The organism is Rhizobium rosettiformans (genome assembly GCF_016806065.1).
Classification (GTDB): domain Bacteria; phylum Pseudomonadota; class Alphaproteobacteria; order Rhizobiales; family Rhizobiaceae; genus Allorhizobium.
Genome location: NZ_CP032405.1, coordinates 3,070,615 through 3,127,187 on the forward strand (window position 1 = coordinate 3,070,615; position 56,573 = coordinate 3,127,187).

The 56,573-nt window shown below is 60.7% G+C and carries 54 protein-coding genes, 3 tRNA genes and 1 riboswitch (2 of these 58 only partly in view); of the genes, 44 read left to right on the forward strand and 13 right to left on the reverse strand.

The window, feature by feature from the left end:
• From argC to rplM, 4 genes are all read right to left on the reverse strand, one after another.
• A protein-coding gene (gene argC, locus D4A92_RS14980) for an N-acetyl-gamma-glutamyl-phosphate reductase (protein ID WP_203014844.1) crosses the window boundary here: on the reverse strand, positions 1–330 show its start. 603 nt of this gene lie to the left of the window's left edge; the window shows 330 of its 933 coding nt (coding positions 1–330); it begins with the start codon at positions 328–330; its stop codon lies off the left edge, out of view.
• Positions 331–398: 68 nt separating this feature from the next.
• Positions 399–1,352, reverse strand: coding sequence for an agmatinase (gene speB / locus D4A92_RS14985; RefSeq protein ID WP_203014853.1), 954 nt, complete (start codon positions 1,350–1,352; stop codon positions 399–401).
• Between the two features lie 148 nt (positions 1,353–1,500).
• Positions 1,501–1,965 carry a 30S ribosomal protein S9 gene (gene rpsI / locus D4A92_RS14990; protein ID WP_203014864.1) on the reverse strand — a complete coding sequence of 155 codons (465 nt, stop codon included), beginning with the start codon at positions 1,963–1,965 and terminating at the stop codon, positions 1,501–1,503.
• A 2-nt stretch (positions 1,966–1,967) separates the two neighbouring features.
• Entirely contained in the window at positions 1,968–2,432 is a 465-nt protein-coding gene (rplM, locus tag D4A92_RS14995) for a 50S ribosomal protein L13 (protein ID WP_076395700.1), read from the reverse strand.
• A 429-nt stretch (positions 2,433–2,861) separates the two neighbouring features.
• Between rplM and D4A92_RS15000 the strand changes: the two genes are divergently transcribed.
• Both D4A92_RS15000 and D4A92_RS15005 read left to right on the forward strand, forming a co-directional pair.
• Positions 2,862–3,293 (forward strand): VOC family protein, encoded by a 432-nt coding sequence (locus tag D4A92_RS15000; protein WP_203014877.1) that lies wholly within the window; start codon positions 2,862–2,864, stop codon positions 3,291–3,293.
• Positions 3,294–3,407: 114 nt separating this feature from the next.
• Positions 3,408–3,872, forward strand: a complete 465-nt coding sequence (locus D4A92_RS15005) for a CoA-binding protein (protein ID WP_203014880.1) — start codon at positions 3,408–3,410, stop codon at positions 3,870–3,872.
• A 14-nt stretch (positions 3,873–3,886) separates the two neighbouring features.
• Here the strand turns inward: D4A92_RS15005 and D4A92_RS15010 are convergent, their stop codons facing one another.
• Entirely contained in the window at positions 3,887–4,231 is a 345-nt protein-coding gene (locus D4A92_RS15010; protein ID WP_203014882.1) for a hypothetical protein, read from the reverse strand.
• Positions 4,232–4,344: 113 nt separating this feature from the next.
• On the opposite strand from D4A92_RS15010, the gene D4A92_RS15015 reads away from it, so the two are divergent.
• On the forward strand, positions 4,345–4,776 hold the full coding sequence (locus tag D4A92_RS15015; protein WP_203014884.1) for a CoA-binding protein: 432 nt from the start codon (positions 4,345–4,347) through the stop codon (positions 4,774–4,776).
• A 4-nt stretch (positions 4,777–4,780) separates the two neighbouring features.
• Here D4A92_RS15015 and D4A92_RS15020 read toward each other — a convergent pair whose 3' ends face one another.
• Positions 4,781–5,212: a DUF6455 family protein gene (locus tag D4A92_RS15020; protein ID WP_203014887.1), complete on the reverse strand. Its 432-nt coding sequence runs from the start codon at positions 5,210–5,212 to the stop codon at positions 4,781–4,783.
• Between the two features lie 171 nt (positions 5,213–5,383).
• Here D4A92_RS15020 and D4A92_RS15025 point away from each other — a divergent pair, with 171 nt between their 5' ends.
• The 3 genes from D4A92_RS15025 (at position 5,384) to D4A92_RS15035 (ending at position 7,408) form a co-directional block, all read left to right on the forward strand.
• Positions 5,384–6,670 carry an O-acetylhomoserine aminocarboxypropyltransferase gene (locus D4A92_RS15025; protein ID WP_203014890.1) on the forward strand — a complete coding sequence of 429 codons (1,287 nt, stop codon included), beginning with the start codon at positions 5,384–5,386 and terminating at the stop codon, positions 6,668–6,670.
• Positions 6,671–6,724: 54 nt separating this feature from the next.
• A complete protein-coding gene (locus tag D4A92_RS15030; protein ID WP_203014894.1) occupies positions 6,725–7,069 on the forward strand; it encodes a cupin domain-containing protein in 345 nt (114 codons plus the stop codon).
• Between the two features lie 102 nt (positions 7,070–7,171).
• A complete protein-coding gene (locus D4A92_RS15035; protein ID WP_203014897.1) occupies positions 7,172–7,408 on the forward strand; it encodes a hypothetical protein in 237 nt (78 codons plus the stop codon).
• 26 nt (positions 7,409–7,434) lie between these two features.
• On the opposite strand, the gene D4A92_RS15040 is transcribed toward D4A92_RS15035, so the two are convergent.
• Entirely contained in the window at positions 7,435–8,091 is a 657-nt protein-coding gene (locus tag D4A92_RS15040) for a glutathione S-transferase family protein (RefSeq protein WP_203014899.1), read from the reverse strand.
• Positions 8,092–8,209: 118 nt separating this feature from the next.
• On the opposite strand from D4A92_RS15040, the gene D4A92_RS15045 reads away from it, so the two are divergent.
• Entirely contained in the window at positions 8,210–9,193 is a 984-nt protein-coding gene (locus tag D4A92_RS15045) for a helix-turn-helix transcriptional regulator (RefSeq protein WP_203014901.1), read from the forward strand.
• On the opposite strand, the gene D4A92_RS15050 is transcribed toward D4A92_RS15045, so the two are convergent.
• Both D4A92_RS15050 and D4A92_RS15055 read right to left on the reverse strand, forming a co-directional pair.
• Positions 9,183–10,427, reverse strand: coding sequence for a cytochrome P450 (locus tag D4A92_RS15050; protein WP_203014904.1), 1,245 nt, complete (start codon positions 10,425–10,427; stop codon positions 9,183–9,185). The two genes, D4A92_RS15045 and D4A92_RS15050, sit on opposite strands and share 11 nt — an antisense overlap.
• 50 nt (positions 10,428–10,477) lie before the next feature.
• The gene (locus D4A92_RS15055) at positions 10,478–11,734 is read right to left on the reverse strand and encodes a GGDEF domain-containing protein (RefSeq protein ID WP_203014906.1); all 1,257 of its coding nucleotides are present in this window, start codon (positions 11,732–11,734) and stop codon (positions 10,478–10,480) included.
• Positions 11,735–12,091: 357 nt separating this feature from the next.
• Here D4A92_RS15055 and D4A92_RS15060 point away from each other — a divergent pair, with 357 nt between their 5' ends.
• The 6 genes from D4A92_RS15060 (at position 12,092) to D4A92_RS15085 (ending at position 21,278) form a co-directional block, all read left to right on the forward strand.
• A complete protein-coding gene (locus D4A92_RS15060; RefSeq protein WP_166602103.1) occupies positions 12,092–12,727 on the forward strand; it encodes an ATP-dependent Clp protease proteolytic subunit in 636 nt (211 codons plus the stop codon).
• Between the two features lie 286 nt (positions 12,728–13,013).
• Positions 13,014–14,291 carry an ATP-dependent Clp protease ATP-binding subunit ClpX gene (gene clpX, locus D4A92_RS15065; protein ID WP_203014909.1) on the forward strand — a complete coding sequence of 426 codons (1,278 nt, stop codon included), beginning with the start codon at positions 13,014–13,016 and terminating at the stop codon, positions 14,289–14,291.
• 459 nt (positions 14,292–14,750) lie between these two features.
• Positions 14,751–17,168: an endopeptidase La gene (lon, locus tag D4A92_RS15070; protein ID WP_203014912.1), complete on the forward strand. Its 2,418-nt coding sequence runs from the start codon at positions 14,751–14,753 to the stop codon at positions 17,166–17,168.
• Between the two features lie 206 nt (positions 17,169–17,374).
• A complete protein-coding gene (hupB, locus tag D4A92_RS15075) occupies positions 17,375–17,650 on the forward strand; it encodes a DNA-binding protein HupB (protein WP_006727558.1) in 276 nt (91 codons plus the stop codon).
• 140 nt (positions 17,651–17,790) lie between these two features.
• Positions 17,791–17,944, forward strand: a riboswitch (FMN riboswitch).
• 135 nt (positions 17,945–18,079) lie between these two features.
• Positions 18,080–18,982: a DMT family transporter gene (locus D4A92_RS15080; RefSeq protein WP_203014915.1), complete on the forward strand. Its 903-nt coding sequence runs from the start codon at positions 18,080–18,082 to the stop codon at positions 18,980–18,982.
• 97 nt (positions 18,983–19,079) lie between these two features.
• A complete protein-coding gene (locus tag D4A92_RS15085) occupies positions 19,080–21,278 on the forward strand; it encodes an esterase-like activity of phytase family protein (RefSeq protein WP_203014918.1) in 2,199 nt (732 codons plus the stop codon).
• 78 nt (positions 21,279–21,356) lie between these two features.
• Here D4A92_RS15085 and D4A92_RS15090 read toward each other — a convergent pair whose 3' ends face one another.
• The gene (locus tag D4A92_RS15090) at positions 21,357–22,343 is read right to left on the reverse strand and encodes an aldo/keto reductase (RefSeq protein ID WP_203014920.1); all 987 of its coding nucleotides are present in this window, start codon (positions 22,341–22,343) and stop codon (positions 21,357–21,359) included.
• Positions 22,344–22,480: 137 nt separating this feature from the next.
• Between D4A92_RS15090 and D4A92_RS15095 the strand changes: the two genes are divergently transcribed.
• The 5 genes from D4A92_RS15095 to D4A92_RS15115 all read left to right on the forward strand — a co-directional run bounded on the left by D4A92_RS15095 (position 22,481) and on the right by D4A92_RS15115 (position 27,369).
• Positions 22,481–22,645 (forward strand): DUF2256 domain-containing protein, encoded by a 165-nt coding sequence (locus tag D4A92_RS15095; protein WP_203014923.1) that lies wholly within the window; start codon positions 22,481–22,483, stop codon positions 22,643–22,645.
• Positions 22,646–22,677: 32 nt separating this feature from the next.
• Positions 22,678–23,997, forward strand: a complete 1,320-nt coding sequence (locus D4A92_RS15100) for an MFS transporter (RefSeq protein ID WP_203014925.1) — start codon at positions 22,678–22,680, stop codon at positions 23,995–23,997.
• A gap of 130 nt (positions 23,998–24,127) precedes the next feature.
• Entirely contained in the window at positions 24,128–25,537 is a 1,410-nt protein-coding gene (locus D4A92_RS15105; protein WP_203014928.1) for a UDP-glucose dehydrogenase family protein, read from the forward strand.
• A 97-nt stretch (positions 25,538–25,634) separates the two neighbouring features.
• A complete protein-coding gene (locus tag D4A92_RS15110) occupies positions 25,635–26,372 on the forward strand; it encodes a GntR family transcriptional regulator (RefSeq protein ID WP_203014930.1) in 738 nt (245 codons plus the stop codon).
• 94 nt (positions 26,373–26,466) lie between these two features.
• On the forward strand, positions 26,467–27,369 hold the full coding sequence (locus tag D4A92_RS15115; protein ID WP_076395740.1) for a dihydrodipicolinate synthase family protein: 903 nt from the start codon (positions 26,467–26,469) through the stop codon (positions 27,367–27,369).
• Between the two features lie 132 nt (positions 27,370–27,501).
• Here the strand turns inward: D4A92_RS15115 and D4A92_RS15120 are convergent, their stop codons facing one another.
• From D4A92_RS15120 to D4A92_RS15130, 3 genes are all read right to left on the reverse strand, one after another.
• The gene (locus D4A92_RS15120) at positions 27,502–28,212 is read right to left on the reverse strand and encodes a hypothetical protein (protein WP_203014933.1); all 711 of its coding nucleotides are present in this window, start codon (positions 28,210–28,212) and stop codon (positions 27,502–27,504) included.
• An 82-nt stretch (positions 28,213–28,294) separates the two neighbouring features.
• Positions 28,295–29,050 (reverse strand): reverse transcriptase domain-containing protein, encoded by a 756-nt coding sequence (locus tag D4A92_RS15125; RefSeq protein WP_203014936.1) that lies wholly within the window; start codon positions 29,048–29,050, stop codon positions 28,295–28,297.
• A gap of 779 nt (positions 29,051–29,829) precedes the next feature.
• A tRNA-Val gene (locus D4A92_RS15130) sits at positions 29,830–29,905 on the reverse strand.
• A 336-nt stretch (positions 29,906–30,241) separates the two neighbouring features.
• Here D4A92_RS15130 and D4A92_RS15135 point away from each other — a divergent pair.
• The 26 genes from D4A92_RS15135 to dnaE form a co-directional block, all read left to right on the forward strand.
• Positions 30,242–30,318: transfer RNA gene (locus tag D4A92_RS15135), tRNA-Asp, on the forward strand.
• Between the two features lie 63 nt (positions 30,319–30,381).
• Positions 30,382–30,458: transfer RNA gene (locus tag D4A92_RS15140), tRNA-Asp, on the forward strand.
• Between the two features lie 261 nt (positions 30,459–30,719).
• Complete coding sequence (locus D4A92_RS15145; protein WP_006727567.1) at positions 30,720–31,085, forward strand: NADH-quinone oxidoreductase subunit A; 366 nt, start codon at positions 30,720–30,722, stop codon at positions 31,083–31,085.
• Positions 31,076–31,657: a NuoB/complex I 20 kDa subunit family protein gene (locus tag D4A92_RS15150; protein ID WP_203014939.1), complete on the forward strand. Its 582-nt coding sequence runs from the start codon at positions 31,076–31,078 to the stop codon at positions 31,655–31,657. Before D4A92_RS15145 ends, D4A92_RS15150 begins: the two co-directional genes overlap by 10 nt.
• 18 nt (positions 31,658–31,675) lie before the next feature.
• Complete coding sequence (locus D4A92_RS15155) at positions 31,676–32,278, forward strand: NADH-quinone oxidoreductase subunit C (protein WP_203014941.1); 603 nt, start codon at positions 31,676–31,678, stop codon at positions 32,276–32,278.
• Between the two features lie 17 nt (positions 32,279–32,295).
• Entirely contained in the window at positions 32,296–33,486 is a 1,191-nt protein-coding gene (locus D4A92_RS15160) for an NADH-quinone oxidoreductase subunit D (protein WP_203014951.1), read from the forward strand.
• A complete protein-coding gene (locus tag D4A92_RS15165) occupies positions 33,486–33,728 on the forward strand; it encodes a hypothetical protein (protein WP_203014953.1) in 243 nt (80 codons plus the stop codon). Before D4A92_RS15160 ends, D4A92_RS15165 begins: the two co-directional genes overlap by 1 nt.
• Positions 33,729–33,746: 18 nt before the next feature.
• Positions 33,747–34,871: an NADH-quinone oxidoreductase subunit NuoE gene (gene nuoE, locus D4A92_RS15170; protein ID WP_203014956.1), complete on the forward strand. Its 1,125-nt coding sequence runs from the start codon at positions 33,747–33,749 to the stop codon at positions 34,869–34,871.
• Between the two features lie 11 nt (positions 34,872–34,882).
• On the forward strand, positions 34,883–36,187 hold the full coding sequence (gene nuoF / locus D4A92_RS15175) for an NADH-quinone oxidoreductase subunit NuoF (RefSeq protein ID WP_203014958.1): 1,305 nt from the start codon (positions 34,883–34,885) through the stop codon (positions 36,185–36,187).
• Positions 36,188–36,199: 12 nt separating this feature from the next.
• A complete protein-coding gene (locus tag D4A92_RS15180) occupies positions 36,200–36,964 on the forward strand; it encodes a 5' DNA nuclease (RefSeq protein ID WP_203014960.1) in 765 nt (254 codons plus the stop codon).
• A 142-nt stretch (positions 36,965–37,106) separates the two neighbouring features.
• Positions 37,107–39,188 carry an NADH-quinone oxidoreductase subunit NuoG gene (gene nuoG / locus D4A92_RS15185; protein ID WP_203014963.1) on the forward strand — a complete coding sequence of 694 codons (2,082 nt, stop codon included), beginning with the start codon at positions 37,107–37,109 and terminating at the stop codon, positions 39,186–39,188.
• Positions 39,189–39,200: 12 nt separating this feature from the next.
• Positions 39,201–40,244 carry an NADH-quinone oxidoreductase subunit NuoH gene (gene nuoH / locus D4A92_RS15190; protein ID WP_203014966.1) on the forward strand — a complete coding sequence of 348 codons (1,044 nt, stop codon included), beginning with the start codon at positions 39,201–39,203 and terminating at the stop codon, positions 40,242–40,244.
• A 39-nt stretch (positions 40,245–40,283) separates the two neighbouring features.
• The gene (nuoI, locus tag D4A92_RS15195; protein WP_054150625.1) at positions 40,284–40,772 is read left to right on the forward strand and encodes an NADH-quinone oxidoreductase subunit NuoI; all 489 of its coding nucleotides are present in this window, start codon (positions 40,284–40,286) and stop codon (positions 40,770–40,772) included.
• Between the two features lie 151 nt (positions 40,773–40,923).
• Positions 40,924–41,538 (forward strand): NADH-quinone oxidoreductase subunit J, encoded by a 615-nt coding sequence (locus tag D4A92_RS15200; RefSeq protein WP_203014969.1) that lies wholly within the window; start codon positions 40,924–40,926, stop codon positions 41,536–41,538.
• 29 nt (positions 41,539–41,567) lie between these two features.
• Entirely contained in the window at positions 41,568–41,876 is a 309-nt protein-coding gene (gene nuoK / locus D4A92_RS15205) for an NADH-quinone oxidoreductase subunit NuoK (protein WP_054150627.1), read from the forward strand.
• Between the two features lie 7 nt (positions 41,877–41,883).
• Positions 41,884–43,878 (forward strand): NADH-quinone oxidoreductase subunit L, encoded by a 1,995-nt coding sequence (gene nuoL / locus D4A92_RS15210; protein ID WP_203014982.1) that lies wholly within the window; start codon positions 41,884–41,886, stop codon positions 43,876–43,878.
• Positions 43,878–45,389 carry an NADH-quinone oxidoreductase subunit M gene (locus D4A92_RS15215; RefSeq protein WP_069041628.1) on the forward strand — a complete coding sequence of 504 codons (1,512 nt, stop codon included), beginning with the start codon at positions 43,878–43,880 and terminating at the stop codon, positions 45,387–45,389. Before nuoL ends, D4A92_RS15215 begins: the two co-directional genes overlap by 1 nt.
• 18 nt (positions 45,390–45,407) lie before the next feature.
• Positions 45,408–46,853 carry an NADH-quinone oxidoreductase subunit NuoN gene (gene nuoN / locus D4A92_RS15220; RefSeq protein WP_203014985.1) on the forward strand — a complete coding sequence of 482 codons (1,446 nt, stop codon included), beginning with the start codon at positions 45,408–45,410 and terminating at the stop codon, positions 46,851–46,853.
• On the forward strand, positions 46,850–47,617 hold the full coding sequence (locus D4A92_RS15225) for a biotin--[acetyl-CoA-carboxylase] ligase (protein WP_203014988.1): 768 nt from the start codon (positions 46,850–46,852) through the stop codon (positions 47,615–47,617). The genes nuoN and D4A92_RS15225 overlap by 4 nt, the downstream gene beginning before the upstream one ends.
• Before the next feature lie 18 nt (positions 47,618–47,635).
• On the forward strand, positions 47,636–49,303 hold the full coding sequence (locus tag D4A92_RS15230) for a ribonuclease J (protein ID WP_203014991.1): 1,668 nt from the start codon (positions 47,636–47,638) through the stop codon (positions 49,301–49,303).
• Positions 49,304–49,358: 55 nt separating this feature from the next.
• On the forward strand, positions 49,359–49,763 hold the full coding sequence (gene mce / locus D4A92_RS15235; protein ID WP_203015008.1) for a methylmalonyl-CoA epimerase: 405 nt from the start codon (positions 49,359–49,361) through the stop codon (positions 49,761–49,763).
• Positions 49,764–49,918: 155 nt separating this feature from the next.
• Positions 49,919–50,197 (forward strand): DUF1467 family protein, encoded by a 279-nt coding sequence (locus tag D4A92_RS15240; protein ID WP_054150634.1) that lies wholly within the window; start codon positions 49,919–49,921, stop codon positions 50,195–50,197.
• Positions 50,198–50,698: 501 nt separating this feature from the next.
• Complete coding sequence (proS, locus tag D4A92_RS15245) at positions 50,699–52,021, forward strand: proline--tRNA ligase (protein WP_006727588.1); 1,323 nt, start codon at positions 50,699–50,701, stop codon at positions 52,019–52,021.
• Between the two features lie 64 nt (positions 52,022–52,085).
• Positions 52,086–53,393, forward strand: a complete 1,308-nt coding sequence (locus tag D4A92_RS15250; protein WP_203015029.1) for a lipoprotein-releasing ABC transporter permease subunit — start codon at positions 52,086–52,088, stop codon at positions 53,391–53,393.
• A gap of 14 nt (positions 53,394–53,407) precedes the next feature.
• Positions 53,408–54,097 (forward strand): ABC transporter ATP-binding protein, encoded by a 690-nt coding sequence (locus D4A92_RS15255; protein ID WP_006727590.1) that lies wholly within the window; start codon positions 53,408–53,410, stop codon positions 54,095–54,097.
• Positions 54,098–54,439: 342 nt separating this feature from the next.
• Positions 54,440–56,573: the 5' portion of a DNA polymerase III subunit alpha gene (dnaE, locus tag D4A92_RS15260; protein WP_203015032.1), read on the forward strand. It continues 1,367 nt past the right edge of the window; 2,134 of the gene's 3,501 nt are visible here — the first part of the coding sequence; it begins with the start codon at positions 54,440–54,442; its stop codon lies off the right edge, out of view.

The window sequence follows — 56,573 nt, forward strand, 5'->3', positions numbered from 1 at the left end:
GCGCGCCGATTGGATCTTCGCCTTCTGTGCCTTGTCCATTTCGGCAAAACCATAGGCCCAGTCCGGGTGCACGCGAAATGCCGTGGAGGCGTCGAGCAGGCGGACATTGTTATTCGCTGCCGTCATCTCATAGGCCTGCTTCGACGCATCGTCGGGCAGGCAGAGGATGGCGATGTCGGCGCTGTTCAGCATGTCCTCGCGCATTTTCTCGTTCCGCCGCTCCGCTTCCGGGATCGACAGCAGTTCAAGATCACGGCGATCGGCCAGGCGCGTGCGGATCTGCAGACCCGTTGTGCCATGTTCGCCGTCGATGAAGATCTTCGCTGCCATTTGTCTAATCCTGTCAGAGGTTTGGATGAGAATGCGGAATCTGATTGTGAGTGTGTTGAATCAATGTGTCAGGCGCGTGTCGCAAGCTTCTCGGCGCGCAGGCCCAGCATATACATTGCAACCGTCGCACCGGCAATTGCGGTGATATCGGCATGGTCATAGGCGGGCGCCACCTCGACGATGTCAGAGCCCCGGATGTCGAGGGCCCCGAGCTTGCGCAGGACCGACAGCATCTTCGCCGAGGAGGGGCCGCCCGCGACCGGTGTGCCCGTACCCGGCGCATAGGCCGGGTCGAGGCAGTCGATGTCGAAGGTCAGATAGGTGGGGGCCGTGCCAACATGCGAAAGGATCGCGTCGGCGATCGCCTGCACGCCCATATCCTCGACCTCGTAGCCGGGGATGATCTTGATGCCGAAATCTTCGGGCGCTTCTGTGCGGATACCGATCTGGATCGACTTCGTCGGATCGATCACGCCTTCGCGCACGGCCCGGCAGACGAAGGAACCATGGTCGATCCGCTGACCGTCATCGTCCCAGGTGTCCTGATGCGCATCGAAATGCACCAGCGCCAGCGGCCCGTGCTTCGCTGCATGGGCTTTCAGAAGCGGCCAGGTGACGAAGTGGTCGCCGCCAAGACCGAGCAGATAGGCGCCGGAGGCAATGATCTTCGCGGCCTCCTGCTCGATCAGGGCAGGGGTGTTCTGGTGATTGCCATAGTCGAGCAGCACGTCGCCATAGTCGATGACAGCCATCTGCTCGAAGAGATCGCGGGCGAAGGGATATTGCGGGTCGTTGTCGAAGATGGCGGATGCGCGCCGGATTGCTTGTGGTCCGAAACGGGCGCCGGGCCGGTTGGAGACGGCGGCATCGAAGGGAATGCCGAGCACGACCGCATCGACGTCGCTGACGTCCTTGGAATACTTACGACGCATGAAGGAGAGCACGCCCGCATAGGTCGGGTCGGTCGCGGCGCCACGCAGGGCCTTGGCGGTAAAGGCGTTGTCGATTGTCTTGCTGGCCATCTTTGTCTCCCGGCAAATCTTCGGCGGCAACCTAGCTAGCCGGCAGGGGAAGCGCAATCGCACCGGCTCGCGAAAGCCTTGCCCTTCGGCCATGAAAAAAGGCGGAGCCGAAGCCCCGCCTTGATTTCCGTTTCCGGTTGTCCAGCGATTAACGCTTGGAGAACTGGAACGAACGACGGGCCTTCGCCTTGCCGTACTTCTTACGCTCGACGACGCGGCTGTCGCGGGTCAGGAAGCCACCCTTCTTCAGGACCGAGCGCAGGCCCGGCTCGAAGTAGGTGAGGGCCTTCGAGAGACCGTGACGAACGGCACCGGCCTGGCCGGAGAGACCGCCGCCGTGAACGGTTGCGATGATGTCGAACTGGCCGTCACGGGCAACTGCGACGATCGGCTGCTGCAGAACCATCTGCAGGACCGGACGTGCGAAGTAGGTGCGGAACTCGCGGCCGTTGATGGTGATCTTGCCGGTGCCCGGCTTGACCCATACGCGGGCAACAGCGTTCTTGCGCTTGCCGGTGGCGTAGGAGCGACCCAGGGAGTCGACCTTGCGGACGTGAGCCGGAGCTGCGTCCTGTGCCGGGGCAAGGTCCTTCAGGGAAGAAAGATCGGCCATACTTAGGCGCTCCTTGTGTTCTTGCTATTCAGCGAAGCAACGTCGAGAGCGACGGGCTGCTGAGCTTCATGCGGGTGGTTCGTGCCAGGATAGACGCGCAGGTTCTTCATCTGGCGACGACCGAGCGGGCCACGCGGGATCATGCGCTCGACGGCCTTCTCGAGAACGCGCTCCGGGAAGCGGCCTTCGATGATCTGGCGAGCCGTACGCTCCTTGATGCCGCCCGGATAACCGGTGTGCCAGTAGTACTTCTTGTCGGCATACTTCTTGCCGGTGAAGACGACCTTCTCGGCATTGATGACGATGACGTTGTCGCCGTCGTCAACGTGCGGGGTGTAGGTGGCCTTGTGCTTGCCACGCAGGTGCATGGCGATAATGGTGGCGAGGCGGCCGACAACGAGCCCTTCGGCGTCGATGAGGATCCACTTCTTCTCCACCTCTGCAGGCTTCTGAACGAAGGTAGACATTGAGGTCTCTTTCAGTGTGATCCTGTGTTTCCCAACTGGGGGAGCGACAGGCGTTTCTTGTTGCTTGTTTCGCGCCGTTTTCGACGCAAAAAAGAAAGCGGTCCCGAAGGGCCGCATTCCGAGGAAGGGTATAGAGGGACTGCTGTTGGAGGTCAAGATCACGGCAGCTGGAAGGGCGCGGAGAAACAGAAGTTAAAACAATGCCTTGAGTGTGTGGTGTTATTTTACCGCATGTCGATCGCTCTCGGCATGAGACTCCATGACCGCGTCAATCAACCGGAAAGGACGGAATTTCGCATTCCAGCGAAGCAAGCAAATGGAACAGACGTCATAATTGTCCAGCGCAACCCATGATTTTGCTAATATTCGCATGAACATAATGAAAACATAAACCGAACGTAACGGCGGAGGTCGTCAACGGAGAAAGCCATGTCGCTCGAACGCCGAATTTCGCTCATCACGCTCGGCGTTGCCGACGTCGCTCGCAGCACCGAATTCTATGCGAGGCTGGGTTGGACAAAATCCTCCGCATCCAATGACCAGGTGACGTTCATCCAGCTGAAGGGCACGGCCCTCGGGCTGTTTTCGCGTGCCAGCCTGGCGGAAGATGCGCATGTCGAAGACACGCCCCCGGGCTTTTCCGGCGTCACGCTCGCCTACAATGTCTCGAGCGAGATCGGCGTCGATGCCGTCGTGAAGTTTGCCGTGTCCTGCGGGGCAAGGCTGGTCAAACCGCCGGAGAAAGTCTTCTGGGGTGGGTATTCCGGCTACGTGGCCGATCCCGATGGTCATTTGTGGGAGATCGCCTTCAATCCCTTCTTTCCGCAGGACGAACATGGACATGTCGTTTTGCCGGAATGATCTCCGGCATTTGACCGATATCGGTACCCGCTCGTTAAGCTGTCCGAGCTAAGCTGTTATCGGGACAAGATGGACGGGTAAACCAAAGGCCTTTGCGGGCCGGGAGGAACGTCCATGAACCATGACACCTACCTCAACAGCTATCTCGCCGATATCCTCGCGACGGCCAAGAACGTGGCCGTCGTCGGCGCCTCGCCGGATGACAAGCGCCCCAGTCACTGGATCTCCGGCTTTCTGCTTGGCAAGGGCTATCACGTCTTCCCCGTCAATCCGCTGCATCGCGGCGAGCGCATCCTCGGGCAGCAGGTCTACGGATCGCTGGCGGAGATCTCGGAACCGGTTCATCTCGTCGATGTCTTCCGCCGCACGGAATGCCTAGCGGGCATCGTTGACGAGGTCCTGGCAATGTCGCCCCGGCCCTTGGCGATCTGGTGTCAGCTCGGCATTCGGGATGATGCAGCGGCCGAAAAGGCAGAGGAAGCAGGCATCAGCATGGTCATGAACCGCGCGCTGGTCTCCGAATACCCGCTTGTCTATGAGCGGCTGCATCCGGGCTCGGCGCAAGGTCATGCAGCCTGATATGCTCAGGCGATTCAGAAGCGGATGATCGGTTTTCCAAAGCCGAAACGACGCGTTTCCGGATCGTAGTCCTGGCAGTTCAGAACCGGGCAGCGCGCCGTGTCGCGCGTCGGTACATAGGCACGCTCTGCATATTCATGCGGATCGCACATGGCGTTCCGGGTGACATAGCGGTCGTAAAGCGTCATGCCCTGCACCCGCGTCGACGGGTAGCGCAAAATGACCGCGCCCTCGTTCAGGACCCGCTGGCGCACCTGGTCGCAGGTCAGCGTGGTGGAATTGTAGCGCGAGATTGCAAGCGCCGGCTGGGCAAGCAGCAGGGCTGCGATGGTGGTGATGGCAAGCTGTGTCGGGCGCATGGCGGTCCTCCTTCAGACGGCAGATCAACGTGTGGCCGGGCAGGGCGGTTCCGCCTTGTTCTCGACGGCCGCCACACCATTTAATCCTGATCTGGCGAGATGAGGAGACTGAGATGGCCGATCACGATCACTACAGCGCGGATGACCTGCGGGACATCCTAGGAAGCGTCCGAACGATCGCGTTGCTCGGCGCGTCGCCAAAGCCGGATCGTCCGAGTTTCGGCGTCATGCGTTTCCTTCTGTCGAAGGGCTATACGGTCTATCCGGTCAATCCGGGCCAAGCCGGCAAGGAGATCCTCGGCCAGACCGTCTACGCGACCATGGCGGACATCCCAGAACCGATCGACATGGTCGATGTCTTCAGGGCACCAGAATACCTTGGCGAGGTCGTCGCAGAGTCGCTCGCTTTGCCGAACCGTCCCAAAGTCATCTGGGGTCAGCTGACGGTGCGCGACGATGAAGCGGTGAAGCCGGCCGAAGCGGCCGGCATCCGGGTGGTGATGGATCGTTGCCCGGCGATCGAGATCCCGCGGCTCGGGCTTTGAAGGCTTAGGCCTCGATCAGCAGGTCGGGATTGGCTCGCAACGCATTCAGCGTATCGGCATTGCCGCAGTATTCAACGAATGTTCGCTCGGCCTTGCCCTGCTGCAGATGGTTGCGGCAGGTGTCCTTCGACGAACATTGGGCACAGGTGATCTGCATGTCGCGGAAGACGCGGCGCATGCGGTACTCGACCTCGGCCGGATCAATGTTCAGTGCCCGCATCATGGCCGGCATCTCGTCGGCGGCATGCGGGCCGGCCTTCACGAGCGCCAGCAGCTGATGGGCGCTGATGCCACAATCATCGGCAAGCGCCTCGACTTCGGCATCGGAAAGACCGGCGAGCATGTCGCTCTCGGTGGCATGTTCGAACCCCTGGGCAAACCAGGAGAGGATGTGCTGCACGGTATGGCGGACCGGATCGGCGATCGTCAGTGTCATGGGGGCTCTCCTTCGACTGGAAAGCAGCATGCCAGCATGGCACTTGGCCGCATTGACCTCGATCAAGCAGGAATTTCCTCAAGCGGGGGCTTTCTTTGGAATAATCCGGGGCTGACATCGGTCGGCGACTGATTATGATCCGGCCCGACGTCATCAAGGGAGGACCAGACAATGTCGGAGAAGAATCCGGGTTTCGCAACGCTCGCCATCCATGCCGGTGCCCAGCCGGACCCAACCACCGGCGCGCGCATCACGCCGATCTACCAGACCACGGCCTACGTCTTCAACGATGGCGATCATGCCGCAAATCTCTTTGCTCTCAAGGAGTTCGGCAATATCTACACCCGCATCATGAACCCCACCCAGGGTGTTCTGGAAGAGCGGATCGCAGCCCTCGAAGGCGGCACGGCAGCGCTTGCAGTTGCCTCCGGTCACGCTGCCCAGCTCCTCATTTTCCACTCGCTGATGCAGCCAGGTGACAACTTCGTCGCGGCGAAGAAGCTTTATGGCGGCTCAATCAACCAGTTCGGCCATGCCTTCAAGAATTTCGGCTGGCAGGTCCGCTGGGCCGATCCTGCCGATCCGGAGAGCTTCGCAGCGCAGATCGATGACAAGACCAAGGCCGTCTACATCGAGAGCCTCGCAAATCCCGGCGGCACCTTCGTCGATATCGCAGCCATTGCCGAAGTCGCCCATCGCCACGGCCTGCCGCTGATCGTCGACAACACCATGGCGAGCCCCTACCTGATCCGTCCACTCGAACACGGCGCCGACATCATCGTCCATTCCGTCACCAAGTTCTTGGGCGGTCACGGCAATTCCATGGGCGGCGTCATCGTCGATGGCGGCACCTTCGACTGGTCGGCCAAGCCGGGCAAGTATCCGATGCTGTCGGAGCCGCGCCCCGAATACAACGGCGTTGTCCTGCACCAGGCCTTCGGCAACTTCGCCTTCGCCATCGCTTGCCGCGTCCTCGGCCTGCGTGACCTCGGGCCAGCGATTGCGCCTATGAACGCGTTCCTGCTGCTGACCGGCATCGAAACCCTGCCGCTGCGCATGCAGCGCCACTGCGACAACGCCATGAAGGTTGCCACCTGGCTGAAGAGCCACCCAAAGGTCGCCTGGGTCAACTATGCCGGCCTGCCTGACGATCCGAACAATGCGCTCCAGAAACGTTACTCGCCGAAGGGCGCCGGGTCGGTCTTTACCTTCGGCATCAAGGGCGGGCTTGAAGCCGGCAAGGCGCTGGTCGGTGGTTTGAAGCTCTTCTCGCACCTGGCGAACATTGGCGACACCCGCTCGCTGATCATCCATCCGGCGTCGACGACCCATGCGCAGCTCTCGGAAGCGCAGCAGATTGCCGCCGGCGCTGGCCCTGATGTCGTGCGCCTGTCCATTGGCATCGAGGACGCCGACGACATCATCGCCGATCTCGAACAGGCGCTGGCCTCGGCCTGATCTGTCGTTGAGCGGCGGTGTGAAACACCGCCGCTTTTTTACCTGGAGAGCTTCATGAGCCTGTCCCTGCGATTCGATCCTTCGACCGTTACGCCCGAAGAGGGCGCTCCCGCCGCCGATCGGCTTATTTCCGGTGACCCGCGCTTCACCACCTGGAATATCGAGGAAGCAGACGGCGGCATCTATGCCGGCATCTGGCAATCGACGCCGGGCAAGTGGCGGATCTCCTACGATGAGTGGGAGTATTTCCACATTCTCGAAGGCCACTCTGTCGTCACCGAGGATGGCGGCGAACCGATCCAGCTGAAGGCTGGCGACCGCCTGATCCTCAGACCCGGCTTCAAGGGAACCTGGGAAGTCCTTGAAACGACTCGCAAGGATTACGTGATCAGGCTCTAGGGGGATGGCAGTTCCTGGCGTCTGATGTGCGGCAGGTCACTGACGGTCGATCGATGGTCGCGCTAGGAGGCTGCCATCATTTCGCAGCGCTAGGTCACCTGAATGAAAATATTTCGCGTCGCCCTCATCGTCATTGTCGGGCTTTTTGTTATCGTCGGTGGCCGCTGGTATGCCTATGTCAGCAACACCAGCAGCCCCTATGACGAAGTCGGAATCGAGATCAACAGCCGTCTTCCGCACGTTCTGCGCAAATGGGGATGCGATCGGCTGCAGCAGTCTTTTCCGAACAGTGTCCCGCCCTATGGCTGCGGCGCTCCGGATAGCCGGAGTTGGATCTGAACGACTGCAGGCGGACTAGTAGGTGATCAGCCCGCTTTCAGATGGGCCGCGGCGGCCTCGTGTTCTGCGGCCATGGCCACATCCTCGGCGGATACCTTCTGGATGCTCGCTCGGCTGTTGAGCCGTTCCATGTAGGCCTTAAAGGCGGAGCGGGCTTCGACGAGGCCGAACATCGTCGTCCAGTTCAGTGCGATACCCCACAAAAGATCGGCCGCGGTAAAGCGCTCACCGAGCAGGTAAGGTCCTGTTTTCAGCGTGTCCTCCAGCATGTCGATCAGAGACTCATAGCTCGCATAGGGCGTCTCGTTCATCGAGCCCGGCTCGCGCTTCATGAAGCGATCGACGACCGCCGGTTCGAAGCAACTGCCATAGATGAAGAGCCAGCGAAGATAGGCGCCGCGATCCGGATCCGTGAGAGCAGGGGCGAGACCCGTTTCGGGGAAGAGATCGGCAAGATAGAGATAAATCGCGCCCTGTTCGGTCACGAGCGTGTCGCCGACGCGCACCGCTGGCACCTTGCCGAGCGGATTGATGGCGAGGTAGGCCGGCTGGCGCTGCTCGCCCGCTTTCATGTTGAGCACATGCAATTCGTAGGGCACCTTCAGTTCTTCCAGCAGCACACGCGCACCGGTGGCGCGGGTCTGCGGCGAGTAGAAGAGGGTGATTGGCAGGTCTCTGGTCATCGAAAGTCTCCCTTTTGAAATGAACTGCGCCGAGAGGCGATGGCAGGAGACTGCGCCACCATACCTGTCAGATTGTGTCAGGTTGGTTTAGGATAATCGCCGGAGCGAGGATTTCCCCATGCGAGCAAGCCGGCTGATCAACATCCTGACCACCCTTCAGGCGAAGGGATTGGTGACCGCCGAGGCATTGGCCGCGGAAAATGCCGTATCCGTCCGCACCATTTACCGGGATATCGACGCGCTCTCGCTGTCCGGCATCCCCGTCTACAGCGAGCGGGGCTCTGACGGCGGCTATCGGCTGCTGGATGGCTATCGCGTGCGGCTGAATGGCCTGACGCCAGCGGAGGCAGAGGCCATGTTCCTGTCCGGCATTCCCGGTGCCGCCGCCGATCTAGGCCTCGGTTCGCTGATGGCTGGCGCCCAAAAGAAGCTGACAGCCGCGCTACCGGAAGATCTGCGCGAAAGCGCTCGGCGCATGCAGCAGAAGTTCCACCTTGATGCGCCGGCCTGGCTCGCGGAGGGTGAACAGCCCGTCTATTTGCAGGCGATCGCCGATGCTGTCTGGAATTCCAAGCGCATTCGCATGCGCTACCGCTCCTGGAAGGCGGAAAAGAACCGGGTTGCCGAACCGCTCGGTATCGTCATGAAGGGCGGAGCCTGGTATCTCGCCGCCCGTGTCGACGGCACCGTCCGGACCTACAGGATCTCGCGAGTCCTCGACCTGATCGTCACTGAAGAGCGTTTCGATTGGCCAAGAGATTTTGACCTCGCCGCCTACTGGACCGAAAACACGCAGCGTCTCGAACTGGAGCTCTACCCCAACTGGGCAACAATCCGGCTCTCGCCTTGGGGACTGAAGGAAATCGAGCACATGGCGCCGCCCTATGTGCGCGCCAATCTCGAATTCATCGGAGAGCCCGACGAGGAGGGCTGGCAGACGGTCCGCCTGCCGGTTGCCCATGAGCGCATGGCCGTCTCCGAAATGCTGAAGCTCACAACGGAGGTCGAGGTCATCGACCCGCCGGAGCTGAAGCACGCCATGCGGCGGGCCGTTGAAACCCTGGCGGCCCGCTACGCCGAGCCGGCTGCCCTCACCAGGTGAGATCCAGCCGCTCCAGTCCGTGGAAGTGATAGACGTCCTTGACCGTGGGCGTCGCTGCGATCTTCAGCCCCGGCAGCCGCTTGAAGAGCAGCGGCAGCACGATGTTGAGTTCCAGGCGTGCGAGCGGCGCGCCGATGCAGAAATGAATGCCGGCGCCGAAGGAGAGGTTGGCGCCTTCATCCCGCGAGGGCTTGAAGGCGAGCGGCTCCGGGAACTTCTGCGGATCGAGATTGGCGGCCGCAAGAATGAGGCTCACCTTGTCGCCGCGCTTGAAGGACACGCCATCGATTTCGCAGGGCTCCAGGCACCAGCGCTGGAAGATATGCACCGGCGCGCAGATTCGGAGCGTCTCCTCGACGGTCCGTTCGGTCGTCTTCTCATCGGAAAACAGCGTTGAGGGGTCGATGCCGCTGTCGAGTATCACGCGAACCGAATTGCCGATCTGATGCACGGTCGCCTCGTGGCCTGCATTGAGCAGCACGATGGTCGTTGAGATCAGTTCGTCCTCTGTGAGGAACTGGCCCTTGTGCTCGGTGTGGATCATGTGGCTCAGGAGATCGTCGCGCGGCTTGGCGCGGCGTTCGGCAATGACCGTCCGCACATAGTCCGCGAATTCCTTTGCCGAGCGATCCGCGGCCTCTTCGTCGGCCCGGGTCCGCTTGAACATATACATGCCGACATAGTCGTGGCTCCATTTGAGGAGCTGCGGGCCCATCTCTTCCGGGATGCCGATCATCCGCGCGATCATGGTGACCGGGATAATGTCAGCAAAGGTCGACAGAAGCTCTGTCTTTCCATCCGTCTCGAAGCCGTCTATCAACCGGTTCGCGAGCTCTTCGATCTCGGGCGTCATCTTCTCGACGTGGCGCGAAACGAAGGCGCGATTGACCAGCGTGCGAAGCCGCGTGTGTTCCGGCGGTTCGATCTCGAGCAGCGAGTGCTCTTCGGCCTTGTCGAAGTGGCGCGTGTGCTCGGCCGGTTCCGGCATGCCGAGTTCCTCACGCGTCGCGATATGCAGGATCTGCCGGCCGAAGCGCCGATCGCGCAGAAGCGCGTTCACATGATCATAGCCGGTGAAGAACCACTGTTTCTGTTCCTCCCAGTAGAAGGTCGGACAGCTGGCGTGCAGGGCCGCATAGGTCTTGTTCGGATCGCTGTAGAAGGCGGGGTCGCGAGCGTCGAGGGAGACCCGGCGCGTGGCGGGGTCGATGGAAAGGAAGGATGTCTGTGTCATGCGTTCTGTTTATCCTTTGCATTCCCGCACGCAAGGGGAGGCGGGTGCGCTCAGTCGTCCAGCTTGTGGGCAACGGCAGCGATGCGTTTCAGAATGGCCACCTGTCGGCTGGCCTGCCGATCGACCTCTACCTGTATGTTATCGTCGCGCGCTGGCGGCACGGTCACGGTATGGCTGCCTGAGCGCAGCGATGTGCGGTTTCTCCCTTGCGCCTTGGCCGTGTAGAGCGCGAGATCGGCTTCCGACAGGAGCTGTTCGAGATCGGCCTTGTGTCGCGGGCTGACCGAGATGCCGACACTCGTCGTCACCGAGATCATCTCCTCGGCAGTTGAAATGGTGCGGTCCGCGAGCGCTAGGCGCACTGTCTCGGCGAACAGAGCCGCATCCCTCGGCTCCGATATCGCCAGCACGGCTGCGAACTCCTCCCCGCCGGTGCGGGCAAAGACCGCCCGTTGCGGCAGCAGCGAGCGGCAGACATCGGCGAATTCCTGCAGGACCCGGTCGCCGATCGAATGCCCGTGCCGGTCGTTGATCTGCTTGAAATGGTCGAGGTCGAAGATCAGCACCCCGAGCGCGTCGAGCGGCGAACTCTCGACCAATCCCTGATAGGCCTCGGCAAAACCGCGTCGGTTGAGCGCCCCGGTCAGCGGATCGGTCCTGACAAGCGTCTGCAACTGCTCCTGCGAGCGATCCATGGTGATCTTGGCGAGAATGATGACCGAGGTGATGAACCCGATCACGGCAATGGTGCCCATCCACACGCCGAAGATATTGTCGGCAAAGCTCTCCGGGCGCTGGAAGAGAACAAAAATGGCATAGGCCAATCCGGCGCAGGCCTGGCTGCCCCAGGTGGCGATCAGGAAGATGCGGTAGCGGTCAGAGCTGAAGCGCGCCCGCGCCGCGATCATCGCAAGCATGGCAAAGCCGATCGACGCGCCGACGTGATAGAGCGAGACCCGCAAAGCGAACTCGTCACGGATGACCGGAACGAGGATGCCGACGAGCCACACCAGCGGCGGCAACCAGACCAGGCGAGGGGTGGGACGGTGGTCGAGCGATGCAAGTCCCTTTGCCCAAAGGCTGAAGCCCAGAAGCGAGATGGCGTTTGCAACCTGGATCGAAAGGGCGTCGGGGATCTGGTCGCGCAGCCCGACAAGGCCGAGCCCGCTTGCATGCAGCAGAAACCCGAGGCCGAACCAGAGGAAATGTTTTTGCTCGCGGCCATGCAGCCAGATGGCCAGAAGCAGAATCGCAAGCGTGTTGGCCTGGATGACCCACAGCAAAAACGCGGTCTTCACGTCGATCACGATACAATTCCTGAAATGAATTCGGCAAACTATCGCCCAAGAATGGCGCAAGCCGGTTAAACAGTCACTATGAAAACCCGCAGGATCTGAGGGTCGTCCCGACGTGACCGGTTGCGAGACTTACCGAAATTTCACCATGTTAGCTGTTTCTTGTGCATCGATGCGTCGCCGTCCCTCCATGGTGGGCTGCGGCGGCCCGGAAACGCAGCTTCTCCAGCGCGGAGCATGCCACGACCATTAAGGATATCCCGTCCTCGTGTCTTGAATGTCGGGGTGCGGACACTCTATGTAGGGATTGACAAAGATTACGTGATTCCCGCCACGGCATGTGCCGGGGAGAGGCTGAAAAGGACCGACATGAGAAATCCCGTTGATACCGCTCTCGCTCTGGTGCCGATGGTCGTCGAACAGACCAATCGTGGCGAGCGCTCCTACGACATCTTCTCCCGCCTGCTGAAGGAACGGATCATCTTTTTGACGGGGCCGGTCGAAGACACCATGGCGTCGCTCGTCTGCGCCCAGCTTCTCTTCCTCGAAGCCGAGAACCCGAAGAAGGAAATCGCCATCTACATCAATTCGCCCGGCGGTGTCGTCACCTCCGGCATGGCGATCTACGACACGATGCAGTTCATCCGTCCGGCCGTGTCAACGCTTTGCATCGGTCAGGCCGCTTCGATGGGCTCGCTGCTTCTCGCAGCCGGTGAGAAGGGCATGCGATTTGCAACGCCGAACTCGCGGATCATGGTTCACCAGCCTTCCGGCGGCTTCCAGGGGCAGGCCTCGGACATCGAGCGCCATGCTCGTGACATCATTAAGATGAAGCGTCGCCTGAACGAGGTCTATGTCAAGCATACGGGCCGTACCTATGACGAAGTGGAAAACACGCTCGATCGCGACCACTTCATGGAATCGAGCGAAGCCAAGGAGTGGGGTCTGATCGACCGCATCCTGACCTCGCGCGCCGAAATGGAAGGCGTGGCTCCGTCGGCCTGACCCTCGTTGCGCATGCCGGTATCGGGTCGATGCCGGCAGACGTGATGGCAACTGGGGTTTAAAGTCGGCGCAAAAGCGCTAATAGTAGGATTAAGGCTATGTTGAATCTTTGTGACATAGTCTGCCGAGACTGAGAGTTTTCGTTGCCGCCGCTCCGACACGGTCGGATCGGCTAGTAGCTCCGGATCGGAAGAGGTTTCCACCAAAGGCGGCGGTGGAAGCCGGACAGTGTGAGTGACCGCCCTGCCGTGACTGCGGTGGCGCGGCGTGCTGGAAGGATAAAGACATGAGCAAAGTCAGCGGAAGCAACGGCGGTGACTCCAAGAATACCCTTTATTGTTCCTTCTGCGGCAAGAGCCAGCACGAGGTCCGCAAGCTGATTGCTGGACCGACGGTGTTCATCTGCGATGAATGCGTCGAACTCTGCATGGACATCATCCGCGAAGAGAACAAGTCTTCGATGGTCAAGTCCCGCGACGGCGTTCCCACGCCGCAGGACATCATCAAGATCCTCGACGAATACGTGATCGGCCAGAAGCAGGCGAAGAAGATCCTGTCGGTGGCCGTGCACAACCACTACAAGCGCCTCTCGCACGCCTCCAAGGGCGGCGAGGTGGAATTGGCGAAGTCGAACATCATGCTCGTCGGCCCGACCGGTTGCGGCAAGACCTATCTTGCACAGACGCTCGCCCGCATCATCGACGTTCCCTTCACCATGGCGGATGCCACCACCCTGACCGAAGCCGGTTATGTCGGTGAAGACGTCGAGAACATCATCCTGAAGCTCCTTCAGTCTGCGGATTACAATGTCGAGCGCGCCCAGCGCGGCATTGTCTATATCGACGAAGTCGACAAGATCTCCCGCAAGTCGGACAACCCCTCGATCACCCGCGACGTGTCGGGCGAGGGCGTCCAGCAGGCGCTTCTGAAGATCATGGAAGGCACGGTTGCCTCCGTTCCTCCGCAGGGTGGCCGCAAGCATCCCCAGCAGGAATTCCTGCAGGTGGATACGACCAACATCCTGTTCATCTGCGGCGGTGCCTTTGCCGGCCTCGACAAGATCATTTCTGCCCGTGGCGAAAAGACCTCGATCGGTTTTGGCGCAACGGTGAAGGCGGAAGACGATCGTCGCGTCGGCGAAGTCCTGCGCGAACTGGAGCCGGAAGACCTGGTCAAGTTCGGCCTCATCCCGGAATTCATCGGTCGTCTGCCGGTTCTGGCAACGCTCGAGGATCTCGATGAGGACGCCCTGATCCAGATCCTGTCGGAGCCGAAGAACGCGCTCGTCAAGCAGTACCAGCGCCTGTTCGAGATGGAAGACGTGGAGTTGACGTTCCACGAGGACGCTCTTCGCGAGATCGCCCGCAAAGCGATCACCCGCAAGACCGGCGCCCGTGGTCTTCGCTCGATCATGGAAAAGATCCTGCTCGACACGATGTTCGAACTGCCGGAACTGGAAGGCGTTCGCGAAGTCGTCATCTCCGACGATGTCGTCAACGGCAATTCCCGCCCGCTCTACATCTATGCCGATCGCCAGGAAGAGAAGGCCAACGCCTCCGCCTGATCGGTTCGGATCGAATGCAGCGAAAAGCCCGCCCTTGTGGCGGGCTTTTCCGTTTCAGGCGATCTTTTTTGGTGCTGCCTGTGGTTATCTCCGGAGCCCTTGTCCATTTACGGTATTCCGCTGTTGTCAGGCCCATCGATTGGGCTAGAACAGGGGTGAGTGAACGCTTGAGTTCTGCGTCGCCGTTACCGCGTATCCGCGTCCCCGATCATCCATGCGACGACCGGCTGCCCCTCGGGCGACGAAGTGACGCGCATGGTTCGCATCAGGTCCGCAATGTAGTGTGAAGGCGGGCAGGTTCTGTCATGCTGATGTCACAGATTCGGCGCGGGCAAAGGCGGCAGGCTTGAATTGGCGGGAGCGCCACTCCACTTGTTGGAGGATCGAAAAATATGCCTGATGCCTCTTTTGGGTCGGCATGGAGTCCCGGTTTCCCCGGGACGTTTGAAAGGAAGTGAAATGACGAATACGTCAGCTGCAAACGAGGTGAACACCTATCCGGTGCTGCCTCTGCGCGACATCGTGGTGTTTCCTCACATGATCGTTCCGCTGTTCGTCGGTCGTGAAAAGTCCATTCGCGCTCTGGAAGAGGTGATGGGCTCCGACAAGCAGATCATGCTGGCCACCCAGATTAACGCAAGCGACGATGATCCGGCGCCGGATGCGATCTACGAGGTTGGCACCGTCGCCAATGTTCTCCAGCTCCTGAAGCTGCCCGACGGCACCGTGAAGGTGCTGATCGAAGGTCGTGCGCGCGCCAAGGTCGAAAGCTATAACGGCCGCGAAGATTATTACGAAGCCAAAGCCAGCATCCTCGCCGAGCCGGCAGAAGATGCGGTCGAGATCGAGGCTCTGTCGCGCTCCGTGGTTTCCGAGTTTGAAAACTACGTCAAGCTGAACAAGAAGATCTCGCCTGAGGTCGTCGGCGCCGCGAGCCAGATCGAGGATTACTCGAAGCTCGCCGATACGGTCGCCTCGCATCTCTCCATCAAGATCACCGAAAAGCAGGAGATGCTGGAAACGGTGAGCGTGAAGACGCGTCTCGAAAAGGCGCTCGGCTTCATGGAAGGCGAGATCTCGGTTCTTCAGGTCGAGAAGCGTATCCGCTCGCGCGTCAAGCGCCAGATGGAGAAGACCCAGCGCGAATACTACCTCAACGAACAGATGAAGGCGATCCAGAAGGAACTCGGCGACGGCGAAGACGGCCGTGACGAGATGGCCGAACTGGAAGAGCGCATCGCCAAGACCAAGCTTTCCAAGGAAGCCAAGGAAAAGGCTGATGCGGAGCTGAAGAAGCTGCGCCACATGAGCCCGATGTCGGCAGAAGCCACCGTCGTGCGCAACTATCTCGACTGGCTGCTCGGTCTGCCCTGGGGCAAGAAGTCCAAGGTCAAGATCGACCTGAACGCGGCGGAGAAGGTTCTCGACGAGGATCATTTCGGCCTCGACAAGGTCAAGGAACGCATCGTCGAATATCTCGCCGTCCAGGCACGCGCGACGAAGCTGAAGGGCCCGATCCTTTGCCTCGTCGGTCCTCCGGGCGTCGGCAAGACCTCGCTTGCCAAGTCGATCGCCAAGGCGACCGGCCGCGAATATGTGCGCATGGCACTTGGTGGCGTGCGTGACGAAGCCGAAATCCGTGGTCACCGCCGCACCTATATCGGCTCGATGCCCGGCAAGATCGTGCAGTCGATGAAGAAGGCCAAGAAGTCCAACCCGCTCTTCCTGCTCGACGAGATCGACAAGATGGGCATGGACTTCCGTGGCGACCCGTCTTCGGCCCTGCTCGAGGTGCTGGATCCGGAACAGAACTCGACCTTCATGGACCACTATCTCGAAGTGGAATATGACCTGTCGAACGTCATGTTCGTGACGACCGCCAACACGCTGAACATCCCGGGTCCTTTGATGGACCGTATGGAGATCATCCGTATTGCCGGTTACACCGAGGATGAGAAGCTTGAGATCGCCAAGCGGCACCTGCTGCCGAAGGCGATCAAGGAACATGCCCTGCGGCCGGAAGAATTCTCCGTTGCCGACTCGGCGATCCTGGCGATCATCCAGCAATACACCCGCGAAGCTGGCGTTCGCTCTTTCGAACGCGAACTGATGAAGCTTGCCCGCAAGGCCATGACCGAAATCATCAAGGGCAAGGTGACCTCGGTCGCCGTGACCGGTGAGAACATCAACGAATATCTGGGCGTCCCGCGCTTCCGCCATGGCGAAGCCGAGGGCGAGGACCAGGTCGGCGTTGTCACGGGATTGGCCTGGACGGAAGTCGGTGGCGAACTGCTGACCATCGAAGGCGTCATGATGCCCGGCAAGGGCCGCATGACGGTGACGGGCAACCTGAAGGAAGTGATGAAGGAATCGATTTCAGCAGCGGCATCATACGTCCGCAGCAGAGCCGTCGATTTTGGCGTCGAACCGCCTCGTTTCGACAAGTCGGACATCCATGTTCACGTTCCGGAAGGCGCAACCCCGAAGGACGGTCCGTCAGCCGGTATCGCCATGGCAACCGCCATCGTCTCGATCATGACCGGCATCCCGGTTTCCAAGGATGTCGCGATGACTGGCGAAGTGACGCTTCGCGGTCGCGTATTGCCGATCGGCGGCCTGAAGGAAAAGCTGCTTGCAGCGCTTCGCGGTGGCATCAAGAAGGTGCTGATCCCGGAAGAGAACGCCAAGGATCTGGCTGACATTCCGGACAACGTGAAGAACAACATGGAGATCATCCCTGTGTCCCGTATGGGCGAGGTTATCCGTCACGCTCTGGTCCGTGTGCCTGAACCGATTGAATGGGACGCAACCGTTGAAACCCCGGCCATCGGCACGGTCGACGGGACCGACGAAACCGGTGCAACGGTCGCTCACTGAGGCAAATCTGCCATAAGTGAGCCACAAAGCTCCAAAACCGACAAAAAGGCTGGCATTTGTGCCAGCCTTTTTTGTGAACAGCCGCTCAAAAGGCTTGTTTTCCGGGGCTTTCGGGTGCTTTTGAGTTGCGAAGGGCAGAAGCTTTCGTATTCTCCGCCCGACTTAATCTTTTGAGTCGTTTCATACCAATCAGAAAGGGTGGAAACATGAACAAGAACGAACTCGTATCCGCGGTCGCCGAGAAGGCTGGCCTCACCAAGGCTGACGCTGCCTCTGCCGTCGATGCCGTTTTTGAAACGGTCCAGGCTGAACTGAAGAACGGCGGCGACATTCGTCTCGCTGGCTTCGGCGCCTTCACCGTCGCCCGTCGCGAAGCCTCCAAGGGCCGCAACCCGTCCACCGGCGCTGAAGTCGATATCCCGGCTCGCAACGTACCGAAGTTCACGGCCGGCAAGGGCCTGAAGGACGCTGTCAACAGCTGATCCGTCGTGACCGTCGCCACCCTTCGGTGCCGATGGTCAGCTGACACCCTGGTTAGCCCGGCCTCTGTGCCGGGCTTTCTTTTTGTCCATCTTGCGCTGCAGCAAAACCTGTCATATTTCTGTTGTGCCGGATGTCCGGCATTCGTTCTCAGGGCGGGGTGAAACTCCCCACCGGCGGTAAGGAGGAAACTCCAAGCCCGCGAGCGCCTGGTCTTCTCTAAGGGAAGGGCAGGGTCAGCAGATCCGGTGTGACTCCGGAGCCGACGGTTAAAGTCCGGATGAAAGAGAATGAGGTCAGGCTGCGCCCTGCATCCGCGTCACGCGGATCTGTTGGGCATTGCTGCGCAGGTCCGTGCCCGTCCGGGCGCGGTTTTTCGTCGTCCTCATCTGTCCTGATTTGTGTTGGTCCTTTGGATAAGGAAACATGACATGAATCAGAGCTCGGTTTCTGTTCTGCGCTCCCGGGCCGTTGTCGGTGCCGGTTTTATGGTTTTGGCTGGCGTCGCCTTTGCCATTCTCAATGTCGTCACCCAGTGGCTCTCGATGACGCTCGGCTTTCCGCCGGCTTCGACGGCCTTCTGGCAATATGGCTTTGCTCTTGTCCTCTCCCTTCCGCTGCTGTTCCGGCTCGGATTGAAGGCGATGAAGACCGCCTATCCGGTCCGCCACATCCTGCGCGTCCTGCTCGCCGCCTTCGGGGTCCAGGCCTGGGTCACCGGATTGGCCACCGTTCCGATATGGCAGGCGATTGCGCTGGTCATGACCTCGCCCTTCTTCATCATCATCGGCGCGCGCCTCTTCCTCGGTGAGACCGTCGGCCGCGATCGCTGGTTCGCAACGCTCACCGGCTTCGTCGGCGCGATGATCATCCTGCAGCCCTGGTCGGACAGTTTCACGCTCGCCGCCCTGTTGCCGGTGCTCTCTGCGCTTCTCTGGGGCGGTTCGTCGCTGATCATGAAAAACCTCACGCACTACGAGGCGCCGGAGACGGTGACCGTTTGGCTCCTCGTGCTGCTGACGCCGATCAACTTCGGCCTTGCTGCAGCATCCGGCTTTGCCATTCCTGAAGGTTCGGCCCTCTGGCTGCTTCTCGCAGCAGGCCTTCTAACAGCCATCGGCCAGTATCTGCTGACGCTTGCGTACAATGCGGCGGACGCGGCCTATGTTCAGCCCTTCGACGACCTGAAACTGCCGCTCAATGTTTTTGCCGGCTGGCTCGTCTTCGGCTACGCACCGAGCGGCTATCTCTGGCTGGGCGCTCTTCTCATCCTCGGCGCATCGCTCTTCCTGATGCTGCGAGAGGCAGGCAAGGAGACAACAGTGGCATCCTGATCGCTTGAATGGGGAAGAGTTCGGAAACTGTCATCCGACTGTCACCGGACTGCCTCAGAACCCTCTTGTTCCATTTCAGGATACTGGAGGTTTCCCGATGACCCATGGTCTCTCCCGCGTCGCCCTCACGGCGGCGCTCTTTGCATCCGTGGCCCTGCCGGCCACGGCCGAACAGGTTTTCAATCGCATCGCCACTTTCCCGGTCGCCACCAACCTGCCGGCCGACAAGGACAAGCTTTCCACCACCTCGGCCGAGATCATCACGGCTTCGGAAGACGGCAATACGCTGATCTATTCCGACAGCCCGTTGGGCGGCATCGGCTTCATTGACATCACCGACGCCAAGGCGCCGAAGGCTGCAGGCGCCCTGATGATGGACGGCGAGCCGACATCGGTTGCGGTTGCCGGCGCCAAGGTTCTCGTCGGCGTCAACACGTCCGAGAGCTTCACCAGCCCGTCCGGCAAGCTCGCCGTCGTTGACATCGCCACCAAGACCGTCGAGGCGACCTGCGACATCAGCGGTCAGCCGGATTCGGTTGCTGTTGCCAAGGACGGATCCTTCGTGGCAATCGCCATCGAGAACGAGCGTGACGAAGACGTCAACGACGGCGCCTTGCCGCAGATGCCGGCCGGTGATCTGGTTATCTTCTCCCTCACAGACGGCGTTGCGGATTGCGGTTCGATCAAGCGCGTGGCCCTGACCGGCCTGGCAGAGATCGCGCCCGAAGATCCGGAGCCTGAATTCGTTGCGATCAACAGCCTCGGCGAGATCGCCGTCACGTTGCAGGAAAACAACCACATCGCCATCGTCGACGGCAAGACCGGCGAAGTGAAGAGCCACTTCTCGGCCGGTACGGTCGATCTGACAGGTATCGACACCAAGTCGGATGGCGCGCTGAAGTTCACCGGCACCAAGGACGGCGTTCCGCGCGAGCCCGACGCCGTGAAGTGGCTCGACGACGACAGGCTGGTCATCGCCAATGAAGGCGACTGGAACGGCGGTTCACGCGGGTTCACCATTTTCGACAAGACTGGCAAGGTCGCTTACGAATCGGGTGCCTCGCTCGAAATGGCGATCGCCCAGATCGGTCACTTTCCCGACAAGCGTGCCCGCTCCAAGGGCGTCGAGCCGGAGGGCCTGGAAGCCGCGACCTTTGGCGACCAGAACTACTTCTTCGTGCTCGCCGAGCGCGCCTCGGTGGTTGGCGTCTACAAGGACACCGGTGCCGAGCCTGAACTTACGCAGCTTCTGCCGTCTGGCGTGTCACCGGAAGGCGCCGTTGCCATTCCCTCACGCAACCTTCTGGCCACCGCCAACGAGGTTGATCTGGGCGAAGACGGCGGCCCCCGCTCGCATGTCATGCTCTACGAACTGGCTGAAGGCACGCCGGCCTATCCGATGATCCAGTCGGCCATGGTCGATGGGGCTCCGATCGGTTGGGGCGCGCTTTCCGGTCTCGTCGGTGATGCCGAAAAGGCTGGCACCCTTTATGCCGTCAATGACAGCTTCTACGCCATGCAGCCGACGATCTTCACGATCGACGCAACGCAGAAGCCTGCCGTCATCACCACGGCCCTGCCGATCACCCGTGGTGGTGCTGCAGCTCAGAAGCTCGACCTCGAAGGCATTACGCTCGACGGCAAGGGCGGCTTTTGGGTCGCCTCCGAAGGCGATCCGGCCAAGCTCGTCGGGCACGGCCTCTACAATGTCGATGCCAAGGGAGAGATCAAGGCTGAGGTCGGCTTCCCGGTCGAACTCCTCGCCGGCCAGACCCGCTTCGGTCTCGAAGGCATCACCAGCGTGGGCACCGGCGACGACATGACGCTCTGGATGGCGGTTCAGCGCGAATGGGGCGATGACGAGAAGGGCTCGGTCAAGCTCCTCTCCTACAACCCGAAGTCCAAGGAATGGGGCGCCGTTCGTTATCCGCTCGAAAAGGCGGATGCCGGCTGGGTCGGTCTTTCCGAAATCACTGCCCATGGCGACCATGTCTACATCGTCGAGCGCGACAACCAGGTGGGTGACAACGCAAAGCTCAAGAAGCTCTACCGCGTTGCCATCGCCGACCTGAAGCCCGCCAAACTCGGCGAAGAACTTCCGACTGTCGTCAAGGAAGAAGTCCACGACTTCATCCCCGATCTGAAGGCCGCCACCAATGGCTATGTCGTCGACAAGCTCGAAGGCTTCGCCTTCGACGCAGCCGGCAAGGCCTTCGCCGTGACCGACAACGACGGCGTGGAGGACTCCTCTGGCGAGACCCTGTTCTGGGAAGTGAACCTTCAGGGCACCAACTGATCGAAGGATCGGGCCAGCTGAAACAGAAGAGGCCGGGTGATCGCTCACCCGGCCTCTTTTCTTGTCTATGTCGGCCACTTACCAGCGATGGTGCACATGTGGCGCGATCAGCCGCTCATAGACCTCGCGGGACGCCGCCATGACATCGGTAGACAGGGCTGGAAGATCAGACGCCGCAGCATTCGCCTTGGCCTGCTCGCCATTGCGCGCGCCGGGGATGACGACCGTTACGGCCTCGTGCATGAGGATCCAGCGGAGTGCGAACTGCGCCATGGAAGCACCCGCCGGCACCAGCTTGCGAACTTCCTCGACGGCTGCAAGGCCCGTCTCGAACGGCACGCCCGCAAAGGTCTCGCCCACATCGAAGGCTTCGCCATTGCGGTTGAAGTTGCGATGGTCTTCGGCGGCAAACTGCGTGGCCGCCGTGATCTTGCCCGAAAGCAGACCGCTTGCCAGCGGGACGCGCGCGATGACGGCCACGTTGCGGCGCTTGGCTTCCTGGAAGAAGAGGGCGGCCGGGCGCTGGCGGAACATGTTGAAGATGATCTGCACCGAGACGACTCCCGGATATTCGATCGCCTTCAGCGCTTCCTCGACCTTTTCGACCGACACGCCGTAATGCTTGATCTTCCCAGCCTTGCGGATCTCTTCCAGCCCCTCGAACATCTCCTGACGGTAGTAGACATCGGTCGGCGGGCAGTGCAGCTGCACGAGGTCGAGGCTGTCGATGTCTAGGTTCTTCAAGGAACGGTCGATGAAGGCCTCGATATTCGCCTTGGTGTAACCATCCGCCACATGCGGGTTGAGCCTCCGACCGGCCTTGGATGCCACCATCGGCCGCGCGCCGCCGCGCGCCTTGAGCACCTCGGCAATGATCTTTTCCGAGCGACCGTCGCCATAGACGTCTGCCGTATCGATGAAGGTCATGCCGGCATCGAGGGCGGCATTGAGCGCTGCACGGCCGTCGGCCTCCGATACTTCTCCCCAGGATCCGCCGATCTGCCAGGCGCCAAAGCCGATATCGCTGACGGTGAATTCCGTCCGGCCGAATTTATGTTCTCGCATCGTGATGTCTCTCCCGTGATTGCGGTTTCGAGCTAGCAAGTGGGGCAGGGGGTGGCAAGCTTCAACCGCTCGGATGTCTTGAAGTGATCCGCTTCGGCCCCGGATCCGAATTGCATCGCAGGAAGCGAGAGACACCAATGCCGAAGATGATCCGCAAGGGCGATCTGCCCCAGAAGACCTGTCCCGTCTGCCGCAAGCCCTTTGCTTGGCGCAAAAAGTGGGAGCGGGACTGGGACGATGTCATCTACTGTTCGGAGCGCTGCCGTCGGACAGGCAAAACCGTTGCCGCCGACAAGCCGTAGACCTTTCCAGAGAGTTCAGTGATCGGATCCCCATGACAGACCAGGCCCCGTCGTCGAAGCGCCTTGCTTTCTACGCGCTTCCCGCAATACCGATGGCCGCCATTGCGCTGCCCTTCTACATCGTGGTGCCGACCTTCTACGCCGATCACTTCGCCCTGTCGCTCGCGACCATCGGCACGCTGCTGCTTGCCATCCGGCTGGTCGATGCGATCACCGATCCCCTGTTCGGCTGGCTGTCCGACCGTGTCCGCTCCCGCTATGGCCGCCGCCGCTTCTTCTTCGTTGTCTCCACGCCGCTGACGGCACTGGCCGCCTTCATGCTCTTCTGGCCGCCGGCAGATGCCGGTGTCGGCTATCTCGCCTTCTGGGGCGTGGCGCTCTCGATCGGCGCCACCTGGTCGCTCTTGCCCTACACCGCCTGGGGTGCGGAGCTCGCGACCGGTTATCAGGCGCGGGTCAAGCTGTCGGCCTGGCGCGAGGGCGCCACCCTGATCGGCTCGCTGATCGCGATCACCCTGCCATTCGTCGGCGGCTTGGACACGGCAGCCGGCTTTCACGGCCTTGCCTGGGTTGCCGTCTTCATTGCCATCGCGCTACCGCTCGCGGGCTTGCTGGCGGTGGCCGTGGTGCCGGAACCGGTCGATCTCTCGCAACGCAAGCTCTCTCTGCGGGAAGGCTTCCGCCATCTGCGCGCCAACGGTCCCTTCCTGCGACTGGTCAGCGCCTTCCTCTTGAACAGCTTCGCGAATGCGATCCCCGCCTCGCTCTTCATCTATTTCGTCGGCCAGCGTCTCGATGCGCCCGCCATGCAGGGGCCGCTGCTCTTCACCTATTTCCTCTGCGCCATCGCCGGCGTTCCGCTGGCGGTTGCCACCGCCAAGCGCCTCGGCAAGCATCGCGCCTGGTGCTACGCGATGATGCTCGCCTGTGCCGTCTTCTCGGTGGCCGGCTTTCTGCGGGAGGGCGATGTGCTCGCCTTCACCGTCGTCTGTGTCGTCACCGGCCTGCTGCTCGGCTTCGATCTCACCCTTCCGCCCGCGATCCAGGCCGATGTGATCGACAACGACACGGTTTCATCCGGTGAGCAGCGCTCCGGCCTCTACTTCGCCGCCTGGAGCTTCACGACAAAGCTTGCAGTGGCACTCTCCGCCGGCGTTGTCTTTCCGCTCCTCGATCTCGCCGGCTTCATCGGCAGCCAGACGGCCAGCCAGTCCCCGGAGGCGCTTACGGCGCTTTCCGCCCTCTACGCCTTCTTGCCGATCCTTCCCAAGCTCGCAGCCATCGCGCTCATGTGGAACTTCTCCCTCGACGAGGCGGCCCATCGGAAATTGCGCGCAAGCCTCGGCGCTTGAAACAGAGCGATTCGCCACCCGAGCACCCGTCACTGCGGCCATGCGACCGGCTGTCATCCAGTCGTCGTGTCTTTCGGTCAAATGTGACGGCGTGAAGTTCAAGCGCGATTCTCTTCGGGAAGGGTCACGGATGCGCATTGTGATGATCGGTTCGGGATATGTGGGGCTTGTCTCCGGGGCTTGCCTCGCGGCGCTGGGTCATGACGTGGTCTGCGTCGACAAGAGCCGCGACAAGATCGAGGCACTGCAGGCGGGCAGGGTGCCGATCTACGAGCCCGGTCTGGAGATCATCATCGCCGACAATTGTGCCGCCGGTCGCCTGAGCTTCTCCGGCGATCTCGTGGGACCGGTGGCTGCAGCCGATGCCGTCTTCATCGCGGTCGGCACGCCGTCGCGTCTCGTCGATGGTCACGCCGACCTCAGCCATGTCTACGCCGCCGCCCGCGAGATTGCTGCCGCTGCCACCGGTTTCACCGTTGTGGTCACCAAGTCCACCGTGCCCGTCGGCACGGGTGACGAGATCGAACGCATCTTCCGGGAAGAATTCCCGCAAAAGGACATCGCTGTCGTCTCCAATCCCGAATTCCTGCGGGAAGGTGCGGCCATTTCCGATTTCCGCCGCCCTGATAGGATCGTGGTGGGCTCGGATGACGAACGCTCCACCGAGCTCATGCGCGACATCTATGAGGCCCTCGATCTCAAGGAGATGCCGCTCTATTTCTGCGAGCGCCGTACAGCCGAACTGATCAAATACGCCTCCAACGCCTTTCTCGCGATGAAGATCACCTTCATCAACGAAATGGCCGATCTATGCGAGGAGCTCGGCGCCGACGTGCAGAAGGTCGCCAAGGGCATGGGCATGGATCGCCGCATCGGCGACAAGTTCCTCCAGGCCGGTCCTGGCTTCGGCGGATCCTGCTTCCCGAAGGACACACTGGCGCTGGTGAAGACGGCCCAGGATTACGACCGGCCCTTGAAGCTGATCGAGACAACGGTCGCGATCAACGAAAACCGTAAGCGGGCCATGGGCCGCCGGGTGATTGCCGCCTGTGACGGCAGCGTGCGTGGCAAGCGAATCGGTGTCCTCGGCCTGACCTTCAAGCCCAACACCGACGACATGCGCGAGGCGCCCTCGATCGCCATCATCAGAACCCTGCTCGATGGCGGTGCGAATGTGCATGTCTACGACCCCGCAGGGATGGAGGCGGCGAGGGCAGTTCTTGGCGCGGTCAAATACCGGCGCAACGCCTACGAGGTCGCAGAGGGTGCGGACGCCGTCGTTCTCGTGACCGAATGGGATCAGTTCAAGTCGCTGGATCTGCCGCGTCTGAAAGATCTGATGAAATCGCCTGTCGTGGTCGATCTGCGCAATGTCTTCGACGAAGACGAGATGATCGGCCATGGCTTCCAGCTCGTGCCGCTCGGCAAGCGTCCCCGCTCGGCCTATCCGGCGCGCACCCTTTTCCATGCCTTTCAGCCCGAACTGGCCTGGAACCCACTGCTCTGGAGCGACGAGACACCGACGGGCCAGCTCGCCTGACCTCTGACCGACCTTCGAGGTTTTCCGGCCGGACTTGACTTTGCCCGCCGTTCGTCGCTGTGCTGGCCTGTAACCGAGGCAGCATACAGGTCGATGCATGGGCGTGAACGAGACGGGCGGCATGGATGCCGACAATGGCAAGGGCGAGGGAGCACGCACCCGCGGCTCCGGCTCCGAATCGGTCTACAAGGCGCTGCGCCACGAAATCCTGACCATGGAGCGCGCACCCGGCAGCCCGCTCGATGAGACGCGCCTGTCTGAACATTTCGGCATGTCCCGCACCCCGATTCGCGAAGCGCTTCTGCGGCTGACCTCGGACGGCCTGGTGACCAGCCTTCCCAACCGCAACACGATCGTCGCAGTCATCGATTTCTCCAGCCTGCCGACCTATTTCGAAGCGCTCTGCCTGATGTACCGCGTGACGACCCGTGGCGCCGCAAAGCGTTCCGGCGATGCCTGGATGGCCGAGATTGTCAGGCAGCAGCAGGCCTTTTCCCGTGCCGTCGAGGCCCAGGACGCCTTCGCCATGATCGAGGCTAACAGGGAATTCCACGTCGCGATCGCCGAGCGCGCCGGCAATCCCTATTACACCACCTTCTTCGCCCGGCTCCTCGACGAGGGGCGGCGCATTCTCCGGCTCTATTATCAGACCTTCGATGATCGCTTGCCGCGTCGCTATGTCGAGGAGCACGAGAAGATCATCGAGGCGATCCGCGCAGGCGATGTCGAGGAGGCCGATCGGCTGTCCGTCGCCCATGCCGACCAGATCGTCCGCCAGATCCAGGATTACGTGGCCCGCAACATCGCCGCTGCCGCCGAACTTCCCGACATCTGACCCCCGCTCCCATTTCAGCGGACTCTGAAACACGCGCCTTGATTTTGTCGACAAACTGTATACTGTGATTTCACCACTTCAACAGGAGCATCCTATGACCACCGGCTGGCACGGCGTTTTCCCCGCCGCAACGACTCAATTCCATGAAGATCTCTCCGTCGATATCGACGCCACCCAGCGCGTGCTTGACGCCCTCGTCAACGACGGCGTCAATGGCCTGATCGTCATGGGCACCTGCGGCGAGAACAACTCGCTCGATCCGGAAGAAAAGCGCACCATCCTGAAGGCCGCCGTCGAGGTGGTGAACGGTCGCGTGCCGATCGTGACGGGCGTGTCGGAATTCGACACCCGCCGCGCCTCCGCCTATGCCCGCGATGCGGAAAAGATCGGCGCCGACGGCCTGATGCTCTTGCCGGCCATGGTCTATGTGCCGAAGCCGCATGAACTTGTCGCCCATTTCAAGACCGTTGCCGAAGCGACCGGCCTGCCGATCATGCTCTACAACAACCCGCCGGCCTACCGCGTCAACATCGGCGCGGAAGTGCTGGAAGCGCTCGACGGCGTGAAGAACATCAAGGCCGTCAAGGAAAGCGCGCCCGATCCGCGCCGCTTCACCGACCTGATCAACGCCTTCGGTGACCGCTACGACATCTTCGCCGGCCTCGACGACGTGGCGCTCGAAGGCCTGATGCTCGGCGCCAAGGGCTGGGTCTCCGGCCTCACCAGTGCCTTCCCGGCCGAATCGGTGGCCCTGGTCGCTGCCGCCGACCGTGGCGACTGGATGGAAGCCCGCCGCATCTACCGCTGGTTCATGCCGCTTCTGCATCTCGACGCCGAACACGACCTCGTCCAGTCGATCAAGCTCGCCGAACAGATCATGGGCCGCGGTTCCGAACGCGTCCGCATGCCGCGCATGCCGCTGGAAGGCGCCCGCCGCGCCGAGGTCACGGCGATGGTTGAGAAGGCTGCAGCGACAAGGCCTGTTGGCGGGAAGTAAGGTTGCAGAGGCATTGATGTGGCTAAGGCCCGTCGGAGCGATCCGGCGGGCTTTTCAGACTGCCATCAGCACCAAGCTAAGCTGAGCCCTTAGGCAGATCGAACATAGTTTTAATGTGTAACGCTGTAACGCTCAGATTTTTGTGGCTAGCCAAGCCAACACGATGCCTATGAGTGCTTGGATCGCGGTCGATGCCGCTTCATCGCCAACCTTTTTGCTGAACCACGTGAGCGAAGGGATTAGTAAGCGCTTGATGAGGGAGGCATCTGCCTGCTCTGCTTTCAACAGGGCCTTGCCGGCTTCAAGTTCTGCGAGCCTTTGACTTGCCTCGGGGCCTTCGGCCAGCAATGAGTTGTCACCTCTCAGAACCTCAATTTGGTCGCGGAGCGCGCGGTCAAGCGATTTAAAGTCAGGCGCCACATGGTCGATTTGAATGATCGAGGATGCTGGCTCTTTCCACGGATCGAGTTGGACAAGGATGCTGTTCCCCTTCTCGTCCACAATATTATTTCCATGCTCATCGCCAAGGGGGAAGGCGTTGGCTTCATCTATCAGTTCATAAAGATCTGCTGCTCGTTCGCTCGCGATTTCTTCTGCTCTCTCGAGGCCGGGGCCGGAAAGCGCATAGGAGCCGCCCCCGCTTAGATACGTCTGGCCCGTCAGAAACCCGCTATCACGCAGATCCTTTGCAGCGCTCATCACCCAAGAGGAGCTATGCCGTTCCTCGATTTTCTTTGCTGCGTCTAGCGGGTTCAAGAACTTGCTGGTCTCGCCATTAGCTAGAACGGCGAGACTTAGCAGGAGTTCGTCCTTAAATTCCTTGTAGGAAATTCGGTCGACCATATACAGCCTCACGTGTTGCTTTCAGTTGATCGAGCGTCGTTGAGTGGACGCAGATGCGTCCGCCCATTAGAATTTCAGATAGTTAGTTTGGGGCTGATGTGGTGCGCCAGTTACTCGATTTTACGATGTCGCAATACTGCTCAAAGGCTGCAACGCTCTGCTCGCTGCGCTCACCAGCATAAAACTCCGCTATTCGGTCCGGTCGAACCTCAGATCGATCCTTGGCAAGGTCACAGTTGAATATATCTATCTGTTTTGCAGGCGCGCGACTCTTCTCCTCGTTAAGATGGAAGCCGCTCCCGATCAGATTTTCACGAAGCTCGTTGTAGGCAACCGATAGCGCATGGATATCCGGCCCGGACAAGCTAATGTCATCCATATACACAGAGCGGGTTATCGTGGAATCAAGTTGCCGCAAAAATGTCGTCACCGGAGATAGCGAAAGGACTAGCGTTGCCAAGATTGGAGACTGAACGAAACCGTAGGGAAGGACATAGCCACCGCCCTGATAAGGATTCTTCACGGTGGACCATTTGGCGTAATGTTCTGGAAACGCAACGCCGATCTCTTTCAACGCGCGTTTCACTCGGTTTCTCTGGATGGTGTAGAAGAAGCGAGTGATGTCCACTCGGCAAAAGAATTCGTTCTGCCTGTGATCGTGTAGGGCCTTTATGTGGGCGCCTTCTTGAAAATGAGACATAAATGGATCGAAAGAATAGGCGGCTTCTACTTTAGCCTTTACCTCTTTCCCGATTGCCCGGCCCACGTCCGACGGACAGAAAACGTGTTTCCCATTGCTAACGTAAGAATATTCAAAATTGTGAAACGCGCTTACCATTGTAGTTGACAACCTTGCTGATCAGATCAATAGCGGCGCTCGCATTCTTCATGAGAAGATACGAGATCGTAAGGATCATCACAGCAAGGTTGGTGCGTTTGGATTTTTTGTTCATCGCAAAAGCCCTCCATGCTAGCCCCGGCAACCAGCAACTCTATTCACACAGAGCCGTCAACTGAGAGAATATCCTGTCAAGGTATTCCCGAAGCCAGGCATCAGGTCACATGAAGCGATCCCAATGTAGGCCACGCGAGTGCGGTTATCGCCGGACGCACTGCATATATAAGTTTTGTCAGCAGAAAATGCAACCAAGTCCGCCGTTGTTGTTCGTTCTGCTACTCCGGCCAGATGTTGATTTTAAATGGCCTTTAAAGACTCACCCCTGCCAAAACTTTTAAGTGGCCCCGTTGGTGATCATCATGACTGCCTCGTCGCATCTTTGACGTTCCGGTCGTGAAGCTCGAGATTGCCTGGCCCCACCCACTAGTTGGCCCGGTCGCCCTATCAAGCTTCTTTGCGTCTACGGCTTCGATGTACTTCAAACTTATCGGCAAGCTCAAAGGCTCTCAGCGTCTGATCAGACGCAACGGCTTCGCCGGGAAAAGCAATCATATGGGGTCGCGAGGCAGAGCCTAGATAGTATGGGAATGACGTGGCATTCATTGTGTTCATTCGGTAGCTGGAGAGTGCCGGCCGTCGATAAACCAGTGGCCGCCGCCATCTTTGCGGACGCGAGCCAGAACCAACTGCCCAAGGTACAAGAGATTGAGGAGGAAAAATGGTGGGCGATGAGAGACTCGAACTCCCGACATCTTCGGTGTAAACGAAGCGCTCTACCAACTGAGCTAATCGCCCGTACGCTTGGCGGATCATGTCTGCCGCGTCGGTGGCCGTGATCTATGCGGATCGCGGAAAATCCGCAAGAGTGTTTGTGCAGATTTTTTGTTTTTTTGTCATGCGGTCGATCGGGCCTTGTGGAAAACTGAGCAGAATCCTTGTTTTGCGCCTGCGGCGCGTTGTCGCGAGCAGCGAGCTTCCGATGACCCCGGGGGAGGGGCGGGGGAAAAAATCGGGCCGTCACGGTTTTGTCTCAGATGCTGCTTGACACCTCCAGATGAACCCCGTAGAGAGCCGCTCATCGAACGGCAAGCCGCTCGACGGGGATCGCCTTGAACCCCGATTTGGAAATGCGCGGGTGTAGCTCAGTTGGTTAGAGTGCCGGCCTGTCACGCCGGAGGTCGCGGGTTCGAGCCCCGTCACTCGCGCCATTCCAAAGACTTCAGGGCATGCTGCTTCGGGCAGCGAAGACATGGGGCCAACCCATGAAATGCGCGGGTGTAGCTCAGTCGGTTAGAGTGCCGGCCTGTCACGCCGGAGGTCGCGGGTTCGAGCCCCGTCACTCGCGCCACTTCTTTCTCCGGATCACGTTCTCATCCAGTTCGCCTTTGCCAGCACGCTAAGCCTGCGTCTTTTTGCACTGCACGCGCGATTGCGCGAGACAGGCATTTTACCCGCTGGTAAGGTGCTCTCCGGTATCGGGTGAAAAGGCTTTGGTTGGACTTGCGCTGGCTGGCTGCCTGCGCTAACCACGGCGCGTTGCAACTCTCTTTACGGCTTGTCGACTCCGCCCTAGATGCCTCATGGCATGCGAGACAAGCAGGGTGATATGATGACTGAACTGCTCGGTTCTTACCTTCCGATCGCCATCTTCATCGGCATATCCTTGATCATCGGTATTGCGCTTCTGGTGGCGCCCTTTGCCGTTGCCTACAAGGCGCCCGATTCGGAGAAGCTGTCGGCCTACGAGTGCGGCTTCAATGCGTTCGACGATGCCCGCATGAAGTTCGACATCCGGTTCTACCTGGTGTCGATCCTCTTCATCATCTTCGACCTCGAAGTCGCCTTCCTGTTCCCCTGGGCAGTATCTTTCGGTGAGATCGGCTGGTTCGGCTTCTGGTCGATGATGGTTTTCCTCGGTGTTCTCACCGTCGGCTTTATCTATGAATGGAAGAAGGGGGCGCTCGAATGGGAGTGATCCAATCCGACGCCACGCTGGTGGCGCCTCAGGCCAAGGGCATCATTGACCCGAACACGGGCAAGCCCATCGGCAGCGACGACCGTTTCTTCGGCGAGATCAGCAACGAGCTCGCCGACAAGGGCTTTCTCGTCACCTCTACCGACGAGCTGATCAACTGGGCCCGTACCGGCTCGCTGATGTGGATGACCTTCGGTCTGGCCTGCTGCGCCGTCGAAATGATGCAGCTGTCGATGCCGCGTTACGATGCGGAGCGTTTCGGCTTTGCGCCGCGCGCTTCGCCGCGCCAGTCCGACGTCATGATCGTTGCCGGCACGCTGACCAACAAGATGGCGCCCGCACTCCGCAAGGTCTACGACCAGATGCCGGAGCCGCGTTACGTGATCTCGATGGGCTCCTGCGCCAACGGCGGCGGCTACTATCATTATTCCTATTCCGTCGTGCGCGGCTGCGATCGCGTCGTGCCGGTCGATATCTACGTGCCGGGCTGTCCCCCCACGGCAGAAGCTCTGCTCTACGGCGTGATGCTCCTGCAGAAGAAGATCCGGCGCACGGGCACGATCGAGCGGTAAGGCGAAGGGACTGAAAACATGAGTGAAGCCCTGAACGAGCTCGCTTCCTACCTCGCAGAGGTCCGTGGTGCGCTGATTTCGTCGAGCGACATCAGCTTCGGCGAACTGACGCTGACGGCGAAGTCGGAAAACCTGATCCCGCTTCTGACCTTCCTGCGTGATGACGTCCAGTGTGGCTTCGTCAACCTGATCGACATCTGCGGCGTCGACTACCCGAAGCGCGAAGACCGCTTCGATGTGGTCTACCACCTGCTGTCGCCGCGTCAGAACCTGCGCATCCGCATCAAGGTCGCAACCGGCGAGTTCAAGCCGGTCCCGTCGGCCTGCCCGGTTTTCCCCGGTGCCGACTGGTTCGAGCGCGAAGCCTGGGATATGTACGGCATTCTCTTCACCGATCACCCGGATCTGCGCCGCATCCTGACGGATTATGGTTTTGAAGGCCATCCGCTGCGCAAGGACTTTCCCACGACCGGTTTCGTCGAGGTTCGCTACGACGATAGCGCCAAGCGCGTCGTCTACGAGCCCGTTGAGCTCAAGCAGGAATTCCGCAATTTCGACTTCCTCTCGCCCTGGGAAGGCACGGATTACGTGCTGCCCGGCGATGAAAAAGCGGCCAAGTGAGCGGAAGGGCAGAGACCATGACTGAACACAACGTCCGCAACTTCAACATCAACTTCGGCCCGCAGCACCCGGCGGCGCACGGCGTTCTTCGCCTCGTTCTGGAATTGGATGGGGAAATCGTCGAGCGCGTCGATCCGCATATCGGCCTGCTTCATCGCGGCACCGAAAAGCTGATCGAAACCAAGACCTATCTGCAGGCGCTGCCCTATTTCGATCGCCTCGACTATGTCGCGCCGATGAACCAGGAGCATGCCTATTCGCTGGCCGTCGAAAAGCTCCTCGACATCCAGATTCCGATCCGTGGTCAGCTGATCCGCGTTCTCTATTCTGAAATCGGTCGTATCCTCTCGCACCTCCTCAACGTCACCACGCAGGCCATGGACGTCGGCGCGCTGACGCCGCCGCTCTGGGGCTTCGAAGAGCGCGAAAAGCTGATGGTGTTCTATGAGCGCGCCTCTGGCGCCCGCATGCACGCAGCTTATGTCCGTCCGGGTGGCGTGCACCAGGATCTGCCGCATCAGCTGGTCGAGGATATCGGCAAGTGGTGTGACCAGTTCCCGGAAAAGCTCGATGACATCGACGACCTTTTGACCGGCAACCGCATCTTCAAGCAGCGCAACGTCGACATCGGCGTCGTCAGCCTCGATGATTGCTGGGCCTGGGGCTTCTCTGGCGTCATGGTCCGCGGTTCGGGCGCTGCCTGGGACCTGCGCAAGTCGCAGCCCTACGAGTGCTATTCCGATCTCGACTTCGACATCATGGTCGGCAAGAACGGCGACTGCTATGACCGTTACCTGATCCGCATGTTCGAAATGCGCGAGTCGGTGAAGATCATGAAGCAGTGCGTCAACCGCCTGCTGGGTGATGCGAAGACCGGCCCGGTCTCGTCGCTGGACGGCAAGGTCGTTCCGCCGAAGCGCGGCGAGATGAAGCGCTCGATGGAAGGCCTGATCCACCACTTCAAGCTCTACACCGAAGGCTATCACGTGCCGGCCGGTGAGGTTTATGCTGCCGTCGAAGCCCCGAAGGGCGAGTTTGGCGTGTTCCTCGTCTCCGACGGCACCAACAAGCCGTATCGCTGCAAGATCCGCGCCCCGGGTTATGCGCATCTGCAGGCCATGGATTTCCTGTGCCGCGGCCACCAGTTGGCCGACGTCTCGGCGATCCTCGGCTCGCTCGACATCGTGTTCGGGGAAGTAGACCGCTGATGCTGAGAGCCCTCGCAACCGTGCTGATCTGTCTCGGCGCCACCCAGGCGGTGGCCCAGGAGAACAGAGCTGTATCGTCGAGGGATTCAGTACCGATGGCCAAGCTGATCCAGGATGGATACGAGATCAAGAGCTCCAGTTGGACCGGCTCGAAGCTCTTCGTATTCCTTCAGAAAGACAATTCGGCCTATGCCTGCGAATTCGCCAATGTGACGAATACGCGGTGTGGTTCCATAAACTGAGACAAGGCGTGAGGAAGTATGTCCGTTCGTCGACTAGCCGAAGAGCAATTCCAGCCCGCAGCATTCGCATTCAATGCGGAAAATGCGACCTGGGCTGAAGCCACCATTCGCAAGTATCCGGCGGGTCGCCAGCAATCGGCGGTCATCCCACTTCTGATGCGCGCACAGGAACAGGAAGGCTGGGTGACCAAGGCTGCGATCGAGTATGTCGCTGAAAAGCTCGACATGCCCTATATCCGCGTCCTCGAAGTCGCGACCTTCTACACGCAGTTCCAGCTGAAGCCGGTCGGCACACGCGCCCATATCCAGGTCTGCGGCACGACGCCCTGCATGCTGCGCGGTGCGGAAGACCTCATTCACGTCTGCAAGTCGAAGATCCATCCGGAGCCTTTCGAGCGCAACGCAGACGGCACCTTGTCCTGGGAAGAAGTCGAGTGTCAGGGCGCCTGCGTCAACGCGCCGATGGTGATGATCTTCAAGGATGCCTATGAAGACCTGACGGTCACCCAGCTCGAGCACATCATCGATCGCTTTGCGGCGGGCAAGGGTGCGGACATCAAGCCGGGCCCGCAGGTCGATCGCATCTTCTCGGCGCCGGTCGGTGGTCCGACCACGCTGACCGACGACATCCAGCCGATCCGCTTCACCGACACGCCGGCGCCGGCAAAGACCGAAGAGGCTGCCGTGCCTCCGGCGAATGCTGCAAAGCCGGTGACCGATGCGCCTGAAACGGACACGAAGCTGAAGACCCCGGCGACCGCCAAGAAGGCTGCTGCCGAAAACGTCAAGCTGAAGGGCGACAGTGCCGATACGGCCCGTCCGGTCGAAAAGGAAGCCGCGCCGGCTCCTGCGTCTGTCATGGACGAGAAGAACCGTCCTGCCGGCATCGAGCGACCGGAAACACCGGATGATCTGAAGATGATCTCCGGCGTCGGTCCGAAGATCGAAGCAACATTGAACGGCCTTGGCATCTACAAGTTCGAGCAGATCGCCAAGTGGAAGAAGGCAGAGCGCGAGTGGGTGGATACCTATCTCAAGTTCTCCGGCCGCATCGAGCGGGACGACTGGGTCAAGCAGGCCAAGGCGCTCGCCAAGGGCGGCGAAGCGGAATACATCAAGGTCTTCGGCAAGAAGCCGCGCTGAGAGGTTAGGTTATGTTGAGAGATCAGGATCGCATCTTTACCAATATCTACGGCCTCAAGGACAAGTCCCTGAAGGGCGCGATGTCGCGCGGCCACTGGGATGGCACCAAGCAAATCCTCGAAAAGGGCCGGGACTGGATCATCAACGAGATGAAGGCCTCAGGTCTTCGTGGTCGCGGCGGCGCAGGCTTCCCGACCGGTCTCAAGTGGTCCTTCATGCCGAAGGAATCGGATGGCCGTCCGCACTATCTCGTTGTCAATGCCGACGAGTCGGAGCCCGGCACCTGCAAGGACCGCGAGATCATGCGCCATGATCCGCACACCCTGATCGAAGGCTGCGTCATCGCGTCCTTCGCCATGGGCGCGCATCATGCCTTCATCTATGTCCGCGGTGAGTTCATGCGCGAGCGTGAAGCCCTGCAGGCAGCGATCGACGAGTGCTACGACTACGGTCTGCTCGGCAAGAACAACAAGCTCGGCTATGACATCGACATCGTCGTGCACCATGGCGCCGGCGCCTATATCTGCGGCGAAGAAACCGCACTTCTCGAAAGCCTCGAGGGCAAGAAGGGCCAGCCGCGTCTGAAGCCGCCGTTCCCGGCCAACATGGGTCTCTACGGCTGCCCAACCACGGTCAACAACGTCGAGTCGATTGCCGTTGCCCCGACCATCCTGCGTCGCGGTGCGTCCTGGTATTCGAGCTTCGGCCGTCCGAACAATGCCGGCACCAAGCTCTTCTCGGTCTCCGGCCACGTCAACAAGCCGTGCACGGTCGAAGAAGCCATGTCGATCACCTTCCAGGAGTTGATCGAAAAGCACTGTGGCGGCATCCGCGGCGGCTGGGACAACCTGCTCGCCGTCATCCCGGGCGGCTCCTCGGTGCCTTGCGTGCCGGGCGCCCAGATGAAGGACGCGATCATGGACTATGACGGTCTGCGCGAACTGGGCTCCGGCCTCGGCACCGCCGCGGTCATCGTCATGGACAAGTCGACCGACATCGTGAAGGCCATCTGGCGCCTCTCGGCATTCTATAAGCACGAGAGCTGCGGTCAGTGCACGCCGTGCCGCGAAGGCACGGGCTGGATGATGCGCGTCATGGAACGCATGGTGAAGGGCAATGCCCAGAAGCGGGAAATCGACATGCTCTTCCAGGTGACGAAGCAGGTCGAAGGCCACACCATCTGTGCGCTCGGTGATGCGGCTGCCTGGCCGATCCAGGGCCTGATCAAGCATTTCCGTCCGGAGATGGAAAAGCGCATCGATCAATACACCCGCAACGCGATCGCCCACGGGGTGGTCATGGAAGCGGCAGAGTAAGGGACAAAAGGGATGACGAGCTCTTCGGACAAGGGCGGGAAGAAGGGGCCGGACGAGAAGGCTTCGGATGCTCGTGCTCCCGAAGGTCTCGACGACCTGATGACCAATCCGGCGGCCGCCATGGCCGCCGCAACCGCCTTCGGCTTCGGCGTGGCGGCGCAGATGAGCAAGCTCTTCCTCGGCTCTATCCAGGGCGCCATGGAAGTGACCGGCCAGATTGCGCGGCAACTCGAGGACGAACGCAAGGCGGCGGAAGCCAAGCAGACGACCGAGCCCGAAAGCAAGGTAGAGGCGCCCGCCGAGACGTCAGAGCCTCAACCGGCCCCGGCAGAGGTCAAGGCGAAGAAGCAGGTCGCGCCAAAGGCGAAGGCAAAGGCCGAAGCCGCGGTAAAGCCAGCACCCGCCAAGGCTGAAAAGCCGAAGCCGGCGCCGAAGGCCAAGGTCGTTGCCAAGCCGACCGCTGCAACGAAGGTGAAGGCCGCGCCGAAAGCGAAGGCTCCGCCGAGTGCGAAGGTCGAGCCCGCCGTGCCGGCCGCGAAGCCGAAAAAGGCCTCCGGCAAGGCCGACGATCTGAAGAAGATCGACGGCATCGGGCCGAAGGTCGAGCAGGTCCTGAAGGGCAGGGGAGTGACCCGCCTCAAGGACCTCGCTGAGATGGATGAAAAGGCGCTTGTTGCGCTGGACAAGGAATTGGGTCTCGATGGCCGCGTGCTGCGAGACGACTGGGCAGGCCAGGCGCGCCGGTTGGCGGGCGGCAAGGCTCGGTCAGGCAAGTGAGATTAAGGTTCGGCCGCGCGGGGGCGATGCGTCGGACTTGAGGGATAAAACCGGCAGTTTTCATCCGCTGCGGACGAAGACTGTCAGTCGCGGCAGGAATGCCCCGGCAGGATGCGCGGAAGCGTGAGGCAGGAAGGCGAATATGACTAAGCTGAAGATCGACGGAAAAGAGATCGAGGTTCCGGATCATTTCACGCTGTTGCAGGCGTGCGAGGAAGCCGGCGCCGAGGTTCCGCGCTTTTGTTTCCATGAGCGGCTGTCGGTCGCCGGCAATTGCCGTATGTGCCTTGTCGAGGTGAAGGGTGGCCCGCCGAAGCCGGCCGCCTCCTGCGCCATGGGCGTGCGCGACATCCGTGGCGGACCGAACGGCGAACTGCCGGAAGTCTTCACCAACACGCCGATGGTCAAGAAGGCCCGCGAAGGCGTGATGGAATTCCTGCTGATCAACCATCCGCTGGATTGCCCGATCTGCGACCAGGGTGGCGAATGCGACCTGCAGGACCAGGCCATGGCCTTCGGTATCGATAGCTCGCGCTACACCGAGAACAAGCGCGCCGTCGAAGACAAATATATCGGACCGCTGGTCAAGACCGTGATGAACCGCTGCATTCACTGCACGCGCTGCGTCCGCTTCACGACCGAAGTCGCTGGCATTGCCGAACTCGGCCTGATCGGCCGTGGCGAAGATGCCGAGATCACGACCTATCTCGAGCAGGCGATGACGTCGGAGCTGCAGGGCAATGTCGTCGACCTCTGCCCGGTCGGCGCACTGACCTCCAAGCCCTTCGCCTTCACCGCCCGTCCGTGGGAACTGAACAAGACCGAATCGGTCGACGTCATGGACGCGCTCGGCTCCGCCATCCGCGTCGATACCCGCGGCCGCGAAGTCATGCGCATCATGCCGCGCGTCAACGAGCAGATCAACGAAGAGTGGATCTCCGACAAGACCCGCTTCATCTGGGATGGCCTGAAGACCCAGCGTCTCGACCGCCCCTATGTGAAGAAGGATGGCCGCCTGCAGCCCGCAAGCTGGGCCGAAGCCTTTGCCGCGATCAAGTCGGCCGTTGCCTCGACCTCCGCTGACAAGATCGGTGCTGTCGCCGGTGACCTCGCTTCCGTCGAGGAGATCTTCGCGCTGAAGTCGCTCGTCAACGCACTCGGGTCCTCGAACACCGACTGTCGCCAGGATGGGACGGCACTTGATCCGTCGCTCGGCCGCTCGACCTATCTCTTCAACGCTGGCATCGAAGGCATTGAAGCCGCAGACGCAATCCTGATCGTCGGCGCCAACCCGCGCTACGAAGCGGCTGTCTTGAACGCCCGTATTCGCAAGCGCTGGCGTCGCGGTGGTCTGCCGATTGGCGTGATCGGCGAAGGCGGCGAGTTGCGTTACCCTTACGAATATCTCGGTGCTGGCACCGAGACGCTGTCTGACCTCATTTCCGGCAAGAACAACTTCGCCGAAGCTCTGAAGGCTGCAAAGAACCCGCTTGTTATGATCGGCCAGGGCGCTCTGTCCGGCGCCGACGGCAAGGCTGTTCTCGCGAACGCTGCCAAGCTGGCCGCCGATGTCGGCGCAGTGACTGATGAGTGGAACGGCTTCTGTGTCCTGCACACCGCAGCCTCGCGAGTCGGCGCTCTCGACCTCGGCTTCGTGCCGGGCGAAGGGGCTGTGGCCGCCGGTCAGATGCTGTCTTCACTCGACGTCGTCTTCCTGCTCGGCGCCGATGAACTGGACTTCTCCGCCAAAACAGCGAAATGCGTCGTCTATATCGGCAGCCATGGCGACAACGGCGCACACTACGCCGACGTTATCCTGCCGGGTGCGACCTACACCGAGAAGTCGGGTACCTGGGTCAACACCGAAGGCCGCGTCCAGATGGGCAACCGCGCCGGATTTGCGCCGGGCGAGGCCCGCGAAGACTGGGCTATCCTGCGTGCACTCTCCGACGTGCTCGGCAAGAAGCTGCCCTTTGATTCGCTGTCGCAGCTGCGTGGCCAGCTCTATGAAGCCTACCCGCATTTTGCCGAGATCGACGAGATCGCGCCGGGCTCTTCGGCCGATATTGCTGCACTGGCGAAAAAACCCGGGAAGATGGGCAAGTCTCTGTTTGCGTCGCCGGTCAAAGACTTCTATTTGACGAACCCGATCGCACGCGCTTCGGCCGTCATGGCAGAGTGCTCGGCATTGGCCCGCAACAATTTCAAGGCCGCGGCAGAGTAAGGGCAGGGGACCATGGATAATTTCGTTTCCACCTATGTGTGGCCGGCGGCCATCATGATTGGGCAGTCCCTTCTGCTGCTCGTCTGCCTGCTCGTCTTCATCGCCTATATCCTGCTTGCAGACCGCAAGATCTGGGCTGCCGTTCAGCTGCGCCGCGGCCCGAACGTTGTCGGCCCCTGGGGTCTCTTCCAGTCCTTCGCCGACCTTTTGAAGTTCGTCTTCAAGGAGCCGGTCATTCCGGCCGGCGCCAACAAGGGTGTCTTCCTGCTCGCTCCTCTCGTCGCTGTGACTTTGGCGCTCGCGACCTGGGCCGTCATCCCGGTCAACGCCGGATGGGTGATCGCCAACATCAATGTCGGCATCCTCTTCGTCTTTGCGGTCTCCTCGCTCGAAGTCTACGGCATCATCATGGGTGGCTGGGCGTCGAATTCGAAGTATCCGTTCCTCGGCGCGCTCCGCTCGGCAGCGCAGATGGTCTCCTATGAAGTCTCGATGGGCTTCGTGATCGTCACCGTTTTGCTCTGCGTCGGTTCGCTGAACCTGACTGATATCGTGCTTGCCCAGAACACCGGCCTCGGCACGATGATGGGTCTTCCGGCCTCCTTCCTCGACTGGCACTGGTTGGCGCTCTTCCCGATGTTCGTGATCTTCTTCATCTCGGCATTGGCAGAAACCAACCGTCCGCCCTTCGACCTTCCGGAAGCCGAATCCGAACTCGTCGCCGGCTTCATGGTCGAATATGGCTCGACCCCGTACATGATGTTCATGCTCGGCGAATATGCAGCCATCGTCCTGATGTGCTCGCTGACCACGATCCTCTTCCTCGGGGGCTGGCTGCCGCCGGTCGACGTCTGGTTCCTGAATTGGGTCCCCGGCATCATCTGGTTCGTGCTGAAGGCGTCAATGGTCTTCTTCATGTTCGCCATGGTGAAGGCATTCGTTCCGCGCTACCGCTATGACCAGCTGATGCGTCTCGGCTGGAAGGTCTTCCTTCCGATCTCGCTCGCCATGGTCATCATCACGGCATTCGTGCTCAAGCTGATGGGTTGGGCGTGATGATGCCCGGCCGCAACCTCAGCTGCATTGGAGAATAAGATGGCAATTGCACAGGCTATCAATTCGGTCTTCCTGAAGGAGTTCGTCGGCGCTTTCTTCCTGTCGATGCGCTACTTCTTCAAGCAGAAGGCAACGATCAACTACCCGTTCGAAAAGGGCCCGGTCTCGGCGCGCTTCCGCGGCGAGCATGCGCTGCGCCGCTATCCGAACGGCGAAGAGCGCTGCATCGCCTGCAAGCTCTGCGAGGCGATCTGTCCTGCCCAGGCCATCACCATCGAGGCTGGTCCGCGCCGCAATGACGGCACCCGCCGCACGGTGCGTTATGACATCGACATGGTGAAGTGCATCTATTGCGGTTTCTGCCAGGAAGCCTGCCCGGTCGACGCGATCGTCGAGGGACCGAACTTCGAGTTCGCCACCGAGACCCGCGAAGAACTTTACTTCGACAAGGCGCGCCTGCTCGACAACGGCGACCGCTGGGAACGGGAAATCGCGCGCAACATCGCGATCGACTCGCCCTACCGCTGATCCCTTGGGATCGATCGCCTTGGGCGGAGCGCGGGGCTTCGCCGGGGCACATGATGAATTTTGTAACGGGCGTGCCGATGGGGATATCGGTCACGCCTTATCGGGCGGCGGGGCAGGGCCCTCGTCCGGGGGAAGATGAAAAGGCACCAACATGGGTCTTCAGGCTCTCTTTTTCTATCTCTTCGCCTTTGTCGCTGTGGCTTCGGCCTTCATGGTGATATCGGCTCGGAACCCGGTCCATTCGGTCCTGTTCCTCATTCTGACCTTCATCAACGCGGCGGGTCTTCTGCTCCTCACGGGAGCTGAATTCCTGGCGATGATCCTGCTGGTCGTCTATGTCGGCGCGGTCGCGGTTCTCTTCCTCTTCGTCGTCATGATGCTCGACATCGACTTCACCGAATTGAGGGCAGGGGCTGCGAAATACGCACCGGTTGGCGCGCTTATCGGCCTCATCGTTGCGGTCGAACTTGTCGTCGTCATCGGCGGAACCACGATCAGCCCGGAAGCTCTGAACGCGATCACCCAGCCTATTCCCGCTGTGGCAGACCGCCAGAATACCCAGGCGCTTGGCGACGTGCTCTACACGGACTACGTCTTCTTCTTCCAGATCGCCGGTCTCGTCCTGTTCGTCGCCATGATCGGTGCGATCGTGCTGACGCTGCGCCACCGCACCAACATCAAGCGCCAGGACATCTCCGCCCAGGTCGCCCGCACGCCGGAAACCGCCGTCAAGGTTGTCAAGGTCAAGCCGGGCCAGGGCGTCTGAGCCGAGCACGAGGTCAAGGAACAAGAATTATGGAAATCGGTCTTTCCCACTACCTGACAGTCAGTGCCCTGCTGTTCACCCTGGGCGTCTTCGGCATCTTCCTGAACCGCAAGAACATCATCGTCATCCTGATGTCGATCGAACTGATCCTGCTCGCGGTCAACATCAACATGGTGGCCTTCTCGAGCTTCCTCGGCGACCTCGTCGGCCAGGTGTTCGCGCTGTTTATCCTGACGGTTGCGGCCGCCGAAGCGGCCATCGGTCTGGCGATCCTCGTGGTCTTCTACCGTAATCGCGGCTCCATCGCCGTCGAAGACGTCAACATGATGAAGGGCTGATCGGGTCATGATCTACAAGGCTATCGTCTTTCTCCCCCTGATCGGCTTCCTGATCGCCGGCTTGCTTGGCCGACAGATCGGCGCCAAGGCGTCGGAATACATCACCACCGGTCTGATGATCATCGTGGCGATCCTCTCCTGGATCGTGTTCTTCAACGTTGCCATGAGCCATGAGGCCCACGAGGTCATCAAGGTGCCCGTGCTGCGCTGGATCCAGTCCGGCGGCATCGATGTCGAATGGGCTTTCCGCGTTGATACGCTGACGGCTGTGATGTTCGTCGTGGTCAACTCGGTGTCGTGCCTCGTGCACCTCTACTCGATCGGCTACATGCACCACGATCCGCATCGGCCGCGCTTCTTTGCCTATCTGTCGCTCTTCACCTTTGCGATGCTGATGCTCATCACGTCGGACAACCTGCTACAGATGTTCTTCGGCTGGGAAGGCGTGGGTCTTGCGTCCTATCTGCTCATCGGCTTCTGGTACAAGAAGCCGTCCGCGTCCGCCGCTGCCATGAAGGCCTTCATCGTCAACCGCGTCGGTGACTTCGGCTTCATCCTCGGCATCTCGGCGCTCTTCGTGATGTTCGGCTCGATCAATTTCGAAACGATCTTCGCCTCCGCCCAGTCCTATCTGCCGGCCGATCCCGCGGCCTCGCCTGAGGTCGTACTCAACCTCTTCGGCATGCAGCTTGACCGCAGCCATGCGCTGACCGGCGCCTGCCTGCTGCTCTTCATGGGCGCGATGGGTAAGTCGGCGCAGTTCCTGCTGCACACCTGGCTGCCGGACGCCATGGAAGGCCCGACCCCGGTTTCGGCGCTCATTCACGCCGCAACCATGGTCACCGCCGGCGTCTTCCTCGTCGCCCGCATGTCGCCTGTCTTCGAACTCTCGCCGGATGCTCTTGTTGTCGTCACTATCGTGGGCGCAATCACGGCCTTCTTCGCCGCGACCGTCGGTCTCGTGCAGAACGACATCAAGCGCGTCATCGCCTATTCGACCTGCTCGCAGCTCGGCTACATGTTCGTGGCGCTCGGCGTCGGCGCCTATGGCGCGGCCGTCTTCCACCTCTTCACGCACGCCTTCTTCAAGGCACTCCTGTTCTTGGGCGCAGGCTCCGTGATCCACGCCGTCGATGGCGAGCAGGACATGCGTTACATGGGTGGACTGCGCAAGCATATCCCCGTGACCTTCTGGGCCATGACGATCGGCACGATCGCCCTAACCGGCGTCGGCATCCCGGGAACGCTGATCGGTACCGCTGGCTTCTTCTCGAAGGACTACATCATCGAGTCTGCCTTCGCTTCGAGCTCGGCTGTCGGTGGTTTTGCCTTCACAATGCTGGTGATTGCGGCTCTGTTCACGAGCTTCTATTCCTGGCGCCTGGCGTTCCTCACCTTCTTCGGCAAGCCGCGTGCGTCTGCCGACGTCATGCACCATGTGCATGAAAGCCCGCAGGTCATGCTGATCCCGTTCTACCTGCTCGGTTTCGGCGCGCTGTTTGCCGGCTTCATCTTCCACGACTACTTCTTCGGCCATCACTATGCCGAGTTCTGGAAGGGCGCGCTCTTCACGCTTCCGACCAACACAGTCCTGGAAGAGTTCCATGACGTTCCGAAGTGGGTGAAGTGGAGCCCGTTCATTGCCATGACGCTCGGCTTCGTCACCGCCTGGTACATGTATATCAAGAACCCGTCGGCGCCGAAGAAGCTCGCTGAACAGCAGTGGATGCTCTACCAGTTCCTGCTCAACAAGTGGTACTTCGACGAGCTCTACGACTTCCTCTTCGTTCGGTCCTCCAAGGCGCTCGGCCGCTTCCTCTGGAAGAAGGGTGACGTCGCCACCATCGACGCCTATGGCCCGAACGGCGTTGCCTCTGCCGTTGGCGGCCTGACCCAGAAGGTCGTCCGCCTGCAGTCGGGCTACCTCTATCACTATGCCTTCGCGATGCTCATCGGCATTGCGGCACTTGTTACCTGGATGATGCTCGGGAGCTCCCTCTGATGACCGATTGGCCCATTCTCTCGACGGTCACCTTCCTTCCTCTGGTCGGCGTGGCTCTGCTTCTGCTGACCCGTGGTGATACTTCTCTCGGCCGCCGCAACATCCTGAACGTCTCGCTGCTGACGACGGTCTTCACCTTCGTCGTGTCGCTCTTCATCTGGATCAACTTCGACAATTCGAACACCGGCTTCCAGATGGTCGAGAAGCATGCCTGGCTCGGGACCGGCATCTCCTACCATGTCGGCGTCGACGGCATCTCGATGCTGTTCGTCATTCTGACGACGCTGCTCATGCCCTTCTGCATTCTGGCGAGCTGGACCTCGGTCGAGAAGCGCCTGAAGGAATACATGATCGCCTTCCTGGTGCTTGAGACCCTGATGATCGGCGTGTTCGTGTCGCTCGACATCGTGCTCTTCTACGTCTTCTTCGAAGCCGGCCTCATTCCGATGTTCATCATCATCGGCGTCTGGGGTGGCAAGGACCGCGTCTACGCGTCATACAAGTTCTTCCTCTACACGCTGCTCGGCTCGGTGCTGATGCTGCTCGCCATCATGGCAATGTACTGGGATGCCGGCACGACCGATATCGCAGCGCTCCTGCAGCACGACTTCCCGCCGCAGATGCAGACCTGGCTATGGCTTGCCTTCTTCGCTTCGTTTGCGGTGAAGATGCCGATGTGGCCGGTGCATACCTGGCTGCCGGATGCGCACGTTCAGGCGCCGACGGCAGGCTCCGTGATCCTGGCGGGTATCCTCTTGAAGCTCGGCGGCTACGGCTTCCTGCGCTTCTCGCTGCCGATGTTCCCGCTGGCGTCGGACTTCTTTGCGCCATTCGTCTTCACGCTGTCGGTTATTGCCATCATCTACACCTCGCTGGTCGCGATGATGCAGGAAGACATGAAGAAGCTGATCGCCTATTCCTCTGTCGCCCACATGGGCTACGTCACCATGGGTATCTTTGCTGCCAACCAGCAGGGCGTTCAGGGTGCGATCTTCCAGATGATCAGCCACGGCTTCGTCTCCGGCGCGCTCTTCCTCTGCGTCGGCGTGATCTATGACCGTCTCCATACCCGCGAGATCGCGGCCTATGGTGGCCTGGTCAACAACATGCCGAAATATGCGCTCGCCTTCATGGTCTTCACCATGGCCAATGTCGGCCTGCCGGGCACCTCCGGCTTCGTCGGCGAGTTCCTGACCCTGATCGGTGTCTTCCGCGTCAACACCTGGGTCGCGCTGTTTGCCGCAACCGGCGTCATCCTTTCGGCTGCCTATGCGCTCTGGCTTTATCGCCGGGTCGTCTTCGGCGCGCTCGAAAAAGAGAGCCTTAAGAGCATGCTCGACCTATCCACACGCGAAAAGCTGACCCTTTATCCGCTGATCGCCCTCACCATCTTCTTCGGCGTCTACCCGGCTCCCATCCTCGATGCGACCGCCGCCTCCGTCGACAATCTGGTGAACAACTACTCCGCAGCCTTGCAAGCAGCCCAGTCCCTGGCGCTGATTGCGAACTGACGACAGGATCCTTTGGACATGACCGTTGAAACTCTCATTGCTAGCCTGCATCTGGTCACGCCGGAATTGATCCTGGCCGTGGGCGCCATGGTGCTGCTCATGATCGGCGTGTTTTCGGGCGAGAAGTCGAACAGTGTCGTCACGGGACTGGCGATCGCGCTGCTGATCTTCTCGGGCGCCTGGCTGGTGTTCTCCGGCGCGGAAGGAGAGGCCTTTAACGGCGCCTACCTCGCTGACGGCTACGCCAAGTTCATGAAGATCCTTGCCCTGATCGGTTCGGTGACGGCGATGATCATGGCGGTCGGGCACGCCCGCTACGATCATCTCGACAAGTTCGAGTTCCCGGTCCTGCTCGTTCTCGCCACGCTTGGCGTCATGCTGCTGATCTCGGCCAATGACCTGATCGCTTTGTATCTCGGCCTCGAACTGATGTCGCTGGCCCTCTACGTCGTCGCTGCCATCAACCGTGACAGCCTGCGTTCGACGGAAGCGGGCCTCAAGTACTTCGTGCTTGGCGCGCTCTCGTCGGGCATGCTGCTCTACGGCATGTCGCTGGTCTATGGCTTCACCGGCAATACCGGCTTCGACGAGATTGCCGCCGTCCTGTCGCAGGGCGAACCGTCGCTCGGTGTGATCTTCGGCCTGGTCTTCGTCCTCGCCGGCCTGGCCTTCAAGATCTCCGCCGTTCCGTTCCACATGTGGACGCCCGACGTCTATGAGGGCGCTCCGACCCCGGTCACCGCCTTCCTGGCGGCCGCTCCGAAGATCGGTGCCATGGCGATCTTCGTGCGCATCGTCATCGACGCCTTCCTGCCGATCTTCGCCGAGTGGCAGCAGATTGTCGTCTTCATTTCGATCGCGTCGATGGTGCTCGGTTCCGTCGCAGCCATCGGCCAGAGGAACATCAAGCGACTGATGGCCTATTCCTCCATCGGTCACATGGGTTATGCGCTGGTCGGTCTCGCCGCCGGCAATGACACCGGCGTAGCCGGCGTTCTGCTCTACATGATGATCTATCTGGTGATGACGCTCGGCACCTTCGCCTGCATCATGGCCATGCGCCAGAAGGAAGGCGGCAATGTCGAGAACATCGACGATCTCGCCGGCCTGTCGACCACGCGGCCGTTCATGGCCTTCGTGCTGACCGCGCTGATGTTCTCACTCGCCGGCATTCCGCCGCTCGCCGGCTTCTTCGCCAAATACTTCGTCTTCGTGGCGGCCATCGAAGCCAAGCTCTATGCGCTTGCCATCATCGGTGTTCTGGCCTCGGTCATCGGCGCCTATTACTACCTGCGCATCATCAAGGTCATGTGGTTCGACGAAGCCAAGGGCGAGTTTGCCCGCACGGCGGTCGAGCTGCGCCTCGTCTTCGGTCTCTCCGGCCTCTTCGTCGTCGGTTATGTCCTGATTGGTGGTCCGCTCGGCACTGCCGCTGAAGCTGCTGCAAAGACGTTGTTTAGTTGACCAGCCTCGGTATACCGCGCCGGATTTCGCTCGACGACTTCCGGCACGAAGCCCTCGACGAAGTTTCGTCCACCAATACGGAAGCATTCGCCCGCGCTCGCGCGGGCGATTCCGGTTTTCTGTGGTTGACGGCCGAGCGCCAGACAGGTGGCCGCGGACGCCGCGGCCGGCCATGGGTATCGGAACGTGGCAATCTCTATTCGACCCTTCTGCTGATCGATGCGGCACCGCCCGAACAGCTGGGTTCTCTGCCGCTTGCCGTGGCGCTGGCCGTTCATGCAGCCGTGCAAACAGTGATGCCGCCGGGCGGCGAGCCCGTCGAAATCAAATGGCCGAACGATGTACTGATCGGTCGTAAGAAGACGTCTGGGATCTTGCTCGAGGCGGAACGCATTACCGATGGTCGCATGGCACTCGCCATCGGCATCGGCATCAATATCGCCCACCGCCCGGATCTGACGCTCTATCCGGTGACCTCCCTTGCCGACCAGGGCGTGTCGATCTCGCCGCCGGAGTTTTTCGCCCATCTGTTCGCCGAGATGGCAGAGGTTCTTTCCGTCTGGGACGAGGGCAGGGGGATCGCCGAGATCGTGCGGCGCTGGCGTTGCGTTGCCTGTGGCATCGGCGAGAAAATAACTGTGAACCTCCCGGACCGCTCGATTTCCGGTATCTTTTCCGGAATCGATGATAAGGGAATTTTGTTGCTCGACCGGGGCTCCGACGGGATGATGTCGGTTGCCGCCGGAGACGTGTTTTTCGGGTAGACTGGATCGGAACTGAGAATGGCCAATAACGACGAACTGGTTTTCCTGCCGCTGGGCGGCGTGGGAGAAATCGGCATGAACCTCGCATTGTACGGCTATGGTCCGCCGTCCAATCGCCAGTGGATCATGGTCGACTGCGGCGTGACTTTCGCCGGTCCGGACCTGCCGGGCGTGGATCTCGTGCTGCCCGATATCAGCTTCATCAAGAAGCAGAAGAAGAACCTCAAGGGCATCATCATCACCCATGCCCATGAAGATCATTACGGTGCGCTGAACGACCTCTGGCCGGGTCTCAACGTCCCTGTCTATGCCTCGCGCTTCACCGCCGGCATGCTGGAAGCCAAGCGCGACTATGAAGGCTCGCGCGCCGAGATTCCGATCACGCCGTTCAAGCAGGGCGACCGCATCAATGTCGGCCCCTTTGAGATCGAGGCGATTGGCGTCAACCACTCGATCCCTGAGCCGATGTCGCTCGTCATCCGCACGCCGCTCGGCAATCTCATCCATACGGGTGACTGGAAGATTGACCACAATCCGTCACTCGGCCCTCTGACCGATGAAGAGCGCTTCCGTGCCGTTGGCGACGAGGGCGTGCTTGCGATGTTCTGCGATTCGACCAATGCCATGCGCGATGGTGTCTCGCCTTCCGAAGAGGAAGTCTCCGCAGGCTTGCAGAAGATCATCGAAGCGGCGGAAGGCCGTGTCGCGATCACCACCTTCTCCTCCAATGTCGGGCGTATCCGTTCGATTGCCCAGGCAGCGGAAGCGGCCGGCCGTGAAGTCCTGCTGCTTGGCAGTTCGCTGAAGCGCGTCACGAACGTTGCTCAGGACATCGGGATCATGGAGGGCATCAAGCCCTTCCTCGCCGAGGACGAATTCGGCTTCATACCACGTGACAAGGTCGTCATCATCCTGACTGGCAGTCAGGGCGAAGCGCGTGCAGCGCTCGCCAAGCTTTCGCGCGACGAGATGCGCAATGTGGCGTTGACGAAGGGCGACACGGTCGTCTTCTCCTCGCGTGCCATCCCGGGCAATGAGAAGGCGATCCTCGAGATCAAGAACGGCCTCATCGAGCAGGGCGTCCACATCATAACCGACAACGACGCGCTGGTCCACGTTTCGGGCCATCCGCGCCGCAATGAACTCCTGAAGATGTACGAGTGGGTTCGTCCGCAGATCCTCGTGCCGGTGCATGGTGAGGCCGCCCATCTGGTCGCCCAGAAGGAATTGGCGCTTCAGGCCGGCATCCCGAACGTTCCGCGTGTCCGCAATGGCGACATGCTGCGCGTCGCACCGGGCCCAGCCGAAGTCATCGCTCAGGCTCCCTTCGGCCGCGTCTACAAGGACGGCAAGCTCGTCGGCGACATCGAAGAAATGGGCATCGCCGATCGCAAGAAGCTCTCCTATGTCGGCCATGTTGCCGTCAGTGTGCTGCTCGACAGCCGTTTCGATTTCCTCGGCGACCCCGATGTCGTCGCCTTCGGCCTGCCCGAAGTCGACCACGAGGGCGAGCTGATGGAGGACACGCTTTACGACGCCGTTCTCGGCGCCGTCGAAAGCATTCCGCGCAGCCGTCGCAAGGATCTCGACACCGTTCGCGAGTCCATCCGCCGCGCGGTGCGCTCGACTGCCAACGAAGTCTGGGGCAAGAAGCCGATCGTCACGGTGTTCCTGACCAAAGTCTGAGGGACGAGGCGGGCAGGGATGACCTAATCTTTGCCCGCAACGACTGGAGGAAGACATGCTCGGCCGCGTCAATCACATCGCCATCGCCGTTCCGGATCTCACCGCCGCGACCGCGAGTTATCGTGATACGCTTGGCGCCAAGGTGTCCCAGGCACAGGCGCTTCCTGAGCATGGTGTTACTGTCGTCTTTGTCGAACTCGAGAACACCAAGGTCGAACTCCTCGAACCGCTTGGCGAGAATTCGCCGATTGCCGCCTTCCTTGAGAAGGCTCCCTCGGGCGGCATGCACCACATCTGCTACGATGTCGCCGATATCCTTGCCGCCCGCGACCAGCTCTCAGCGTCTGGAGCTCGTGTACTCGGCAGTGGCGAGCCGAAGATCGGCGCCCATGGCAAGCCGGTCCTGTTTCTGCATCCGAAGGACTTCTTCGGCACCCTGATCGAACTCGAACAGGTCTGAGGCCCATTCACCAACCGATGAAGTCTTGTTGATCGCGGCTCGTTCGGGCCTGCGACGCTTTTGTCTTTGTGCCTGGGAGCTTCCGCGATTATAGGGGGAGAAAGAGCGGCGCAGGCGCAACGTTTGGCGCCATCTCATGTCTGGAGCGAAACATCATGGCGATCCTGTCGGGACTGGCGGTCTATTTTGTGATCTGGTGGCTGGTGCTGTTTGCCGTCTTGCCGATCGGCCTTCGCACCCAGGACGAGGATCAGAACGTGGTCCCGGGTACGGTCGCCAGTGCTCCCACCCGCTTCCGTGCGGCGCGCATCTTCCTGACAACTTCCATCGTCTCTGCACTGATTTATGGAGCCTGGTATGTCGCCGGCACTTATTTCGGCATCAGCTTCAACGATCTGCCGGTCATCATGCCGGGCGTAGAGCCGCAAGGCTGATCGGCGCCTCTCAGCACACCCATTCCGTCGACTAGGCAAAAAAAAACAAGGTCAAAAGACCTTGTTCGAAGCTTCGCGTGATCCTTCACCAATTAAGGGGCTGCGACAAGCGCGCCTAGATCTGATCCTCCCAAGACTTGACCGCGAGTGTGGCAAAGATTTGAACTCCCTGCCTCTTTTATGGGCTGAACCTAGCCCAATCATTGGTCCTTGTCACCCCTGAATCTTGCAGATTTGTTACACTCATCCAAAAAAATTTCATTCACGCCGCTTTGTCGCATAAGGGTCATGCAATGACCTGATTTGCAGGTTTTGACGGGACATTGTCTTGCCGGTTGCGCATCCGAATGGGCGCTTGGCATGCCGGCTGTGGGCGAGGCGAGCGAACGGCGCTTGCGGGTTTTCTTCTCCAGTCCAACCGGCTATGAACGCTTCCTGACATCCCGTTTCAATCGCTGATTCCGCCAATACGGCGGCATCGACAACCATCTGGAATTCGTTATGCGTCTGTCGCGCTACTTCATGCCGATCCTGAAGGAAAACCCCAAGGAAGCCGAGATCGTCTCCCACCGCTTGATGCTGCGGACGGGCATGATCCGCCAGCAGAGCCAGGGCATCTATTCCTGGCTACCGCTCGGCAAGCGCGTGCTCGACAAAGTGAACGCCATCATCCGCGAAGAGCAGAATCGCGCGGGCGCCATCGAGCTCTCCATGCCGACCTTGCAGTCGGCCGAGCTCTGGCAGGAAAGCGGTCGCTACGAGGATTACGGCAAGGAAATGCTGCGCATCCGCGACCGGCAGGACCGTCCGATGCTCTATGGTCCGACCAATGAGGAGATGATCACCGACATCTTCCGCTCGTCGGTCAAGTCCTACAAGAGCCTGCCGCTCAACCTCTACCACATCCAGCTGAAGTTCCGTGACGAGATCCGTCCGCGCTTCGGCACCATGCGCTCGCGCGAATTCCTGATGAAGGATGCCTATTCTTTCGACCTGACCCAGGCCGACGCGATCCATTCCTACAACAAGATGTTCGTCGCTTACCTGCGCACCTTCGATCGCCTTGGCCTGCGCGCCATTCCGATGCGTGCCGACACCGGCCCGATCGGGGGCAATCACAGCCACGAATTCATCATTCTCGCCGACACCGGCGAATCTGAAGTCTATTGCCATAAGAGCTTCGTCGATTTCGACATTCCGGCTGCTGATACCGATTTCGACAGCGTTGATGGCCTGCAGTCCGTTTTCGACAAATGGACCTCGGTTTACGCTGCGACGTCGGAAATGCATGACGAAGCGGCTTTCGGCACGATCCCGGAAGGCGACCGCCTCTCCGCGCGCGGTATCGAGGTCGGCCACATCTTCTATTTCGGCACCAAATATTCCGAGCCGATGGGCGCCAAGGTGCAAGGGCCGGACGGCAAGGAGCATCTTGTCCACATGGGTTCCTACGGTATCGGCCCGACGCGCCTTGTTCCGGCCATCATCGAAGCCTCGCATGACGAGAACGGAATCATCTGGCCGGCTTCGGTCGCGCCCTTCGATGCCGTTGTCATCAACATGAAGCCGGGTGACGAGGCCTGCGACACGACCTGCGATCGCCTCTATGTCGCGCTGCAGAATGCCGGCAAGGACGTGCTCTACGATGATACCGACGATCGTGCCGGCACGAAGTTCGCCACCGCCGATCTGATCGGCGTGCCGGTCCAGGTCATCGCGGGCCCGCGTGCCGTCGCTGCCGGTGAAGTCGAGCTCAAGGACCGCAAGACCGGTGCGCGTGAGACGCTGACGATCGAAGCGGCGATCAACAAGCTGACGGCCTAAGGCAAAAGCCTTACGCCGAACCAAGGTCGGGTCTTGAGACTTGATCCCGAGGCAAGGAGAAACCATGGCGACGACGGCCGTTGGCAAAGAGACGGTGGACACGGACAAGGCCGCATCTGCGCGCGCCTTTTCCTGCTTTGAACGCATGGTGGCCTGGCGCTATCTGCGTGCCCGGCGCAAGGAAGCCTTCATTTCCGTCATTGCCGGCTTCTCCTTCATCGGCATCATGCTCGGCGTAGCGACGCTGATCATCGTCATGGCCGTGATGAACGGCTTCCGCACCGAACTCGTCTCGCGCATTCTCGGCATCAATGGCCACATGGTGGTCCAGGCCGTTGACCAGCCGCTGAGTGACTATGCAGGCTTGGCCGAGCGTTTCGCCGCCGTTCCGGGCGTCACCATGGCACTGCCGCTGGTGGAGGGGCAGACGCTCGCTTCGGGTCGTGAGGGTGCCGGCACAGGCGCCCTGGTGCGCGGCATTCGCCCCGATGATCTGACGAAGCTGTCGGTCGTTTCATCCAATATCCGCTCCGGCGACCTGGTTGGTTTTGCAACCGGCGAGGGCGTTCTCATTGGCTCGCGCATGGCGGCCCAGCTGGGGCTTTCGGCGGGAGACACGATCACTCTGGTCTCTCCCGAAGGCGATGTGACGCCGCTTGGCGTCAATCCGCGGGTGAAGTCCTATCCGGTCTCGGCCATCTTCGAAATCGGCATGTCGGAATATGACGCCTCGATCATCTACATGCCGCTCGAAGAATCGCAGATCTATTTCAATGTCGAAGGCATTGTTCAGTCGATCGAGCTCTTCATCTCCAATCCGGATGCCGTGGACGAGCTGCGTCCGTTGATAGAGGAAGCCGCTGGCCGCCAGATTTTCCTGACCGACTGGCGCCAGCGCAACCAGACCTTCTTCTCGGCGCTCCAGGTCGAGCGCAACGTCATGTTCATGATCCTGACGCTGATCGTGCTTGTCGCGGCGCTGAACATCATTTCCGGTCTGATCATGCTGGTGAAGGACAAGGCAAGCGACATTGCCATCCTGCGCACCATGGGCGCGACATCGGGCGCGATCATGCGCATCTTCTTCATGACGGGTGCTGCGATCGGCACGGCAGGAACTCTGGCAGGTGTCGTGCTCGGCGTGATCGTCTGCCTGAACATCGAAAGCATCCGCCAGTTCTTCTCCTGGGTCTCCGGAACGATGATCTTCGATCCCGAACTCTATTTCCTGAGCCAGCTTCCCGCGGACATGAACGCCAGTGAGACCGTATCGGTTATCATCATGGCGCTCAGCCTGTCCTTTATGGCCACCATCTTCCCGGCCTGGCGGGCCTCGCGCCTGGATCCCGTCCAGGCTCTGCGTTACGAATGAGGATGCCGAAATCAATGGCAAAAGACGTGGTTCTCTCGCTTGCCGGCATCGATCGCCACTATGGCCAGGGCGAAACCGTACTCTCGATCCTGAAAGGTGCGGACTTCACCTTGCGCACCGGCGAGACCGTGGCGCTGGTCGCCCCTTCGGGTACGGGCAAGTCGACGCTTCTGCATGTTGCCGGGCTTCTGGAGCATCCCGACGGCGGCGAAGTGACCGTTGGCGGCGTTGCCTGCCAGGAACTGGGCGACGAGCAGCGAACGGCCATTCGCCGCAAGTCGATCGGCTTCGTCTACCAGTTCCATCATCTGCTGCCGGAATTCTCCGCGCTGGAAAACGTGATGATGCCGCAGCTGATCGCCGGACTCACCAAGCCAGAGGCGGCCGAACGCGCCAAGCAACTTCTGGATTACATGCGTGTCGGTCATCGCGCCGATCACCGCCCGGCCGAACTCTCCGGCGGCGAACAGCAGCGCGTGGCGATTGCCCGCGCAGTCGCCAACGCCCCTCTGGTGCTGCTTGCCGACGAACCGACCGGCAACCTCGATCCCGAAACGGCAAGCTATGTCTTCTCGGCGCTCGAAGCGCTGGTCCGTCAGTCCGGTCTCTCGGCCATGATCGCGACCCACAATCACGACATTGCCCGCCGGATGGACCGCTGCGTTACCTTGGTCGACGGCAAGGTCGTCGAACTCGTCGTCTGATCTCAGCCCGCTTTCTTCTCCTTTTTCCTGATGTCCCTGCGCCTCTGTGGAATTTGTTCCACCGAGGCTGCGGTTTTTTTGGGTTGACATTGGAACAAGAGAAGAACAAAATAAAAACATAAAGGGACAAGGAGACAGAAATGACCGAAATTCTTCGTGACGTTGCTGCATTTGCCTCGATGGCGGTTTTCGTATCCAGCATGGCTTTGCTGATGATGGCGCTCTGACATTTTGGGGCGGCAAAGCTGGTGACCAAGGCCTTGCCGCCCGACTTACTTCTGGACTTCGTGAGCCTGAAAGCCGAAAATCCCGACCGATTCAGAAATCAAGGAATGAAGCGGTATGGGCGAGGACAGCGTCGACAGAAAGGCGTCCGGTGGAGTGGGTGACGGTCCGGGTTTCGTGCATCTGCGCGTGCATTCCGCTTATTCGCTGCTCGAGGGCGCGCTGCCGCTGAAGAAGATCCTCGGCAAGGCTGTCGCCGACGACCAGCCGGCGATCGCGATCACCGACACCAACAATCTCTTCGTCGCGCTCGAGTTTTCGCAAAAGGCGCTCGGTGATGGCATCCAACCGATCATCGGCTGCCAGTTGTCGATCGACATGGAGGATTCGACCGGCGAGAAGCGTGGCGGCAACGGTCATATGCCCGATCTGCCGGCCGTCGTCGTTCTGGCATCGGATGCCGAAGGCTATGAGCGCCTCGTCGATCTCGTCAGCCGCGCCTATCTCGGCGGCGACGCGGGTCAGCCGACCCATGTAAAGCTCTCCTGGCTCGAAGAGAGCGGCACCGAAGGCCTGATCCTGTTGACGGGCGCCGGTGGCGGGCCAATCGATCGTATGCTCAAAGATGGTCACAAGGCCCAGGCCGAGAGCCGTCTGCTTGCCTTGAAGCGTCTGTTCGGCGACCGCCTCTATGTCGAATTGCAGCGGCATGGTGAGTATGATCGTACGCATGAGCGGCGCATGGTCCAGCTCGCCTATGAGCATGACCTGCCGCTGGTCGCGACCAACGAGGCCTTTTTCCCGGCCCGCGACGACTACGATGCCCATGATGCGCTGATGGCTGTGGCCCACAATGCCATCGTATCGAACGACGACCGCTTCCGCCTGACCCCGGACCACTATCTGAAGAGCCGGGCGGACATGATGAAGCTCTTCGCCGACCTGCCGGAGGCGCTTCAGAATTCCGTCGAGATCGCCCGCCGCTGCTCTTTCGTGCTCGATACCCGAAAGCCCATCCTGCCGCGCTTCACCGGTGGCAGCGATGATCCGGAGGAAGCCGAACGGGAAGAAGCACTCGAACTGCGCCGCCAGGCGGTCGAGGGTCTTGACCAGCGTCTGGCAGCCCTCGGCATGGCGCCGGGCTATGAGGAAAAGGAATACCGCGACCGGCTGGAGTTCGAGCTTTCGGTCATCGAACGCATGAAGTTTCCAGGCTACTTCCTGATCGTTTCGGACTTCATCAAATGGGCAAAGCAGCATGACATCCCGGTCGGCCCGGGCCGTGGTTCGGGTGCGGGCTCGCTCGTTGCCTATGCGCTGACCATCACCGACGTCGATCCCTTGCGCTTCTCGCTGCTCTTCGAACGCTTCCTCAATCCGGAACGCGTCTCGATGCCCGACTTCGACATCGACTTTTGCCAGGAGCGCCGCGAAGAAGTCATTCGCTACGTGCAGCGCAAATATGGTCGCGAGCAGGTGGGCCAGATCATCACCTTCGGATCGCTGCAGGCGCGTGCAGCGCTCCGCGACGTCGGCCGCGTGCTCGAAATGCCCTATGGCCAGGTCGACAAGATCTGCAAGCTGGTCCCGAACAATCCGGCCAATCCGACGCCGCTCTCCAAGGCGATCGAGGAGGAGCCCAAGCTCCAGGAGGCCGCTGAAGAAGAGCCTGTCGTTGCGCGCCTGCTGGAGATCGCCCAGAAAATCGAAGGCCTTTACCGCCACGCCTCGACGCATGCCGCCGGTATCGTCATCGGTGACCGCCCGCTGTCGAAGCTGGTGCCGATGTATCGCGATCCACGCTCCGACATGCCGGTCACCCAATTCAACATGAAATGGGTCGAACAGGCCGGCCTCGTGAAGTTCGACTTCCTCGGCCTGAAGACGCTGACGGTGCTGAAGACGGCCGTCGACTTCGTCGAGGAGCAGCGCGGTATCAAGGTCGACCTCGCCGCCATCCCGCTGGATGACACCTTGACCTACGAGATGCTCTCGCGCGGTGAAACGGTCGGCGTGTTCCAGGTGGAAAGTGCCGGCATGCGCAAGGCCCTGATCGGCATGCGCCCCGACTGCATCGAGGACATCATCGCGCTCGTGGCCCTCTATCGCCCGGGCCCGATGGAAAACATCCCCGTCTACAATGCCCGCAAGCATGGCGAGGAGGAGATCGCCTCGATCCATCCGAAGATCGACTACCTGCTGAAGGAAACCCAGGGCGTTATCGTTTACCAGGAACAGGTCATGCAGATCG

Coding starts and splice junctions, on each gene's coding strand:
- D4A92_RS15150 (WP_203014939.1), top strand. CDS start 31,076: ATGGGAGTGATCCAATCCGACGCCACGCTGGTGGCGCCTCAGGCCAAG.
- nuoL (WP_203014982.1), top strand. CDS start 41,884: ATGATCTACAAGGCTATCGTCTTTCTCCCCCTGATCGGCTTCCTGATC.
- D4A92_RS15155 (WP_203014941.1), top strand. CDS start 31,676: ATGAGTGAAGCCCTGAACGAGCTCGCTTCCTACCTCGCAGAGGTCCGT.
- D4A92_RS15125 (WP_203014936.1), bottom strand. CDS start 29,050: ATGGTAAGCGCGTTTCACAATTTTGAATATTCTTACGTTAGCAATGGG.
- D4A92_RS15005 (WP_203014880.1), top strand. CDS start 3,408: ATGAACCATGACACCTACCTCAACAGCTATCTCGCCGATATCCTCGCG.
- rplM (WP_076395700.1), bottom strand. CDS start 2,432: ATGTCTACCTTCGTTCAGAAGCCTGCAGAGGTGGAGAAGAAGTGGATC.
- D4A92_RS15095 (WP_203014923.1), top strand. CDS start 22,481: ATGCCGAAGATGATCCGCAAGGGCGATCTGCCCCAGAAGACCTGTCCC.
- D4A92_RS15015 (WP_203014884.1), top strand. CDS start 4,345: ATGGCCGATCACGATCACTACAGCGCGGATGACCTGCGGGACATCCTA.
- D4A92_RS15035 (WP_203014897.1), top strand. CDS start 7,172: ATGAAAATATTTCGCGTCGCCCTCATCGTCATTGTCGGGCTTTTTGTT.
- nuoN (WP_203014985.1), top strand. CDS start 45,408: ATGACCGTTGAAACTCTCATTGCTAGCCTGCATCTGGTCACGCCGGAA.
- D4A92_RS15010 (WP_203014882.1), bottom strand. CDS start 4,231: ATGCGCCCGACACAGCTTGCCATCACCACCATCGCAGCCCTGCTGCTT.
- hupB (WP_006727558.1), top strand. CDS start 17,375: ATGAACAAGAACGAACTCGTATCCGCGGTCGCCGAGAAGGCTGGCCTC.
- D4A92_RS15250 (WP_203015029.1), top strand. CDS start 52,086: ATGGCGACGACGGCCGTTGGCAAAGAGACGGTGGACACGGACAAGGCC.
- D4A92_RS15165 (WP_203014953.1), top strand. CDS start 33,486: ATGCTGAGAGCCCTCGCAACCGTGCTGATCTGTCTCGGCGCCACCCAG.
- D4A92_RS15145 (WP_006727567.1), top strand. CDS start 30,720: ATGACTGAACTGCTCGGTTCTTACCTTCCGATCGCCATCTTCATCGGC.
- D4A92_RS15230 (WP_203014991.1), top strand. CDS start 47,636: ATGGCCAATAACGACGAACTGGTTTTCCTGCCGCTGGGCGGCGTGGGA.
- D4A92_RS15050 (WP_203014904.1), bottom strand. CDS start 10,427: ATGACACAGACATCCTTCCTTTCCATCGACCCCGCCACGCGCCGGGTC.
- D4A92_RS15110 (WP_203014930.1), top strand. CDS start 25,635: ATGGGCGTGAACGAGACGGGCGGCATGGATGCCGACAATGGCAAGGGC.
- rpsI (WP_203014864.1), bottom strand. CDS start 1,965: ATGGCCGATCTTTCTTCCCTGAAGGACCTTGCCCCGGCACAGGACGCA.
- D4A92_RS15060 (WP_166602103.1), top strand. CDS start 12,092: ATGAGAAATCCCGTTGATACCGCTCTCGCTCTGGTGCCGATGGTCGTC.
- D4A92_RS15030 (WP_203014894.1), top strand. CDS start 6,725: ATGAGCCTGTCCCTGCGATTCGATCCTTCGACCGTTACGCCCGAAGAG.
- mce (WP_203015008.1), top strand. CDS start 49,359: ATGCTCGGCCGCGTCAATCACATCGCCATCGCCGTTCCGGATCTCACC.
- D4A92_RS15100 (WP_203014925.1), top strand. CDS start 22,678: ATGACAGACCAGGCCCCGTCGTCGAAGCGCCTTGCTTTCTACGCGCTT.
- nuoH (WP_203014966.1), top strand. CDS start 39,201: ATGGATAATTTCGTTTCCACCTATGTGTGGCCGGCGGCCATCATGATT.
- nuoF (WP_203014958.1), top strand. CDS start 34,883: ATGTTGAGAGATCAGGATCGCATCTTTACCAATATCTACGGCCTCAAG.
- D4A92_RS15115 (WP_076395740.1), top strand. CDS start 26,467: ATGACCACCGGCTGGCACGGCGTTTTCCCCGCCGCAACGACTCAATTC.
- D4A92_RS15085 (WP_203014918.1), top strand. CDS start 19,080: ATGACCCATGGTCTCTCCCGCGTCGCCCTCACGGCGGCGCTCTTTGCA.
- D4A92_RS15020 (WP_203014887.1), bottom strand. CDS start 5,212: ATGACACTGACGATCGCCGATCCGGTCCGCCATACCGTGCAGCACATC.
- D4A92_RS15000 (WP_203014877.1), top strand. CDS start 2,862: ATGTCGCTCGAACGCCGAATTTCGCTCATCACGCTCGGCGTTGCCGAC.
- proS (WP_006727588.1), top strand. CDS start 50,699: ATGCGTCTGTCGCGCTACTTCATGCCGATCCTGAAGGAAAACCCCAAG.
- D4A92_RS15160 (WP_203014951.1), top strand. CDS start 32,296: ATGACTGAACACAACGTCCGCAACTTCAACATCAACTTCGGCCCGCAG.
- D4A92_RS15240 (WP_054150634.1), top strand. CDS start 49,919: ATGGCGATCCTGTCGGGACTGGCGGTCTATTTTGTGATCTGGTGGCTG.
- speB (WP_203014853.1), bottom strand. CDS start 1,352: ATGGCCAGCAAGACAATCGACAACGCCTTTACCGCCAAGGCCCTGCGT.
- nuoG (WP_203014963.1), top strand. CDS start 37,107: ATGACTAAGCTGAAGATCGACGGAAAAGAGATCGAGGTTCCGGATCAT.
- D4A92_RS15105 (WP_203014928.1), top strand. CDS start 24,128: ATGCGCATTGTGATGATCGGTTCGGGATATGTGGGGCTTGTCTCCGGG.
- D4A92_RS15040 (WP_203014899.1), bottom strand. CDS start 8,091: ATGACCAGAGACCTGCCAATCACCCTCTTCTACTCGCCGCAGACCCGC.
- D4A92_RS15180 (WP_203014960.1), top strand. CDS start 36,200: ATGACGAGCTCTTCGGACAAGGGCGGGAAGAAGGGGCCGGACGAGAAG.
- nuoI (WP_054150625.1), top strand. CDS start 40,284: ATGGCAATTGCACAGGCTATCAATTCGGTCTTCCTGAAGGAGTTCGTC.
- D4A92_RS15045 (WP_203014901.1), top strand. CDS start 8,210: ATGCGAGCAAGCCGGCTGATCAACATCCTGACCACCCTTCAGGCGAAG.
- nuoK (WP_054150627.1), top strand. CDS start 41,568: ATGGAAATCGGTCTTTCCCACTACCTGACAGTCAGTGCCCTGCTGTTC.
- nuoE (WP_203014956.1), top strand. CDS start 33,747: ATGTCCGTTCGTCGACTAGCCGAAGAGCAATTCCAGCCCGCAGCATTC.
- D4A92_RS15120 (WP_203014933.1), bottom strand. CDS start 28,212: ATGGTCGACCGAATTTCCTACAAGGAATTTAAGGACGAACTCCTGCTA.
- clpX (WP_203014909.1), top strand. CDS start 13,014: ATGAGCAAAGTCAGCGGAAGCAACGGCGGTGACTCCAAGAATACCCTT.
- D4A92_RS15080 (WP_203014915.1), top strand. CDS start 18,080: ATGAATCAGAGCTCGGTTTCTGTTCTGCGCTCCCGGGCCGTTGTCGGT.
- D4A92_RS15255 (WP_006727590.1), top strand. CDS start 53,408: ATGGCAAAAGACGTGGTTCTCTCGCTTGCCGGCATCGATCGCCACTAT.
- D4A92_RS15200 (WP_203014969.1), top strand. CDS start 40,924: ATGGGTCTTCAGGCTCTCTTTTTCTATCTCTTCGCCTTTGTCGCTGTG.
- lon (WP_203014912.1), top strand. CDS start 14,751: ATGACGAATACGTCAGCTGCAAACGAGGTGAACACCTATCCGGTGCTG.
- D4A92_RS15090 (WP_203014920.1), bottom strand. CDS start 22,343: ATGCGAGAACATAAATTCGGCCGGACGGAATTCACCGTCAGCGATATC.
- D4A92_RS15215 (WP_069041628.1), top strand. CDS start 43,878: ATGACCGATTGGCCCATTCTCTCGACGGTCACCTTCCTTCCTCTGGTC.
- D4A92_RS15025 (WP_203014890.1), top strand. CDS start 5,384: ATGTCGGAGAAGAATCCGGGTTTCGCAACGCTCGCCATCCATGCCGGT.